The 53,813-nt window shown below is 41.7% G+C and carries 62 protein-coding genes and 2 pseudogenes; 24 read left to right on the plus strand and 40 right to left on the minus strand.

Going from position 1 to position 53,813, the window contains the following annotated elements:
• Window positions 1-24: 24 nt before the first annotated feature.
• The 5 genes and pseudogenes from ACEQ1T_RS00820 to fabL form a co-directional block, all read right to left on the minus strand.
• Window positions 25-339: pseudogene (locus ACEQ1T_RS00820) on the minus strand (multidrug ABC transporter ATP-binding protein); the annotation flags it as partial.
• 177 nt (window positions 340-516) lie between these two features.
• Entirely contained in the window at window positions 517-1,047 is a 531-nt protein-coding gene (locus tag ACEQ1T_RS00825; protein ID WP_009335840.1) for a DUF402 domain-containing protein, read from the minus strand.
• A gap of 292 nt (window positions 1,048-1,339) precedes the next feature.
• Window positions 1,340-1,591: a YgaB family protein gene (locus ACEQ1T_RS00830; RefSeq protein WP_009335839.1), complete on the minus strand. Its 252-nt coding sequence runs from the start codon at window positions 1,589-1,591 to the stop codon at window positions 1,340-1,342.
• A gap of 205 nt (window positions 1,592-1,796) precedes the next feature.
• Window positions 1,797-1,988, minus strand: a complete 192-nt coding sequence (locus ACEQ1T_RS00835) for a gamma-type small acid-soluble spore protein (RefSeq protein ID WP_035333109.1) — start codon at window positions 1,986-1,988, stop codon at window positions 1,797-1,799.
• Window positions 1,989-2,074: 86 nt separating this feature from the next.
• Window positions 2,075-2,824 carry an enoyl-[acyl-carrier-protein] reductase FabL gene (fabL, locus tag ACEQ1T_RS00840; protein WP_206842584.1) on the minus strand — a complete coding sequence of 250 codons (750 nt, stop codon included), beginning with the start codon at window positions 2,822-2,824 and terminating at the stop codon, window positions 2,075-2,077.
• A gap of 230 nt (window positions 2,825-3,054) precedes the next feature.
• On the opposite strand from fabL, the gene ACEQ1T_RS00845 reads away from it, so the two are divergent.
• Window positions 3,055-3,279 (plus strand): hypothetical protein, encoded by a 225-nt coding sequence (locus ACEQ1T_RS00845; protein ID WP_019383506.1) that lies wholly within the window; start codon window positions 3,055-3,057, stop codon window positions 3,277-3,279.
• A gap of 31 nt (window positions 3,280-3,310) precedes the next feature.
• Here ACEQ1T_RS00845 and mutY read toward each other — a convergent pair whose 3' ends face one another.
• Complete coding sequence (gene mutY, locus ACEQ1T_RS00850) at window positions 3,311-4,411, minus strand: A/G-specific adenine glycosylase (protein WP_370221448.1); 1,101 nt, start codon at window positions 4,409-4,411, stop codon at window positions 3,311-3,313.
• Between the two features lie 243 nt (window positions 4,412-4,654).
• Between mutY and ACEQ1T_RS00855 the strand changes: the two genes are divergently transcribed.
• Complete coding sequence (locus tag ACEQ1T_RS00855; RefSeq protein ID WP_206842574.1) at window positions 4,655-5,635, plus strand: metal-dependent hydrolase; 981 nt, start codon at window positions 4,655-4,657, stop codon at window positions 5,633-5,635.
• 33 nt (window positions 5,636-5,668) lie between these two features.
• On the opposite strand, the gene ACEQ1T_RS00860 is transcribed toward ACEQ1T_RS00855, so the two are convergent.
• Window positions 5,669-5,938: a YfhJ family protein gene (locus tag ACEQ1T_RS00860; RefSeq protein ID WP_370221449.1), complete on the minus strand. Its 270-nt coding sequence runs from the start codon at window positions 5,936-5,938 to the stop codon at window positions 5,669-5,671.
• A gap of 128 nt (window positions 5,939-6,066) precedes the next feature.
• On the opposite strand from ACEQ1T_RS00860, the gene ACEQ1T_RS00865 reads away from it, so the two are divergent.
• Both ACEQ1T_RS00865 and ACEQ1T_RS00870 read left to right on the plus strand, forming a co-directional pair.
• A complete protein-coding gene (locus tag ACEQ1T_RS00865; RefSeq protein WP_009335832.1) occupies window positions 6,067-6,237 on the plus strand; it encodes a small, acid-soluble spore protein K in 171 nt (56 codons plus the stop codon).
• A 19-nt stretch (window positions 6,238-6,256) separates the two neighbouring features.
• Window positions 6,257-6,415, plus strand: a complete 159-nt coding sequence (locus tag ACEQ1T_RS00870) for a YpzG family protein (RefSeq protein WP_009335831.1) — start codon at window positions 6,257-6,259, stop codon at window positions 6,413-6,415.
• Window positions 6,416-6,437: 22 nt separating this feature from the next.
• Here the strand turns inward: ACEQ1T_RS00870 and ACEQ1T_RS00875 are convergent, their stop codons facing one another.
• The gene (locus tag ACEQ1T_RS00875; protein ID WP_009335830.1) at window positions 6,438-6,767 is read right to left on the minus strand and encodes a YfhH family protein; all 330 of its coding nucleotides are present in this window, start codon (window positions 6,765-6,767) and stop codon (window positions 6,438-6,440) included.
• A gap of 200 nt (window positions 6,768-6,967) precedes the next feature.
• Between ACEQ1T_RS00875 and ACEQ1T_RS00880 the strand changes: the two genes are divergently transcribed.
• On the plus strand, window positions 6,968-7,639 hold the full coding sequence (locus ACEQ1T_RS00880; protein ID WP_206842568.1) for an SDR family oxidoreductase: 672 nt from the start codon (window positions 6,968-6,970) through the stop codon (window positions 7,637-7,639).
• An 18-nt stretch (window positions 7,640-7,657) separates the two neighbouring features.
• Here ACEQ1T_RS00880 and recX read toward each other — a convergent pair whose 3' ends face one another.
• On the minus strand, window positions 7,658-8,464 hold the full coding sequence (recX, locus tag ACEQ1T_RS00885; RefSeq protein WP_206842558.1) for a recombination regulator RecX: 807 nt from the start codon (window positions 8,462-8,464) through the stop codon (window positions 7,658-7,660).
• A gap of 105 nt (window positions 8,465-8,569) precedes the next feature.
• On the opposite strand from recX, the gene ACEQ1T_RS00890 reads away from it, so the two are divergent.
• The 3 genes from ACEQ1T_RS00890 (at window position 8,570) to ACEQ1T_RS00900 (ending at window position 9,956) form a co-directional block, all read left to right on the plus strand.
• On the plus strand, window positions 8,570-9,475 hold the full coding sequence (locus tag ACEQ1T_RS00890; RefSeq protein ID WP_370221450.1) for a TIGR01777 family oxidoreductase: 906 nt from the start codon (window positions 8,570-8,572) through the stop codon (window positions 9,473-9,475).
• A 73-nt stretch (window positions 9,476-9,548) separates the two neighbouring features.
• Window positions 9,549-9,674 (plus strand): YfhE family protein, encoded by a 126-nt coding sequence (locus ACEQ1T_RS00895; RefSeq protein WP_206842555.1) that lies wholly within the window; start codon window positions 9,549-9,551, stop codon window positions 9,672-9,674.
• Window positions 9,675-9,767: 93 nt separating this feature from the next.
• Window positions 9,768-9,956: a YfhD family protein gene (locus tag ACEQ1T_RS00900; protein WP_206842545.1), complete on the plus strand. Its 189-nt coding sequence runs from the start codon at window positions 9,768-9,770 to the stop codon at window positions 9,954-9,956.
• A gap of 54 nt (window positions 9,957-10,010) precedes the next feature.
• On the opposite strand, the gene ACEQ1T_RS00905 is transcribed toward ACEQ1T_RS00900, so the two are convergent.
• Window positions 10,011-10,514, minus strand: a complete 504-nt coding sequence (locus ACEQ1T_RS00905; protein ID WP_206842543.1) for a DoxX family protein — start codon at window positions 10,512-10,514, stop codon at window positions 10,011-10,013.
• A gap of 309 nt (window positions 10,515-10,823) precedes the next feature.
• On the opposite strand from ACEQ1T_RS00905, the gene ACEQ1T_RS00910 reads away from it, so the two are divergent.
• Both ACEQ1T_RS00910 and ACEQ1T_RS00915 read left to right on the plus strand, forming a co-directional pair.
• The gene (locus ACEQ1T_RS00910; RefSeq protein WP_206842541.1) at window positions 10,824-11,885 is read left to right on the plus strand and encodes a M20 family metallopeptidase; all 1,062 of its coding nucleotides are present in this window, start codon (window positions 10,824-10,826) and stop codon (window positions 11,883-11,885) included.
• 71 nt (window positions 11,886-11,956) lie between these two features.
• A complete protein-coding gene (locus ACEQ1T_RS00915; RefSeq protein ID WP_206842531.1) occupies window positions 11,957-12,625 on the plus strand; it encodes a VWA domain-containing protein in 669 nt (222 codons plus the stop codon).
• A gap of 102 nt (window positions 12,626-12,727) precedes the next feature.
• On the opposite strand, the gene ACEQ1T_RS00920 is transcribed toward ACEQ1T_RS00915, so the two are convergent.
• The 8 genes from ACEQ1T_RS00920 to ACEQ1T_RS00955 form a co-directional block, all read right to left on the minus strand.
• Window positions 12,728-14,557: an ABC transporter ATP-binding protein gene (locus tag ACEQ1T_RS00920; RefSeq protein ID WP_206842522.1), complete on the minus strand. Its 1,830-nt coding sequence runs from the start codon at window positions 14,555-14,557 to the stop codon at window positions 12,728-12,730.
• Window positions 14,550-16,280: an ABC transporter ATP-binding protein gene (locus ACEQ1T_RS00925; RefSeq protein WP_370221452.1), complete on the minus strand. Its 1,731-nt coding sequence runs from the start codon at window positions 16,278-16,280 to the stop codon at window positions 14,550-14,552. The genes ACEQ1T_RS00920 and ACEQ1T_RS00925 overlap by 8 nt, the downstream gene beginning before the upstream one ends.
• Window positions 16,281-16,450: 170 nt before the next feature.
• Window positions 16,451-17,425: a glycerophosphodiester phosphodiesterase family protein gene (locus tag ACEQ1T_RS00930; RefSeq protein ID WP_370221453.1), complete on the minus strand. Its 975-nt coding sequence runs from the start codon at window positions 17,423-17,425 to the stop codon at window positions 16,451-16,453.
• A gap of 105 nt (window positions 17,426-17,530) precedes the next feature.
• Window positions 17,531-18,241 (minus strand): ABC transporter ATP-binding protein, encoded by a 711-nt coding sequence (locus tag ACEQ1T_RS00935; RefSeq protein WP_206842516.1) that lies wholly within the window; start codon window positions 18,239-18,241, stop codon window positions 17,531-17,533.
• Window positions 18,234-19,007: an ABC transporter ATP-binding protein gene (locus ACEQ1T_RS00940; RefSeq protein ID WP_370221454.1), complete on the minus strand. Its 774-nt coding sequence runs from the start codon at window positions 19,005-19,007 to the stop codon at window positions 18,234-18,236. Before ACEQ1T_RS00940 ends, ACEQ1T_RS00935 begins: the two co-directional genes overlap by 8 nt.
• Window positions 18,979-19,956, minus strand: coding sequence for a branched-chain amino acid ABC transporter permease (locus ACEQ1T_RS00945; protein ID WP_206842513.1), 978 nt, complete (start codon window positions 19,954-19,956; stop codon window positions 18,979-18,981). The genes ACEQ1T_RS00940 and ACEQ1T_RS00945 overlap by 29 nt, the downstream gene beginning before the upstream one ends.
• A gap of 12 nt (window positions 19,957-19,968) precedes the next feature.
• Window positions 19,969-20,844, minus strand: coding sequence for a branched-chain amino acid ABC transporter permease (locus ACEQ1T_RS00950; protein ID WP_206842509.1), 876 nt, complete (start codon window positions 20,842-20,844; stop codon window positions 19,969-19,971).
• Window positions 20,845-20,937: 93 nt separating this feature from the next.
• Complete coding sequence (locus tag ACEQ1T_RS00955; protein WP_206842499.1) at window positions 20,938-22,092, minus strand: ABC transporter substrate-binding protein; 1,155 nt, start codon at window positions 22,090-22,092, stop codon at window positions 20,938-20,940.
• 300 nt (window positions 22,093-22,392) lie between these two features.
• Here ACEQ1T_RS00955 and ACEQ1T_RS00960 point away from each other — a divergent pair, with 300 nt between their 5' ends.
• The 3 genes from ACEQ1T_RS00960 to ACEQ1T_RS00970 all read left to right on the plus strand — a co-directional run bounded on the left by ACEQ1T_RS00960 (window position 22,393) and on the right by ACEQ1T_RS00970 (window position 26,282).
• Entirely contained in the window at window positions 22,393-23,310 is a 918-nt protein-coding gene (locus tag ACEQ1T_RS00960; RefSeq protein ID WP_252217357.1) for a proline dehydrogenase family protein, read from the plus strand.
• Between the two features lie 156 nt (window positions 23,311-23,466).
• The gene (gene putP / locus ACEQ1T_RS00965; RefSeq protein ID WP_206842495.1) at window positions 23,467-24,930 is read left to right on the plus strand and encodes a sodium/proline symporter PutP; all 1,464 of its coding nucleotides are present in this window, start codon (window positions 23,467-23,469) and stop codon (window positions 24,928-24,930) included.
• A gap of 122 nt (window positions 24,931-25,052) precedes the next feature.
• Window positions 25,053-26,282, plus strand: coding sequence for a CdaR family transcriptional regulator (locus ACEQ1T_RS00970; protein ID WP_206842493.1), 1,230 nt, complete (start codon window positions 25,053-25,055; stop codon window positions 26,280-26,282).
• A 290-nt stretch (window positions 26,283-26,572) separates the two neighbouring features.
• On the opposite strand, the gene ACEQ1T_RS00975 is transcribed toward ACEQ1T_RS00970, so the two are convergent.
• Both ACEQ1T_RS00975 and ACEQ1T_RS00980 read right to left on the minus strand, forming a co-directional pair.
• The gene (locus tag ACEQ1T_RS00975; RefSeq protein WP_312886244.1) at window positions 26,573-26,761 is read right to left on the minus strand and encodes a hypothetical protein; all 189 of its coding nucleotides are present in this window, start codon (window positions 26,759-26,761) and stop codon (window positions 26,573-26,575) included.
• 88 nt (window positions 26,762-26,849) lie between these two features.
• The gene (locus ACEQ1T_RS00980) at window positions 26,850-27,035 is read right to left on the minus strand and encodes a histidine kinase (protein ID WP_206842489.1); all 186 of its coding nucleotides are present in this window, start codon (window positions 27,033-27,035) and stop codon (window positions 26,850-26,852) included.
• Window positions 27,036-27,262: 227 nt separating this feature from the next.
• Between ACEQ1T_RS00980 and ACEQ1T_RS00985 the strand changes: the two genes are divergently transcribed.
• The 5 genes from ACEQ1T_RS00985 (at window position 27,263) to ACEQ1T_RS01005 (ending at window position 31,657) form a co-directional block, all read left to right on the plus strand.
• A complete protein-coding gene (locus tag ACEQ1T_RS00985; RefSeq protein ID WP_370221455.1) occupies window positions 27,263-28,111 on the plus strand; it encodes a YitT family protein in 849 nt (282 codons plus the stop codon).
• 193 nt (window positions 28,112-28,304) lie between these two features.
• On the plus strand, window positions 28,305-28,934 hold the full coding sequence (locus tag ACEQ1T_RS00990) for an NAD(P)H-binding protein (protein WP_206842487.1): 630 nt from the start codon (window positions 28,305-28,307) through the stop codon (window positions 28,932-28,934).
• A 14-nt stretch (window positions 28,935-28,948) separates the two neighbouring features.
• Window positions 28,949-30,556, plus strand: a complete 1,608-nt coding sequence (locus ACEQ1T_RS00995; RefSeq protein WP_206842486.1) for an FMN-binding glutamate synthase family protein — start codon at window positions 28,949-28,951, stop codon at window positions 30,554-30,556.
• Between the two features lie 223 nt (window positions 30,557-30,779).
• Window positions 30,780-31,157, plus strand: coding sequence for a hypothetical protein (locus ACEQ1T_RS01000; RefSeq protein WP_048010370.1), 378 nt, complete (start codon window positions 30,780-30,782; stop codon window positions 31,155-31,157).
• Window positions 31,154-31,657, plus strand: coding sequence for a hypothetical protein (locus tag ACEQ1T_RS01005; protein WP_370221457.1), 504 nt, complete (start codon window positions 31,154-31,156; stop codon window positions 31,655-31,657). Before ACEQ1T_RS01000 ends, ACEQ1T_RS01005 begins: the two co-directional genes overlap by 4 nt.
• A 192-nt stretch (window positions 31,658-31,849) precedes the next feature.
• Here ACEQ1T_RS01005 and ACEQ1T_RS01010 read toward each other — a convergent pair whose 3' ends face one another.
• The 3 genes from ACEQ1T_RS01010 to ACEQ1T_RS01020 all read right to left on the minus strand — a co-directional run bounded on the left by ACEQ1T_RS01010 (window position 31,850) and on the right by ACEQ1T_RS01020 (window position 33,361).
• Window positions 31,850-32,632: an alpha/beta fold hydrolase gene (locus ACEQ1T_RS01010; protein ID WP_370221458.1), complete on the minus strand. Its 783-nt coding sequence runs from the start codon at window positions 32,630-32,632 to the stop codon at window positions 31,850-31,852.
• A gap of 14 nt (window positions 32,633-32,646) precedes the next feature.
• A complete protein-coding gene (locus ACEQ1T_RS01015) occupies window positions 32,647-32,928 on the minus strand; it encodes a GNAT family N-acetyltransferase (RefSeq protein ID WP_206842479.1) in 282 nt (93 codons plus the stop codon).
• Between the two features lie 67 nt (window positions 32,929-32,995).
• The gene (locus tag ACEQ1T_RS01020) at window positions 32,996-33,361 is read right to left on the minus strand and encodes a DUF488 domain-containing protein (protein ID WP_206842478.1); all 366 of its coding nucleotides are present in this window, start codon (window positions 33,359-33,361) and stop codon (window positions 32,996-32,998) included.
• Window positions 33,362-33,555: 194 nt separating this feature from the next.
• On the opposite strand from ACEQ1T_RS01020, the gene ACEQ1T_RS01025 reads away from it, so the two are divergent.
• Window positions 33,556-33,684: a hypothetical protein gene (locus tag ACEQ1T_RS01025; RefSeq protein ID WP_370221460.1), complete on the plus strand. Its 129-nt coding sequence runs from the start codon at window positions 33,556-33,558 to the stop codon at window positions 33,682-33,684.
• Window positions 33,685-33,723: 39 nt separating this feature from the next.
• On the opposite strand, the gene hemG is transcribed toward ACEQ1T_RS01025, so the two are convergent.
• The 8 genes from hemG to ACEQ1T_RS01065 all read right to left on the minus strand — a co-directional run bounded on the left by hemG (window position 33,724) and on the right by ACEQ1T_RS01065 (window position 43,443).
• Entirely contained in the window at window positions 33,724-35,109 is a 1,386-nt protein-coding gene (gene hemG / locus ACEQ1T_RS01030) for a protoporphyrinogen oxidase (protein WP_206842473.1), read from the minus strand.
• A gap of 142 nt (window positions 35,110-35,251) precedes the next feature.
• Window positions 35,252-36,316: a C45 family peptidase gene (locus tag ACEQ1T_RS01035; RefSeq protein ID WP_206842463.1), complete on the minus strand. Its 1,065-nt coding sequence runs from the start codon at window positions 36,314-36,316 to the stop codon at window positions 35,252-35,254.
• Between the two features lie 207 nt (window positions 36,317-36,523).
• Entirely contained in the window at window positions 36,524-37,240 is a 717-nt protein-coding gene (locus ACEQ1T_RS01040) for a lactate utilization protein C (RefSeq protein ID WP_370221463.1), read from the minus strand.
• A complete protein-coding gene (locus ACEQ1T_RS01045; protein ID WP_206842461.1) occupies window positions 37,240-38,667 on the minus strand; it encodes a LutB/LldF family L-lactate oxidation iron-sulfur protein in 1,428 nt (475 codons plus the stop codon). Before ACEQ1T_RS01045 ends, ACEQ1T_RS01040 begins: the two co-directional genes overlap by 1 nt.
• 18 nt (window positions 38,668-38,685) lie before the next feature.
• Window positions 38,686-39,402, minus strand: a complete 717-nt coding sequence (locus ACEQ1T_RS01050; protein ID WP_206842459.1) for a (Fe-S)-binding protein — start codon at window positions 39,400-39,402, stop codon at window positions 38,686-38,688.
• Between the two features lie 139 nt (window positions 39,403-39,541).
• The gene (locus ACEQ1T_RS01055) at window positions 39,542-41,326 is read right to left on the minus strand and encodes an L-lactate permease (RefSeq protein ID WP_206842458.1); all 1,785 of its coding nucleotides are present in this window, start codon (window positions 41,324-41,326) and stop codon (window positions 39,542-39,544) included.
• A 182-nt stretch (window positions 41,327-41,508) separates the two neighbouring features.
• The gene (locus ACEQ1T_RS01060) at window positions 41,509-42,228 is read right to left on the minus strand and encodes a FadR/GntR family transcriptional regulator (protein WP_206842456.1); all 720 of its coding nucleotides are present in this window, start codon (window positions 42,226-42,228) and stop codon (window positions 41,509-41,511) included.
• Window positions 42,229-42,393: 165 nt separating this feature from the next.
• Entirely contained in the window at window positions 42,394-43,443 is a 1,050-nt protein-coding gene (locus tag ACEQ1T_RS01065; RefSeq protein ID WP_206842454.1) for a DUF1835 domain-containing protein, read from the minus strand.
• Between the two features lie 147 nt (window positions 43,444-43,590).
• Here ACEQ1T_RS01065 and ACEQ1T_RS01070 point away from each other — a divergent pair, with 147 nt between their 5' ends.
• The 4 genes from ACEQ1T_RS01070 to ACEQ1T_RS01085 all read left to right on the plus strand — a co-directional run bounded on the left by ACEQ1T_RS01070 (window position 43,591) and on the right by ACEQ1T_RS01085 (window position 45,420).
• The gene (locus ACEQ1T_RS01070; RefSeq protein ID WP_009335774.1) at window positions 43,591-44,067 is read left to right on the plus strand and encodes a glutathione peroxidase; all 477 of its coding nucleotides are present in this window, start codon (window positions 43,591-43,593) and stop codon (window positions 44,065-44,067) included.
• 20 nt (window positions 44,068-44,087) lie between these two features.
• Entirely contained in the window at window positions 44,088-44,528 is a 441-nt protein-coding gene (locus tag ACEQ1T_RS01075) for a MarR family winged helix-turn-helix transcriptional regulator (RefSeq protein ID WP_206842451.1), read from the plus strand.
• An 87-nt stretch (window positions 44,529-44,615) separates the two neighbouring features.
• On the plus strand, window positions 44,616-44,918 hold the full coding sequence (locus tag ACEQ1T_RS01080; RefSeq protein WP_206842449.1) for a DUF5634 family protein: 303 nt from the start codon (window positions 44,616-44,618) through the stop codon (window positions 44,916-44,918).
• Between the two features lie 85 nt (window positions 44,919-45,003).
• A complete protein-coding gene (locus ACEQ1T_RS01085) occupies window positions 45,004-45,420 on the plus strand; it encodes a VOC family protein (protein ID WP_370221461.1) in 417 nt (138 codons plus the stop codon).
• A 38-nt stretch (window positions 45,421-45,458) separates the two neighbouring features.
• Here ACEQ1T_RS01085 and ACEQ1T_RS01090 read toward each other — a convergent pair whose 3' ends face one another.
• The 9 genes and pseudogenes from ACEQ1T_RS01090 to ACEQ1T_RS01130 all read right to left on the minus strand — a co-directional run.
• The gene (locus tag ACEQ1T_RS01090; protein ID WP_206842445.1) at window positions 45,459-46,211 is read right to left on the minus strand and encodes an AAA family ATPase; all 753 of its coding nucleotides are present in this window, start codon (window positions 46,209-46,211) and stop codon (window positions 45,459-45,461) included.
• A 28-nt stretch (window positions 46,212-46,239) separates the two neighbouring features.
• On the minus strand, window positions 46,240-47,082 hold the full coding sequence (locus ACEQ1T_RS01095; protein ID WP_206842688.1) for a radical SAM protein: 843 nt from the start codon (window positions 47,080-47,082) through the stop codon (window positions 46,240-46,242).
• A 92-nt stretch (window positions 47,083-47,174) separates the two neighbouring features.
• Complete coding sequence (locus ACEQ1T_RS01100) at window positions 47,175-47,525, minus strand: VOC family protein (RefSeq protein WP_206842442.1); 351 nt, start codon at window positions 47,523-47,525, stop codon at window positions 47,175-47,177.
• Window positions 47,526-47,633: 108 nt separating this feature from the next.
• Window positions 47,634-49,100, minus strand: coding sequence for a YdiU family protein (locus ACEQ1T_RS01105; RefSeq protein ID WP_370221465.1), 1,467 nt, complete (start codon window positions 49,098-49,100; stop codon window positions 47,634-47,636).
• Window positions 49,101-49,245: 145 nt separating this feature from the next.
• Window positions 49,246-49,401 carry a DUF1540 domain-containing protein gene (locus tag ACEQ1T_RS01110; RefSeq protein ID WP_064503396.1) on the minus strand — a complete coding sequence of 52 codons (156 nt, stop codon included), beginning with the start codon at window positions 49,399-49,401 and terminating at the stop codon, window positions 49,246-49,248.
• 103 nt (window positions 49,402-49,504) lie between these two features.
• Entirely contained in the window at window positions 49,505-49,924 is a 420-nt protein-coding gene (locus ACEQ1T_RS01115; RefSeq protein ID WP_206842435.1) for a hypothetical protein, read from the minus strand.
• A gap of 15 nt (window positions 49,925-49,939) precedes the next feature.
• The gene (locus ACEQ1T_RS01120; RefSeq protein ID WP_211202614.1) at window positions 49,940-50,101 is read right to left on the minus strand and encodes a hypothetical protein; all 162 of its coding nucleotides are present in this window, start codon (window positions 50,099-50,101) and stop codon (window positions 49,940-49,942) included.
• A gap of 181 nt (window positions 50,102-50,282) precedes the next feature.
• The gene (locus tag ACEQ1T_RS01125) at window positions 50,283-51,260 is read right to left on the minus strand and encodes a tRNA-dihydrouridine synthase (protein ID WP_206842432.1); all 978 of its coding nucleotides are present in this window, start codon (window positions 51,258-51,260) and stop codon (window positions 50,283-50,285) included.
• Window positions 51,261-51,443: 183 nt separating this feature from the next.
• Window positions 51,444-51,581 (minus strand): annotated as a pseudogene (locus tag ACEQ1T_RS01130) (conserved phage C-terminal domain-containing protein); the annotation flags it as partial.
• 201 nt (window positions 51,582-51,782) lie between these two features.
• Here ACEQ1T_RS01130 and ACEQ1T_RS01135 point away from each other — a divergent pair.
• Entirely contained in the window at window positions 51,783-53,525 is a 1,743-nt protein-coding gene (locus ACEQ1T_RS01135; RefSeq protein ID WP_206842430.1) for an ABC transporter ATP-binding protein, read from the plus strand.
• Window positions 53,526-53,813: the final 288 nt, after the last annotated feature.

Below are 53,813 nucleotides of genomic sequence, written 5' to 3' on the forward strand. Positions count from 1 at the left end.
TCAGACGTGTGCTCTTCCGATCTTGTGGGTAAAAAGCTTATCCCGGATATCGTATAGAATTTTGCTTGCCACCCATTGGGCAAAGTATTGGCGGTAATACTCAATTGGCGGACGGGCGATGACAAATAAAGCAATCATCACAGCCATAACCATTAAAAGTGTGCTGGTCTTATCGCTCTGGCTCAATGCCTCATTGCCAATAATATCATCTATTACATACTTAATCAGAAGCGGAATCAAAAGCGGAATGGCAAATTTAATGATGCCTATTATTATGGTTCCGATAATCTGAAGCCGATACGGCTTTACGAATTTCAAATATCTCTTTATACTATCCAACCGGATCGCTCCCCCTCTCTGCATCATGCAGCTTTCTTATATTTGACTATCAGCCGATATTTCCAGTTATTTTCTTAAACTTACCCCTAAACTTGGTAATCATGCAGATCTGGACAAAAATAAAAACCTGCTGACTCAAGGTCCAACAGGCGTTTTTTTTCGGCATTCAGCCATTTTTTAGCGTCTGTAAGTAAGATAACGTTCATACCATATATCAATAAAGTCGGGTGCAAAAGGACCTTTTCTCTGACGGATCCAATGGATGAGATTGTCAACATTCGATTTAAGGATGCTGTCAATTACATCGGGATAATTCATCTCCTGACGGTGCCGTTCATACTCATCTTCGTCAAGCAGATTGAATGTCATGTCAGGATACACTTTAATATCCAGATCATAATCAATATACTTTAACGCTTCTCCGTCAAAAATAAATGGTGAACTGATATTGCAGTAATAATAAACACCATCTTCCCGAATCATTCCAATCACATTAAACCAGTGCTGTGAATGGAAATAACAAATGGCCGGCTCTCTTGTTACCCATGTTCTTCCGTCAGATTCTGTTACGATTGTCCGGTCATTTCCGCCAATCACTAAATTTTGTGTCCCTTTTAATACGGTTGTTTCCTCCCAGACGCGGTGGATATGCCCATTATGTTTATAGCTGTGTATTTGCATTGGTTCGCCTTCGATGGGTACCGCCATTTTTTTCCCCTACTTTCCATTCCGGAAGCTTTGCAACCTGAAAATACTTTTTTTGGCGCCATGAATAGGCGTCCTCCCCTTCATGCCTGTGTTTACTGCACAGCATGACTCAATTATATCCAAAAGAAAAAGGCAACAAAGTACGATTCCTGTTTTCTACTATTATAACGGTAAAAGGAAATTTTTAAAACAAAGAGCCATTGAAATGTATCAACGGCTTAAAAAAAAGGATATAATAGCTGATTTTATAGGTATTAAAAAACAGATAGATTTAGGGAAGGAATGTCATTTTTTAAACAGTTACATTTACTTCCTGATAGGAGCGGATGACCTCTTCGGTCTGTTCCTCAAATATACGATGAATTTCTTTTAGTTCTTCTTTCATCCTTGCAATCTCATACTGTACACTTTCCAGCTCCGTTTCCTGCTGAATAGCCTTCAATTCTTCTTCTATCTCTTGGCAGCGCTCCAATTCACTTTGGAGATAAAGAAGCTTTTCCATCGTTTTCATCTGTTCTGAAACTAAACTGTTAAAGTTCTCCATGTTTGTTTCACCGTCCCCATTATTTTTCCTATTTCTATATTTCGCTGCACCTTTTTTTAACCCTTTGACTAGTTATGTTGACTTTATGGAAGTTTTGTCGAAGAGATGGCCAGAGATAAAATTAACAGAGGACTTTATATCTAAACCGAAGCAAAAAAAGAAGCCGCCCTTTCCAATTAAAGGCGGCTTCTTTCTTTAAATGCTATTAGCGGCTTTGTTTGCCGGCATTTTGACCTTTGCGGGCTTCAGCTTGCTGATTCTGCTGTCTTACTTCAGCAGCGTTTGTTTCGCTGGCAAATTCAGTACCGAATTGTCCTTGGCCAGCAGATTGTGCGTTTTGTTGTCTTACTTCTTGAACGTTAGTTCCAGCTTGAGATTGGTTTGGTTGTTTAGCCATTATAATCACCTCCACGCTCATTAATTTAACCGGGAGTGGAGGAAACTATCCAACTTTTTTAATAACCAAAGATATCCATTTTTTTATTAAACAAGCAAAGAAATACCACCATCCACAATAATCGTTTGGCCGCGGATCATGCTGGATTCCTCACTTATCAAAAACATAACGGTATCAACCATATCTTCAATTTCCACCATACGCCCTGCAGGAGTTTTGGTCTTTGCTTCTTCGAGAAGCTCTGCACGGTTAGGGAAATGCTTTAAAGCTTCAGTATCAACTGCACCGCCTGAAACAGCGTTTACGACGATATTTTTAGGAGCCAGCTCAATAGCCAAGTAACGTGTCAGTGCTTCTAATGCCGCTTTTGAAACCCCTACAGTTGTATAGTTTTCCAGATAGCGGATCGAACCCAGCGAGCTGATGCTTACAATTTTTCCGCCTCCATTTTTCTCCATTAGCTTTGCAGCTTCCTGGCCGCAGAATAGGAGGGCTTTGCTGTTAATATTCATCGTCCAGTCCCAATGAGATTCTTCCAGTTCCATTGCCGGACGCAGAACGCCGGATGCTGCATTGTTTACAAACACATCCAATCTTCCAAATTCACGGTCAATCTCCTGGAAAAGCACTTTAATTTTTTCTACATCACCCACGTTTGCTTTTACAACCAGAACCTTTCTTCCCAGTGCCTCAATTTCGGATGCTGTTTCATTTGCAGCTGATTTGCTCCGTACGTAATTGATGACAATGTCATAGCCTTCTTTGGCAAGCCTGATGGCCGTGGCTTTTCCAATTCCTCTGCTGCTTCCTGTTATCAATGCTACTTTTTGTGTCATGACTCAGTTTCCTTTCTGTTATGTATTCCTGTTCGTAACTGTTTAGCGATTTGTTTTTCCGGGAAATTAAAAATTAAGCTTTTTTCTCTAGTTTGTTGATTTAGCCTAACTTTAAAGAATTGGCCTAAACAAAAATACCTTACCGATTTCATTTTAGCTTTTTCCATGTATATATGGCAATTCGAATTAAAACACTATCTGTAATCCAAATGAGGAAAGGAAGATGGCAAATGTTTGTCGGACGTGATATGACAGAGCTTTCCATGATGTCAAAATCAGACTGGAAGGACAGTGAGCTTGCTTTTTACCATCATTCGTTTCAGCAGATCATGCCTTATCTAAATGCTGAGGGCCAAACCATCCATAGGGAGATCATTGAAGAAATAGAAAACCGCGGCGGCTTGAAAAGACAGGAAGCTGATTATACGCATGGAACCCGGGTAAGCTACGATTAACTTAAAGAAAAAGGGGGCACGCCCCCTTTTTCTATGCTTTGCTTTCCAAATATTGCTTCCATATCTTCTGATGGGAAACCGGAAAAGGAAATTCCTTAATTTCTTCAAGGCTGACTAATCTCAAATCGCTTTTTTCCTTTTCGAGTTTTAATATTTCTCCTTTATACACATTTATGTTCCATGTTAGGTGGGAAAAAACGTGCTCAATCTGACCAGTCATTTCTTGTATTTCCACCATGGCACCAAATTGTGTGCTGAACACATCTTTCATCTGCTCTTTGTCGCTTACATAAGAAATATTGATTTCTGCCATCGGAAATTCCCAAAGATTAGCAAGAAGGCCTTTTCCAGGTCTTTTGTGTATCAAAACTCTTTTGTGATCATCTATGAGGACAGCTGCTGCTAATTGGACATTTCTTTGCTTCTTTGTTTTGGTTTTTACAGGGAGCTCATGCTGCGTCCCCTCATAAAAAGCAGTACAATGTTCTCTCACCGGGCATAATAAGCATGAAGGTGACGTTGGTGTGCAAATTAATGCTCCAAGCTCCATCAGGGCCTGATTGAAATGGGACGGATTTTCATGTGAAATTAATTTCCGGACGGAAGCCTCAAAGATTTTCCTGGAAGAAGGCTTGGCGATATCATCCCAGATAGAGAGGATACGCGAAAGGACCCGCATGACATTGCCATCCACAGCCGGTTCCGGTATCCCGTAAGCAATACTGAGAATTGCTCCTGCTGTATAAGGCCCTACTCCTTTTAATGAAGAAATTTCTTTTGGTGTATCTGGAACAATTCCGCCATATTTTTCATGGACTTCCCGGACGGCCGCCTGAAGGTTTCTTGCTCTTGAATAATAGCCCAAACCCTCCCAGGCTTTTAATACCTTTTCTTCGTCTGCTTCAGAAAGATCTTTTATGGTTGGAAACTTTTCAATAAAGCGATGAAAGTAAGGAATAACGGTATCCACACGCGTCTGCTGAAGCATAATCTCAGAAACCCAAACTTTGTAAGGATCCTGGTCCTTTCTCCAGGGCAAATCCCTTTGCTCAGCTTCAAACCACCTGAGCAAATCATTTTGAAAACCTTTTATATCAACTGATTCAATATTATTTTGACTAATTTCTTTCAATTTTTAATCCTCCTGATGTTAAACAATCGGGAAATATGGGAATATATTAGTACAGTTGCTTATTTAATCGTTAGTTCTTGATGATTGAATATTTTGTTTCAATTTCAGCAACTCCTTTAAAGGTACCCATATTCAGCTGTTAATACAAGAAATTTGCTGGTACACTTTAGAAAGCGGCCATTGAGTCCGCTATATATAAAAACAAACAATAGATCATGTCCCAAGGAAGGAGGTATTTTCCTCTTGGATACCGGCACACATGTAGTTATGGGGCTGGCGATTGGCGGGATTGCCACTCTTGACCCCGTTGTTGCGGAGAGTTCTGCTACAGCAACAAGTGTCATGATTGGAGCCATAGTCGGTTCACAAATACCAGATATAGATACTGTCTTAAAACTAAGAAATAATGCCGTTTATATTCGCAATCACAGGGGAATTACCCACTCCATACCTGCAGTTCTGCTTTGGCCACTTGTCATACTTGCAGTTGTTTACCCATTTTTTCCAGCGGCAAATTTGCTTCACTTATGGCTGTGGACATTTTTGGCTGTTTTCCTGCATGTTTTTGTCGACATTTTTAATGCTTATGGAACACAGGCACTTCGCCCCTTTTCATCGAAATGGGTAGCATTGGGAATCATCAACACATTCGACCCATTCATTTTCGGGATTCATGTTGCTGGATTATTTATATGGGCCTTCGGGGCTCATCCTGGTTATACATTTTTAATTATTTATGGCATTATTGTCGTGTACTACCTTCTTCGTTTTGCAGCTCAGAGAAGTGTACTGAGGGCTGTAAAAGTAATTATTCCGGATGCCACAGAAATCATCATTGCCCCAACCATGAGGTTCAATCAATGGCGTGTTGCGGTGATGAGCAGGCAGCAATTTTTCGTTGGGCGTGCTGTAAAAAACCATGTGAGGATTCTCGATCAATTTAATCGCGTTCCTGTCCCTGAGACACCAGTAATTGAAGCGGCGAAGAAAGATAAAAATTTATCTGCATTCCTATCCTTCTCACCAGTTTACCGCTGGGAAGTGGATGAATATGATGATTATTATGAAGTTCGATTCATTGACCTCCGCTACCGGAGCAATGGACATTATCCATTTGTAGCCGTGGTCCAGCTCGATCGGGAGTTTAACATTCAATCATCCTATACAGGCTGGATTTTCAGTGAGGAAAAACTTCGAAAAAAACTGGATATTATTCCCGGCTAACGAAAACAGGCTGCTAATATACGCAGCCTGTTTTTAATTTAGCTTATTTTCGTCCTGTTCAAGCAAATGCTTGTATTTAGGGTTATCAGCAACAAATACATGGAGCCTGCTTCCATGGTTTTCTACCCATTGCCTTACGATTCTTTCTGTCATTTCGGCACCTTTATATTCTCTGCCAGCCTTGGCATATGTTGCTTCAAAATCTTCCCATAAAAGCTCAATCCATGTCTGGGCCTGGCTTGCTGAAAGCATGTGGTTTTTTTTCAATAAAAGCTCATAAAGCTTTTTCTGGTACTCATTCATAAAAGTCACCTCATTACCATTAATTAATAACCTGTATCCTTCATAGCCTCCCGAAAAAAACAAATAATAGTATTACGTGATTGGCAAATTTGCCGGTCGCGCCCGTATTCCGGTTTAGGAGGCTGCATATGCGCAATAAAGCGAGAAATTTCCCAAATCAAAACAACATAAAACTGGAGGGGGAGCCGCGGGCTAAAGCAGAATATGCTTCACGCCGGGCTGATGGCACGATTAATACGCACCCTCAGGAACGAATGAGAGCTTCATCAAACCGCGAAAGTGACACACCAGAATTTTAAATACGAGGAGGGCTTGGTTATGGGAAACAGCAAAAACTTTTTTGGGGATAATCCTTATTCCAGTCCATTTACTTCACCGCACTTTAGGCCTAAGCGTGCACATTCACAAGTAAATGGTGAGACCCAGCAAACTCAAGACCTCATTATTTTAAAACGGCAGATTCGCAAAAATTCATAAAGCAGAAAGAGGATGGTTTACATCATCCTCTTTCTTCCAGTTTTTTCAGCATGGAGATCGGCAAAGCTTCTTCACCTTTACTGCCATTTAGCCGGAATCCCCAGGCAAACACGCCATTCATATATTCAATTTTAAAGTAAACTCCTGGATCCCCGTCGATTTCATAAATTTCACCAGGGGAAAAATCATCCGGATTGAGCAGGTAGGATTTTGCCATTATTACTTTGCGCTCAAGCACGGCAAACTCATTTACCATGCCCATCTGTTCCGCTTTCCTTGCTTTTTCATTTAAGCTGGCAATTTCTTGCTGAAGCTCATACGTAGTCATTGTACTGTACCTTTTCTCCTGCATACTTAATCCCTTACTTTCTTCAGATAGTTGGCCAAGCTAATTTATATTCACTTTTACTTCATTTCCACTCCACATTGCTAAGTATATGAGAAAATGCCTGTTTAGAAAAGGCTCCAGCTTTTTGTTTTTCATACCATTTCGCAAGTATTGAACTTTTTTGTTAAGATGGGGTTTATAAGACCTTCAAAGGAGCGAAACATATGAAGTCTGTCATCATTACCGGCGCGGGGTCCGGATTAGGTAAAGAGCTTGCCTTATTATTTGCCAAACAGGGCTACCATACTATTTTAACAGGAAGGACATTGGATAAACTGCAAAGTGTAGAAAAGGAGATTCATGAAGCTGGCGGAAGTACTCAGGTCTTTACATTAGATATTACTAAGCCCCAGGAGATCAGCAGCTTGTTGTCGCAAATCCAAAGCCATGAACTTTACGGCTTAATTAATAATGCCGGAGTTGGATATTTTGGGCCATTAGACCATCTTGGAGAGCAGGAAATACAGGATATGCTTCAAACAAACGTGCTGGGCACTATTTATATGACTCAGGCTGTTTTGCCTCATTTTAAAGATAAAAACTGCGGCTTGCTGATGAATATCATTTCGACAGCTGGCTTAAAAGGAAAAGTAAATGAATCAGTGTATGCTGCAAGCAAGTTTGCTGTAAGAGGATTTACAGAGAGCCTTCAGAAAGAACTTGAAAGCACTGATATTAAAGTTAAGGCCGTTTATATGGGCGGAATGGATACCCCATTCTGGGATGAAAGCGACCATATCAAGGATAAATCCAGGCTTCGTTCTCCTGAAGAAGTGGCAGCAATAATTCTGGATAATATGGATGAAGAATCAATTGTAATCGAATCTAAAAAATAACACATGGGTTTCCATGTGTTATTCTTCTCCATCACTTAAATATTGCTCAATTAAATTGAAAGAAAAGCCCTTTCTGAATAAGGCTTGTTTCATTTTTTGCCTGTATTCGAATTCGGGAAGGTTCTCATATTTCCTCTTGGCTTTTTCCGCCTGGTACTTTAGGGCTGCCAATTCTTCATCCTCTTCTTTTTCAATCTCCGTTTCAGATACTGCTTCTTGAATGATGTCAAAATTAAAACCTTTGCGCATTAACATCTGTTCCAGTTTTTGTTTGAGGATCTTTGATGAATCACGGGCATATTTCTGTGAATGCTTTTCACACAGCCTTTTTGCTGTACTTAATTCAGCTTCCCATGGATACTCCTTCAGCGCTTCTTCGATTAATTCAGGGGAAATCCCTTTCTCTTTTAGTTCAGTGCGGATTAATCCTTTCCCTTTATCAGATGTGTTCATTTGTGTACGCACAAATGCTAGTGCATATTCTTCATCATTTAAAAATTTGTAGTCGTACAATTTGTGGACAACTTCCTGAATAACCGGTTCTTCAACTTCTTTTTCTGCTAAATGTTTGCGGACTTCGGTTTCTGAGCGCATCCTTCTGGATAAATAATGAATAGCCATATTATATGATTTTCGGATATCATCCTGGAAGCCAATTTCATTTAGTGAAAATTCATCCAGCTCCATTCCTTTTTTGAGCTGATGTTTTATTAACACATCTTCATCCACACTAAATGCATATTCTTCACCTTTCCCATAATCCATATATATATTGTAGCGGTCTGTGTTTTTTTTCTGAAATGTGATTTTCGTAATGATCGGCATTTTTCTCCACCTCTTTTCTTAAATGTAACATATCCAAAAAAGGAATTTGAAAGAAAACGTCGTAAATTGTAACAAAGTATTTGCCACTTGAAAGGGGAATCTCTCATGAGAATAGCCATCACAGGCGGAACTGGGTTTGTTGGAAACGCATTGGTGAAAAAATTCCTGGAGAAAAAACATGAAATATTTATTCTAACGAGAAATATATCTGATAAGCAGCATTCTAAAAATTTGAATTATGTACAATGGCTGAACGATGATGATTCACCGGAGGATGCTCTGGAAGGCATTGACGTGTTTATTAACCTGGCAGGTGAGTCCATTAACAGCGGAAGATGGACAGAAGAACGCAAAAAACGGATATTAAACAGCCGCATTACAGCCACGAAGGAAGTTCTCCGTATTATTAGCCGCCTGGAAGAAAAGCCGTATACACTAATCAATGCCAGTGCTGTCGGTTACTATGGCACTTCCCAGACTGAAACCTTCACCGAAGCTTCCAGGAAAAGCGGTACTGATTTTTTGGCTGAAACAGTACGACGCTGGGAGGAAGAGGCATCCAAAGCAGAAGAATTTGAAGTCAGGACAGTTTTCTGCAGGTTTGGAATCATTCTTGAAAAAAACGATGGAGCTCTTCCGCGAATGGCCTTTCCTTATAAATTATTTGCCGGTGGGACTGTCGGAACAGGCAGCCAATGGGTTTCATGGATTCATTTAGATGATGCCGTAAACGGAATCCTTTTTTGCATTGATCAAGGACAGCTTCAAGGTCCCCTAAATTTTACATCACCATATCCTGTGACAATGAAGGAATTTGGACAAATACTTGGAAAAGTCCTTAATCGCCCTCACTGGATGCCTGCTCCGGGTTTTGCTTTAAAGATAACTCTTGGGGAGATGAGTACACTGGTATTAGAGGGGCAAAAAGTGCTTCCCGAAAAATTGCAGTCATTAGGTTTTGATTTTTTATATCCAGATTTAAAGGCAGCTCTTGACGATATTTATCAATGAAATTTGTATCATTTTTTTCAAATAAGGGAAAAATAAGGGAAGTGTGAACCTTATTCTGAAAGGATGTTGCGAAGTGGATAAAAAAAAGAAAGACAAATCCAAAAGCACTTTATCAAGCATGCAGGAAGTAACTTATTCAAGAGAATTCAAAAGAGCTGACAAAGCAGGCGGATTTACAGGCAGACAGTCAAAACATTAATTTCCACCCATACCAGCCCTATTAATGGCACATGATAAAGGTACGGAAACATTCAGGTTTCCGCACCTTTATTGCTGAAAGGGGTTATTTACAATGGGCCGTGCACATGGACATAAAACTCGTGATAAAAACAAAGCATCACTTCCACAAGTACCAAAGAATATGAAATCTGACGGCATCGACGTAGAGTTCAACCGCGAGCTTGCCGATCAAGAAGATCTCGAGGCAATGGCACGTTCCAATGCAGCCAATCAGCGGGTTAAGAACAGTCAAAAACGCTAAGGTGCAATTTACACAAAAAAGGAGCAGGGACATTCAGCCCCTGCTTCTTTCAATTCAGTGATTGTGTGCTTCTTTTTTGCCTATTCCGTGTCCGCCTTTCATCATTGTCTTAATATATGGGATGGCGACTTTGTCAACTCCCCAGTAGTAAGCACCTGCACCTGTAAATAGAAGGATGATTGCTGCTGTATATAGTATTGGGTTAGTGCTTGTTGTTCCTGCTAATAAGAAGTTTAGATTCATGAATGCGCCTGCTATTAATGCCGGAATGGTTGCTGCTCCGAGTATTAGTCCAATTCCAACAAGAACTTCACCCCATGCAACTAAAGTGCTGAATAAATCTGCGTTTGGCAATGCTACATTTTCCAGGAAGCCCGCATACCACCCCTGCACGGCCGGATGGTCGCCAGCGGCTTGGGCTATTGCCCCCTGCATGAACCCTCCTGCATTAAATCCGTCTGCTACCTTATGCCATCCTGCTTCCAGCCATTGTATACCAAGCCAAACCCTTAAAATCGTCCACACGACTGCTGCCTTAGGAGTTTTCCACCATTTCATAATAATCATCTCCATGTTATTATTGTGAATAATTTCACATAATCTCTTAAAAATTTTTCCCTATCAGGGGACTTAATAAGCCGGCCAGCTCTTGAGAAGAAAGATTGCTGAAGTGAAGTTATTTGTGAAGTACTTCACTAACTTTCCTCACTTTTAATATACTCCTTACCTTCCCTTTTCGCAATATACTTCACTAATTCTTCACAAATATTGGGCTATCATTGATCAGGCTGTTTTCATCCTGCCAAAGCGGGAATAGGATTAGTACTGTGTAAAATCATTGCTGCATTAAAGGAGGACCTTTGACACATGCTTGAAAGCTTACTGAAAGATCTCATTTCTATTAAAAGCTCTTCTAAGGAAGGAGCAAACCAGGCTATCGAATATTGCCATCAATGGCTGTCGGGCCAGGACCTTCCTTCTAGAATAATCGAAAATAATGGCTATAAAATGGCAGTATGTGAAATTGGAAGCGGTGATCAGACCGTTATTTTTAATGGACATGTGGATGTTGTCTCGGGAAAGGATGAACAGTTCATTCCTGTAGAACTCCGCGATAAGATATATGGACGCGGGGCAGCAGATATGAAAGCCGGGGTGGCTGCCATGATGTGTGCAGTGAAAGAACTACGCAATAAGCCAATTGGTGTAAAAATACAGCTTCAAATTGTATCAGATGAAGAAATTGGCGGTTTTAATTGCTCCGGTTATTTAGCAGAACAGGGGTATCGCGGGGATTTTGTCATTTGTTCTGAACCGACGCAGCTCGGAATTGCGCTGGAAGCAAAAGGAGTAATCCGGCTGGACATCCAGATAGACGGAGATCCGGCACACGGCAGCCGTCCATGGGAAGGAGTCAATGCCATTGAAAAGGCTTTTGAAGTACATCAAAAACTATTAAAATTGCCCTTTGCAAAAGAAGCATCTGAATTCTTTCCACAGCCTTCGATTAATCTGGCAAAAATTACCGGAGGAGATGTTTATAATAAGGTGCCTGAAAAATGTATAATGTCGTATGATATCCGATACTTGCCTGAACAGGATCATGAAGAGATTATCAAACAAATCGAAAATATCACAGATGGGGAAATTATCATGAATATGTTCTCAAAGCCGCTTGTGACAGACAGAGACAATCCTTTCATCCTGATGCTTGAACCTATTGTTGAAAAACATACAGAAGATAAAGCTGTTTTCTTTGGACAGCATGGTTCTGCTGATACTGTGTTCTTTGCCAATTACGGGATACCAGCTGTCGAGTTTGGTCCAACCGGCATGAACTGGCATGGTGATCATGAATATGTCCTGCCGCATTCCATCCATTTATATGAAAAAATGCTTATCGACTTTGCCATGAAATTTTCAAATTAAAGCTTTATTAATGCTAATAGTCTCCCGATATGGTAAATTTTTGGATAGATAATTAAAGGGGGATTCACAGAATGAGCTCTATTAGTTTATTAAAAAAATCAGCGGGAATTGTACTGGAGAAAAAGGAACTGACAAATGTTACTGCCAGAGTAGGACTTGTGCTGGACATTTCAGGCTCCATGCGCAAGTTATATAAAAACGGGACTGTCCAAAGGGTTGTGGAAAGAATCTTAGCAGTTGCCAGCCAATTTGATGATGACGGCGCACTTGATATTTGGGTCTATGATAATGAATTTTCCAGGTTGAAGCCTGTAACAGAACATGACTTTGAAGGATATGTGGATCAATATATCTTAAATAATGATCTGATTCACAAATTCGGAAGAAATGATGAACCGCCCGTAATGGAGGATGTTATTCAGAAATATACCTCAGAAGATATAAGTAAAGACCCTGCCTTCATTGTTTTCATTAATGATGGAGGCTGTAAAAGAACGATCAAAAAACCCGTTGTTGCTTCATCCGATAAACCATTATTTTGGCAGTTTGTCGGGATAGGCGATTCTAACTTTGAAGTACTGGAAAAGCTGGATGAAATGGATGGCCGCTATATCGATAACGCAAACTTTTTCCACATTAAAGATGTCGAGACCATTTCTGATAACGAACTATATGACCTCTTGCTGAATGAATTCCCGGACTGGCTAAAAGAAGCACAAGAAAAGAATATCATTTTATAGGTAAGCAAAAAGGCGGATTTGATTTAGTCAAGTCCGCCTTTTGTTTGTAAAATTCAATGTTTCGCTAAAGGGCAAAAATCTTTTTTGTATCCAACTGCCATATCATGCATTCGCACCCACAGACGCTTTACCATGAAGCCGATAATAAAAGCCTTCCTGTTCAAGCAGAGATTCATGTGTACCTTCCTCAATAATCCTGCCCTCTTCAAGAACAAAAATTTTATCCGCTTTCTGAATCGTATTCAAACGGTGGGCAATGACAAAACTGGTCCTGCCTTTCATCAGTTCCTGAAGGGCATCCTGAATTTTAAGCTCTGTCACCGTATCAATGCTGCTTGTCGCTTCATCCAGAATTAAAATGCACGGGTTGGCAAGAAATGCACGTGCAATGGAAAGAAGCTGCTTCTGCCCCTGACTAATGCCATTTCCATCCTGACTCAGCAGTGTGTCATACTGTTGGGGAAGTTTCATGATAAAAGAATGGGCATTGGCAAGCTCAGCCGCTTCCACCACTTCTTCATCTGAGGCTTCCAGCCTGCCGTAGCGGATATTTTCACGCACAGTGCCGCGGAATAGAAATGAATCCTGCAGGACAAATCCCATATGCTTCCTCAGGCTTTCTTTTTTCACATTAGCTATATCTTCGCCGTCAATTAAAATACGGCCTGACTCCCGTTCATAAAATCGGGAGAGCAAATTGATCATTGTTGTCTTTCCTGCACCTGTTGGGCCAACTAAAGCAGCAGTCTGTCCTGCTTTTACATGAAGGCTTACATCCCTGACCGTATTTCCATCTTCTTCATATGAAAAAGATACTTTATGGAATTCAACCTCACCTTTCACTTCGGTAAGTTCTTTTAGCTGCTCCTCATTCCTGAATTCTTCATCTTCATCCATAATGTCAAATACCCGCTCTGCTCCTGCAATCGCTGATAAAAGTGTGTTAAATTGGTTTGCAAGGTCATTAAGCGGGCGTGTAAATTGTCGGGAATACTCCGTGAATATGACAATGACACCGATTGAAATCATTCCATTCAGGGCAAAAATGCCTCCAACCCCCGCAATAATGGCAAAGCTCAAGTTGTTTAGAACATTCATGAGCTTCGGGATAAATCCGGAATATGTCTGAGCCCAGAACCCTGCCCCCCTAAGTTTTTCTCCTTTTTCCCTGAACTCGGCCATAACTTTCTTTTCCTGTGAAAAGGTCTTGATGATCCTCTGTCCTGATATGGTCTCTTCAATAAAACCGTTCAGCTCTCCAAGATTCTTTTGCTGCTCTTTGAATAACCTTCCTGTCCGAGCTGTAATCCATTTCATTCCAAAAAACATCAGCGGCACAATGATCAGTGTAATGAGCGTCAGCAAAGGGCTGAGCCAAAGCATAACTGAAACAGTGCCAATTAAAGTCAGCAGGCTGGAAAAGACCTGGATCACTGAACTGTTCAGAGTCGAGCTGACATTTTCAATATCGTTTGTTACCCTGCTCATCAGTTCCCCCTGCTGCCGCTTGTCAAAGAACGGAATGGGGAGCTTATGCAAATGTTTGAAAAGCTTCGTTCTCATTGTAAATACAGTTTCCTGTGCGATGCCGATCATCCAATAATTCTGAAACCAAAGTGCAAGCGAATTCAGCACATAAATGACCCCTAGCCAGATCAGTAAGGCTATAAATCCATTGCTGTTTTTTGTGACAATATACTCGTCGATCGCCATCCCGACTAAATATGGACCAAGCAGCCCCATTGCTGAGCTGATAACCACCATTAATAGAACAAGAGATAACAATCCTTGATTGTAGGCTAAGTATGTCCAGACTCTTTTTAATGTGGAGTTAATGTTCTCAGATTTCGGCTTTTTCCCTTTAGTAAATTCAACATTTAAGTCGAGAGGAATCTTTTTATATTGGAAAGGTTCTTTGAGCTGTTTAAGCATAATTTCTGTTCTCCTCTCCAGATTGAGATTGAAAAATCCGCTTATACAATCCCGATGTTTGAAGAAGAGTATCGTGGTCACCCTCAGCCAGAAGCCTTCCATCTTCAAGCAATAAGGTTCTGTCTGCTTCCATTGCTGTACTGATTTTCTGTGTGATAATCAGTGTTGTACAAGTATATTTTTTTAAAGAACTCAAAAGTTTTGCCTCTGTTTTCATATCCAGTGCACTTGTGCTGTCATCAAGCAGAAGGATTTTCGGCATTCTTACCAGCGCCCGGGCAATGGATAGACGCTGTTTTTGCCCGCCCGATAAATTAACACCCTTTTGTCCTACTTTTGTTTCATAACCTTGAGGCAGCTTCATAATCGTTTCATGTATTTGCGCATTGACAGCTGCTTCAGTTATTTCCATCATCACGGCATCTTCCTTGCCCCATTTAATGTTCTCTTTCACACTTCCTGTAAAAAGCAGGGCTTCCTGAGGCACAAAGCCAATTTTCCTGCGAAGATTCTCCATTTTCATTTCCCGGACATCATGCCCGTCAATTTCAACCTTTCCTCCGGTCACATCATAAAGCCGGGGGATGAGCTGGAATAAAGAGGTTTTCCCTGAGCCTGTTGCACCTAATATCGCTACTGTTTCCCCGGGATTTATAGTAAAGCTGATGCAGTCCAGCACCTTCTCTGAAGTACCTGGGTATATAAAAGATACATTTTCAAAATGAATTTTTCCCTGATTTACTGTTAGGACATTCTTGGATTCTGAGCTGTCTGTCAAATCCACATCAGTCTCCAGTACCTCTGCAACACGATTTGCAGAGGCCCGCGCCCTTGAGAATGCCATGATAATCCAGGAGAAAATGGAAAAAGCGGCCGTTATTCTGGTTGCATAGTTAACAATGGCAACAATCTCTCCTACCTTTACATCCCCTTCATTTACCTGTATACTGCCAAACCAAAGCACGCCAAGAATACTCAGATTCATGATTAAAAGCAAAACAGGCATGGTCACTTCCATCAGACGCAATGCTTTAACCGTTCCATCTCTAAGATCCTCATTCGTGCGCGTAAATCGTTTTACTTCATGATGTCTGCGGACAAACGCTTTAATTAGCCGAATCCCAGTCAGATTTTCCTGCATGACGCTGTTCACAGAGTCCAGCTTTTCCTGGACAGCTTTAAAGAGCGCGCCGCCTTTTCCCATTACCCAGAACAGAAATAGAAAAAGGAATGGGGCCACAGCTGACAAGATAAGAGCAAGCTTCACATCTACCACAAAAGCCATTATAAGGCCGCCAATTATTAATAAAGGAGCTCTCATCATGATTCGCAGACTCATAAAGACGGTATTTTGCAGCTGCGTAATATCATTAGTCATTCGGGTAATTAATGAAGATGTCGGGAAAAGATTAAAGTTGGCAAAAGAGAAGGACTGCACTTTGTCATATAAGCTTTTCCTTACATCAAAACCAAAGCTTTGGCTGACGTGGGCAGCATAAAAGGAATTAATGACTCCAGCTGCAAAAGCGGCAAAAGAAGCAGCCAGCATAAGCCCTCCCCACTTCACGACCTCCTGAAGATTATTCTGAAGGATGCCTTGATCTATGATCTTTGCCATTAATAATGGCTGAATAAGCTCAACAGCAAGCTCAGTCAGCATTAAGCATAATGCTATTGCCACCGCTATCCGGTAAGGCTTAAGAAATGCTAAAACTTTCGCCATTTATAGTCCCCCAAGCTGTAATTTGCAATTTATAATATATGTATAATAAGACACCTGAAATCCTTCGACAAACTAAATAATCCTTATTAATATCATAATCCTTTTTACAAAATTTTTAAATAATTCCATTAAAAAAATCAAAAACGCCTGGATAAACCAAGCGCCTATTCTTACTTATATATGGGGGCAATCAGGTCTATCCTGTTTGTCCAGATGCCTCCTAAATAATCATCAGGCAGCCGTTCCAGGTCTTTAGGTCTATCAAATCCTTCCGACCAGCTTCCGTCTCCTGCAACCACAATAACTCTTGTGCCTGCATCGTCCATCCGATTTATAAATTTATTCGGCCAGCCCCACATCAGCTTCGTATATGATTCAGGAATATGAAGCTGTGTGTTTTTGCAGGAGTTTGGAACATACCCTGTCCATCCCGCCCCTATATAAGGCAGAAGACAATCTTTCAATGTTGCCTTTGACATCACCCTCATTGCAGGCATTTCTTCCTTCAGTGCAGCAATAGGTTCGTCTCCTCCATACACAGATATTTTCTCCAATCTGTCTTTTGAAAACATGGACAGGTACTCAGCAAGCTTTTCTCCTTCCTGGGGGTCATTGCTTTTAATATGGAGTAATAAATCGCCTTCCGGAAACTCTTTCATGACCTCATCGAGACTTGGCATCATCCCGATTCCTTTACCGCGAAACGGAAAGGTTTTTCCATTATCCGCTGTATAGCCGTAACCAATGTCCAGCTTTTTTAATTCCTGCATTGTATATTCTCTCGTATTTCCCTTTGCATTTGTCCGGCATTCCAGCTTCCAATCATGGAACACAGCAAACTGTCCATCTTTTGTAAGCTGAATATCCAATTCAACTGCATCTGCACCTGCTTCAAAAGCTGCTTCCATGGAAGGAATCGTATTTTCAAGTAAGGAATGCTCAGGCTCGTAGATTCTTTCAGCCGTACACGTCTCCCCCGTTATCCCTTCCATATGAAAGGTCTGGGCCATTCCTCGATGGGCGAGAAGCAGCGGCTCAGCATTTCTTTCTTTTGTAAGCAGGGAGGTATTGTTTAAAAACATAAATACGCCGAGAATTAATAAAATTATAATCAGCCGTTTTAAGATCTTCTTTATTTTTTTCATTTATCCTCCGGTTTTTGCACTAATAATTCTTTTCTCATCCGATTTTACCATAATGCAATAGGTAAAAATATAAAAGGCCAAATCTAAAGATTCGGCCTTTTATTGTTAGCTTGATTTCCGCCCCAGGTAGGCTTCCATGATTCTAGGGTCATTCAGCAGCTTCTGTGAGCTTCCCTCAGCAACCATTTTTCCGGTTTCCAGGACATACCCATAATCGGATATTTTTAGTGCCTGCCTGGCATTCTGCTCCACCAGAAGAACGGTAGTGCCCATTTCGTTAATTTCTTTAATAATCTTAAAGATATCAGCCACTATCAGAGGTGCCAGCCCCATTGACGGCTCATCAAGGAGAAGCAGCTTGGGTTTACTCAGGATCGCTCTGGCAATGGCCAGCATCTGCTGCTGTCCGCCGGATAAGGTTCCACCTTGCTGTTTCTGTCTTTCTTCGAGGATTGGAAAACGCTTCATTACATCCTTAATATCCTGGTCAATTTCATTGTCCTTACGGTGATACGCACCCATTTCCAGATTTTCGAGCACTGTCATTCCTGAAAGGATCTGGCGGCCTTCCGGAACAAGGGCAATCCCTTTACGGAGCAGCTGGTCCGGCCGAAGTCCCGTTACATTATGCCCCTGAAATTGAATATTTCCGGCTTGAGGCTTAAGCAACCCGGAAATGGTCTTCATGGTTGTTGTCTTCCCAGCTCCGTTTGCGCCAAGTATCGTAACAATACTGCCTTCTTCCACTTCGAGGCTAATGTTCTTAAGCACCTGGATTTTTCCATAAAAAGCGTTAATCCCGTTTACCTTAAGCATACAAATCTTCCTCCTCACTGCCGAGATAGGCTTCGATGACATCAGGATTATTTTGGATTTCAGCAGGTGTGCCTTCAGCAATTTTTTTGCCGAAGTTAAGCACGGCAATACGGTCGCATAATTTCATGACAAGCGGCATGTCATGCTCGATCAGGAGGACAGTGATGCCCTGTTCCTGAATTTTTTTGATGAGATGAAATAATTCACTTGTTTCTGTTTCATTCATTCCGGCTGCCGGTTCATCCAGCAGCAGCAGCTGAGGAGAGCTGGCCAGTGCCCTGGCAATTTCCAGCCTTCTTTGCTGGCCGTATGCCAGGCTGTCAGAAACGACCTCCGCAAAACCTCCAAGCCCAACAAACTCTAATAGTTCATTCGCTTTGCTGCGGATTCTTTCTTCTTCTTTTCGCTGTGATTTTGTCCTGAATACACTGCTGAATACGCCGGACTTACTTCTGCAGTGCTCCCCAACCATCACATTTTCTTCTGCTGTCATCTGCGGAAACAGACGAATATTCTGGAATGTTCTGCAAATGCCCTTTTTCGTGATCAGGTGTGGCTTTAAGCCATTGATGTTGTCTTCATTAAAGATAATCTCGCCTGAGGTAGGAGTAAACATCGATGTAATCAGATTGAACATCGTTGTCTTCCCGGCTCCGTTAGGACCGATCAGCCCAAAAATTTCACCCTGATTGATAGAGAACGAGACATCAGACAAGGCACTTAGCCCGCCAAAGTTTTTACATACTTTTTTGACTTGAAGTACCATGCTTTTGCCCCCTCTTTGATGTTTTAAGCTTAAGCCAGTTTAAAATATTTACATCAATTAATCCCTGCGGCCGGACAGCCATCATAATAATAATGATCAGACCATAAATCATGTAGCGGTATTCGCTGATAAACCGGAGCACTTCAGGCATTACAGTTAAGAAGAGCGCTCCAAACACCGGTCCCCATATTACTTCGCTTCCCCCGAAAACCGCGAAAATCAGTATCTCAACAGCACGGTGATAGGCAAAATCGGCAGGACTTATGTATGCAAGAACATGTGCAAATAATGCCCCTGCAAATCCAGCTACCAATGCTCCCTGTGCAAATGCCAGGACCTTATAATAAGTAATATTGATGCCCATTGACTCTGCTGCTTTTTCATCCAGCTTAATCGCTGCGAAAGCACGTCCCACTCTGGAACGGTTCTGCCTTCTGAAAAAAGTGATAATGATAATCGTAACCCCTAATAAAATGAGGAAAATAGCAAGAAATACAAACTGGTTATTTTGAAGTCCAAGTATTTTCGGATCAAAGCCAAAGTCTTTTAAAGTATTCAGCAGTTCACGGCCCATATGCGGTATGCCTGATAAACCTACAGCTCCCTTTGTCATAGACTCCCAGTTTACAAAAATAACCCGGATAACCTCTCCAAACCCGAGGGTAACAATGGCGAGGTAAACCCCCTGAAGCCTTAGTGTCGGTATCCCGATAAGGATTCCAAATAACCCCGCCAATAAAGTGCCCGCCAGTATCCCCACAATAATCGGAAGGTCAAAGTTCAGCGTCAGAAGGGCAGATGTATAGGCACCGATCCCCATAAATCCTGCATTGGCAAGCGAGAGCTGACCGGTTGATAGAGTAATATATATACTAACCCCTAAAATTATGTTGATTAATATAAAAGAAGCAACTTGTAAATAATATGGATTTATTAATTCTGCAAGCATGAGTTCACCTTCTTACGCTGAAATTTTTTGGCCAAACAATCCCTGCGGCCTGATGAGAAGGATGACGATAATAGCCGCAAAAGCTATTGCATCCTTGTATCCCGAATTGCCGTAAACAACGACAAAGGTTTCCGCCAGACCAAGGATAAGGCCCCCGGCCATCGCTCCCTTGACATTCCCCATGCCGCCAAGAATGATAATGGCAAGTCCTTTTAGCCCGATGGACAATCCCATTTGAGGCGTAACAGAGTTAAATGCCATTCCGACCAGGATCCCGGCAATCCCGCCCATCGCAGATGCGATGATAACAGTCATCGTAATCGTTCTTTTCACATCAACACCAAGAAGGCTGGCAGTTTCCAGGTTTTCAGCAGTTGCCCTTAAGGCTTTCCCTGCCTTTGTTTTGCCTAGCCAAAAAGAAAGGGCGTACATGAGAAGGACAGAGATGACAAAGATGACAATCTGCACAAGATATACGGTGATCGAACCAATCTGGAAACTAATTTCCGCAAATGAAGCACGGAAAGGATGGTTGCCTGGGCCAAAAATGTGGTGAGACAGGTTTTCCAGCAGTATGGAAACACCAATTGTGCTGATCAATGGCGCGAGATGGGATACCCCCTGTTTATTCCGGAGCGGTCTCAAAGCAAATCGCTCAAGCAGATATCCCATTGCGGCAGTTACCAAAATTGCTGCCATAAAGGCCAGCCAAAGCGGCCCTTTAAATGTAGAAGTGACAACTACACCAATGAAGGCCCCGAACATAAAGATTTCTCCGTGTGCCATATTGATAATGCCAAGCACTCCGAAAACCAATGTAAACCCAAGAGCAACGATGGCATAAATGCTGCCAAGGGTAATTCCGTTTATTAATTGTTCAATTAACACGGTATTCACCTACTAACCTTTATTTCTATGAATCATTTTCTTAAAAGTAAGCTCTGGCACTGAAAGCGCCAGAGCTTTACTTTTGCAGCTTTCTTAATTAAATTCTTTAAATGCCCCGCCTTCGATAACCAAAACGGTCGGATCCATTACGACATCCCCTTCTTCATCAAAAGAGAACTCTCCAAGGATTCCGTTAAAGCCTCTGATTTCGGCCAAAGCATCACGAAGTGCATCACGGTCAGCTTCACCTGCATTTTTTAACGCTTCAGCCATAATGTATAGTGCATCATAAGCCTGGGCTGCAAATTGGTCAGGCTTTTTGCCGTATTCTTCCTCATACTTACCGACAAATTCCTTGACCTTATCATCTTCTTTTTCACCATACCAAGGAGTTGCCACAATCAGGCCATTTGCTGCATCCCCTGCGATATTGATGACCTCAGGAGAATTGAAGCCGTTTCCTCCGACAAACGGGACATCAATGCCCATTTTCCTTGCCTGATCCATTATGACTGCACCTTCATTGTATAGAGCCGACGCCAGAATAAGGTCCGGCTTTAAACCTTTAATTTTCGTAAGCTGTGCGTTATAGTCTGATTGTCCTTTTTGGAATGTCTCAATCGTTAAGATTTCAAGGCCCTTCTCTTCTGCTGCTTTTTTCATCGTGTCAAAGCCCGATTTTGTAAAAACATCATCATTTCCATATAGAATTGCTACTTTTTTAGCATCATATTTTTCAATGGCTTTATCTATTGAAGCCGGAATTGCCAATGCCTCAGGCAGCGAGTTGCGGAAGACATAATCCCCAATTTGCGGAATCCCTTCTGCAGTTGTTGAAGTACCCATGATCGGCACCCCATTCAGATCGGCTTCAGGACCTACTACATTCATTTCTGTACTTAATGTAGGCCCGATAATGGCTGTCACATTCTCTGAATTCATAAGCTTTTGTGCTGCTGTTAATGCCTGATCCTGCTTGCCGGCAGAATCCTCAATTACAAGGTTTATCTCGACTTCACCCTTGCCATTGATTTCTTCCTGTGCGAGCTTTAAGCCATTCGTGATAGCTTCGCCATATGCTGCACCTGGCCCGCTGATATAAGAAATAACTCCAATATCCGCTTTAACAGCTCCTCCGCTGCTCTCCCCTTCCTCATCCCCAGCAGCCTGATTGCCGCCGCAAGCAGCGAGAACAAGCAAACTGGACAATGCTGTAAATTGCGCAAATTTCTTTAACTGCTTTCTCATTTTCTCTAACCCCCATTTTCAGAAATAAGTTAATATTCAAAACTATATTACTATTTAAATACAAATGCTTGTCAATGTAAACAATAATTATGGAAACTTTTCTTACATATTAATTGACAACAGAAAGCGGAAGTTGCCTGGAACTGAAGCAGATGTTTTCTCGTCTGGAAAATGCAGCCTTTCATTGTCTTCAGTCAACAATAGAATTATAGAATCTTTGTTTTAAATGAACATTGTCGTAACTTGTCACAGAATTGTAAGATTAATCTAAAGAAATAACCATTGGAGGTGCTTGTTAAAATGGAAGCGATTACAAGAGATTTTTTTCTATATTTATCAAAAAATAGCTTACTGAATAAAATTGCCCAGAACAGAGGCGGAAGTTTTGCCGCAGGTAAATTAATTGGCGGAGTTGATTTTAAAAGCAGCGTCCGCTTTATCAGAGATCTGAATAATCAAGGACTTTCTGTAACAGTGGACCATTTGGGAGAATTTGTTGATTCTGTTGAAGTGGCCAATGAACGGACAGAGGAATGTATTTCAACCATTGAAATGATCAGCAAAGAAGGACTTGATTCACAAGTATCCCTTAAAATGACTTCCCTTGGCCTGGATATCGATCATGATCTTGTTGTGAAAAACATGACCAGAATTCTTGATACTGCCGAGAAGCATAAGATAATGGTGACAATCGATATGGAGGATGTTCCTCGCTGCCAGGCCACTATCGATTTGTTTAAACAGTTTAAAGAGAAGTACAGCTGTGTAAGCACAGTTCTGCAGGCTTACCTGTACCGGACTGAAAAGGACCTAGAGGATCTGGGAAAATACCAGCCTTTCTTAAGAATGGTAAAAGGTGCTTATAAAGAATCACCGGAGCATGCATTTCCTGAAAAGACAGATGTAGATGAAAACTATAAGAAATTAATTGAGCAAAGTCTGTTAAATGGAAATTATACAGCAATAGCTTCTCACGATGATCAGATCATCGAGTACACAAAAAAATTAGCAAAGAAGCATAACATTCCAAACGATCGCTTTGAATTCCAAATGCTCTATGGCATGAGGAATAAAACACAGCTGGAACTGGCAAAGCAAGGCTATAAGATGCGTGTCTATGTACCTTATGGAATGGACTGGTATGGATATTTCATGAGAAGGCTCGCTGAACGCCCGGCTAATATTGCTTTTGCATTTAAGGGCATTTTCAAAAAGTAAAACTTTAAAATTATTTTTCTTCCAAAACAATAAAATATGGCTATAATAATAAACAACCATTCTTGATTTCTAAGTAATGAGAAAGCAATTCCACTGCTTTCTCATCGCTTATTTTATCTAAATATTTTGTTAAACTAACAAAAAGGAGGCTTACAAATGGATTATGCATTAATGATATCCATTACCGTGTATATGATTGGGATGCTTTGGATTGGCTATTATGCCTATAAACGGACTTCCAATCTATCAGATTACATGCTCGGCGGACGAACACTGGGTCCTGCAGTAACTGCTTTAAGTGCGGGCGCATCCGATATGAGCGGCTGGCTGCTGATGGGACTCCCGGGAGCCATGTATGCCACTGGCCTAAGCGCTTCCTGGATTGTCCTTGGCTTAACTCTCGGGGCATGGGCGAACTGGATCTATGTTGCGCCAAGGCTTCGCACATATACTGAGGTAGCCAATGATTCAATTACGATTCCCGGTTATCTAGAAAACCGCTTCGGGGATGCTTCCAAAATCCTGCGCCTGATTTCAGGATTAGTTATCTTAATTTTCTTTACCTTTTATGTATCATCAGGCATGGTATCCGGTGGAGTATTATTCCAAAGCACTTTCGGACTGGATTACCATACGGGTTTATGGATCATTACAGGTGTTGTAGTAGCGTATACACTATTTGGAGGATTTCTTGCGGTTAGCTGGACAGACTTTGTTCAAGGTTTGATTATGTTTATCGCCCTTATTCTTGTACCATTAGTAACACTATTCCATGTTGGCGGGTTTGGGCCGGCAATTGATACTGCAAGAACAATCAATCCAGCTTTCCTTGATGTCTTTAAAGGGACAAGTCTATTAGGCATCATTTCCCTATTTGCATGGGGCCTTGGCTATTTTGGCCAGCCTCATATTATCGTCCGTTTTATGGCTATCAGTTCTGTAAAAGAAATCAAGAAAGCCACCCGAATTGGGATGGGCTGGATGATTTTCTCGAGTATTGGAGCTATGCTGACTGGTTTCGTCGGAATTGCATATGTGGCTGATACAGGCATTTCAATTGACGACCCTGAAACCATTTTCATCCTTCTCGGAGAGGTCTTATTTCACCCGATCATTACCGGCTTTTTAATCTCGGCAATTCTCGCAGCTATTATGAGTACCATCTCATCACAGCTGCTTGTAACATCAAGCTCATTAACTGAAGACTTATATAAAACATTTTTCCGCCGCTCAGCTACAGATAAAGAATTAGTTACAATAGGAAGATTATCTGTATTGCTGGTTTCTGTCATTGCATTGATTATTTCATGGGAGAAAAATGAAACGATTCTGGACCTTGTGGGTTATGCATGGGCTGGTTTCGGATCCGCTTTCGGACCTCTTATCATTCTTAGCTTATATTGGAAGCGCATGACAAGATGGGGAGCATTAGCCGGAATGGTTGTTGGGGCCAGCACTGTTATAATTTGGTCTCAGGCCGGTTTATCTGATGTACTTTATGAAATGATTCCAGGTTTTGCTGCCAGCTTAATTGCCATTATAGTGGTAAGCCTTCTAACTGCAAAGCCATCTGCAGAAATCGAAAAACAATTTAGTGACTTTGAAAAGTCATTAAAATAACCTAAATGTTTCAGGACTGGGCGAAGAAAATGCCCGGTCCTTTTTCTTATGGCAAAATTCGAGTGGTGTCTCCCATTATTTTTCACTATAATAAGAACAGCAATGTTTAGGAGTGAGCCTTAATGAGTCAGCCGCTGGAGAAAATCCTTAATATGTCAGATATTGATGAGATTACAGAAATGGTCAGCACTTTTTTAAAGAAGCCTGTTGTCATCGAGGATGAGCAATTCTCACTGCTGGCCTATAGCTCGTATTATATTGAACATTTTGATTTGGCGAACCAGCAGACCATATTTTCGAAGAGATGGCCCATTCCCATTTTGGAGAAATTTATGGATGAAGGCATTGTTGATCAGTTAAAGACAATTCCTGAGCCTTTTAGAATTAAGAAAATGGAAGAAATCGGCCTTAACCAGCGCGTGGTTGTAAGTGCAAAATATAAAGAGCAGATACTGGGTTTTATTTGGGTTCAGGAAATAGAAGACTTTCTATCTGAAAGCGAAATGAGCTTTCTGCATGATGTTTCCTTCCATATTGGAAAGCTATTATATCAGAAAAACCTGAAAAAACTGCGCAAAGAAGAAGAAAAACATCAATTTTATCAAAAAATTATTGATCGTACCTATCAGACGGAAGATCAGATCAAATGGGAAGCGGCGAATGTTAAAATCATCCTCCCGGAGGCCTTTATCATCAATGTATTTACGGTAGTGCAGGCAGATGAAGAGATATTTGCGGAATTGAATGAAACCGTTCGGCTGTTTGCGAATGCCCTCAGCCATCCGGCTCATATATTTACAAACCAGCATGAAATTATCGTCATGATCGGCAGCAGTTCCCCTGCACCTGGCAGCCTGGCAGAAGACGCACATGAATTAACCAATACCGTCCTTAGCCAATTCAGATCGAAGATTGTGTATGCAGGAATTGGAGGAGAATATTCCTCCATCTTAAAACTGCGCAAAAGCTATGCAGAGGCTTTGGAGGTTATCAAAGCCGCCAAATTCATTGGATCGCCTGAAGAATTGCCTTATGAATATAAAAAGCTGTGGGTATTCCGGTATTTAGAACCTATCGCACAGCATAACAGCATGACTAAATATGTAAATGAAGATCTTATGAAGCTGCAGAAAAAAGACCTGGAAAGCCAAACCAGCCTGCTGAAGACGCTTGAAGTATATTTATTGAATAACTGCCGCCTTAAGCCGACAGCGGAACAGCTTTTCATCCATACAAATACATTAAAATACCGAATGAAACAAATTACTGATTTAACATCCATCGACTTTGATGACTTTAACACAAGATGCCAGCTGTACATTGATTTACAGCTGCTTAAGCGGAAGAAATAGGAGAGCTGGCTGGCGGAAGCGATTCATGATGACTTTTTCATGTTTGTTACCTGAAATTCGGCTTCATGTAGCGCTCATGGAGACCATTTTTCTCTTTGCTTCCTGATTTTGGCTTCATGAAGCGCTCATGGCGACCATTTTTCTCTTTGCTTCCTGATTTTCGGCTTCATGAAGCTCTCATGGCGACACTTTTTCTCTTTGCTTCCTGGTTTTCGGCTTCATGAAGCTCTCATGGCGACCATTTTTCTCTTCGCTTCCTGGTTTTCGGCTTTATGAAGAATTCTCTTCTATCACCGGCTTCTAAACTTGCCTGGATTCTCAACTCTAATAGAAACCACTTCTCCGCAGCTTAAACAAAAGCGATAGATTTTTAAGGATCCTGCTGAGAGTTTTTTATTTAATGGTTTAACCGGCATGAAGTCGGTGCCTTCCGCAAATTCAGTACCTTTGCACCCTGGGCATTCTTCAATATGATTCACCTCTATCAACCCCTTCTGCTTATATACGATCCCAAATGGGAAAGGTTACAAAAAGAAATGCCAGTCCCTTACGGGGGAGCAGGCATCTTTATTGTTCTTCTTTTTCCGGCTTGAATAGAAAGTATGAGATAACTCCTGATAATAGTGCTGCACCAGCTGCTATCATCAATCGAATCAACACATCTATTTGCTGATAATCTTTATTAAGCATCCACATTGCAGCTGCAGCTACAAGAATCATAATGGGAATGACAATAAGCTTCCTATTTTTCAAGATTTCTTTACATCCTTTCGCGTCGTGCTACTCATAACTTATTATATAAGAATTAAACAAAAATAGATAATAACATCCCCTTTTGCAAACCCTCCCAATTTTCATAATTATTAAACCTTATTTTTTTGCCCTCATTCCCTTTACAAAAGAGCTTTAAGGGCTTTATAATCCCGTTGTTCCACTTTATACGGATCCCGAAAAAAACTATAAAAAAGGAGGTTGCGGCGATGCGGCAAAAACTGTTTTCTTTTATCATGATCAATCTGGGAGCATTCCTGGTTTCTATAAATGTCCATTTTTTCTTGTCCCCCAATAATTTAGCAACTGGAGGGGTCAGCGGATTGTCGATTATCATGAATGACTTATTTCCCGATTTCTCGATTGGTACTTTCATGATTTTTGTCAATTTGACCTTGTTTGCATTTGGTTTTATTTTTCTTGGATCAGGTTTTGGGGCAAAAACCATTTATGCGAGCTTCGCCTTGTCTTTTTATGTGTGGGCGCTTGAAAAATTCGCCCCAATGGCCCAACCGCTAAGCAATGACCTGCTTATTCAGCTGATCATTGGGCAATGCATCGCCGCGACCGGAATGGCAATTGTCTTCAACCAGCAGGCTTCTACTGGCGGGACAGACATCATCGCCATGATTTTTAATAAATACTTAAATATTGAAGTTGGCAGAGGAGTGCTTCTTGCCGATTTATTGATCGCCCTGTCTTCTGCCGTTCTGTTCGGCCCGCAAGTCGGCATGTATGCATTTTTTGGGGTCATCATTAATGGGTTTGTCATTGATTATGCACTCCAGCAATTCAATTCAAACAAGGAAATTGTGATTATCAGCCGCCACAGTGATGAAATTAAAACCTATATCGTTCATGAACTGGGCAAAGGGGCAACCATCCACACTGCAACCGGTGCTTTCACATCCGATAAAAAAGAAGTCATTACGACCATCCTGGGGAGAAAGGATTTCACAAAGTTGAAAAGTTACATTACCCAGGTTGATAATAAGGCATTTATCACCGTTCATACGATGAATGAAATTCTTGGCCAAAATTTTAAAAGGCTGGCATAATGGCGAAGCTTCATCCGCAAAGGATGGAGCTTATTTTTTTACAGTGAGATTTGCTTTGGGCTGCAGAGCCATGCAGTGATTTATAGTAAAAATGGAATCCTATAAGCGGTCCTAATGGTCCGCTTTTTTGTTTGCCTCATTTTGGTTTTAAATAAACCCTATGTGGAAAAAGGGTAGAAAAGGAGGCGTTAGCATGAAAGTAATTGTAATCGGTGCCAATGGAGATGTAGGTGAGCATGTCATCAGAAAGCTCGCGGAGAGAAAGCATGAAGCTCTTGCCGTTGCTGCAAATGAAAACCAAATTGAAGATCTTGTAAAATTGGGTGCAGCCCATGCAACTGTTTATGACGAGCAAAAGCTGATTCCCCATCTTCAGGCATCAGATGCAGTGATTTATTTAACAGGCGTCAATCCTAAAAAACATACGAGCAAAACAGTCATGGTCGATCACCAATCTATTTCAGATATCATCGAATTGGCTCAACAATCCGGCGTCAGACGATTTGTGATGATGAGTGCAGTCAAAGCGGAGGAAAGTGAAACGGACTCTTCCCGCAAGATTGCGGCGAAGGATCTTCCAGAAGATATGCTTAAAGCTGCCGATTTGGTCTACACGGTTATCCGGATTGGCCAATTGACGGACAATCCCGGCAGCGGAAAGATTACCCTGTCAAAGAAAATCCATGACCGGGATGCTGAGATTCCGCGTGAGGACGCAGCCGAAGTTCTGGTAGAGTCTATTGATAAAGAAGCTGTCTTTCATTCAACCATAGAGGCAGCCTCTGGCAACATCGCTATACGAGAAGCCCTAAGCCAGTTTTAGAGAAGGAGGACAAAATGAGTTTAACAGATTACCTTGTGATTGCTTTATTTATATTTATTGCAGTAGTTATTTTAGTACCAGTCATTCTATTTATTTATTGGTATGTAAAAGATGACAGGCAGAAACAGCACTCCATACTCAGAAACTTCCCGGTAATTGGGAAGGTACGATACATCACAGAAAAAGTGGGACCTGAACTAAGACAATACCTATTCAATAATGATACAGAAGGCAAGCCTTTTTCCAGAAAGGAATACCAGGATGTTGTCAAAGCAGGCAAATACAAAGAAAGGTTAATTGGATTCGGCTCTATAAGAGATTTTGAAGAAGAAGGCTTCTATATACGCAATACCTTGTTCCCTAAACTCGTTGATGAGATGAAGATGGATAATACACAGAAAGTTAAAACACGTGTTTATAAAGTGGATGGAGACAATCTGTTTTCAAGAAAGGAACACAGCGAAGAAAAATTGGCCGATCCTTACTATCTGCGTGATGAAGATGCGGTTGTGCTGGGGGAAAAGACCTGCCGGCAGCCATTCAGAGTCAAGGGACTTGTAGGCCAATCGGCCATGAGCTATGGCTCTCTTGGCGAAAAAGCGATCACTGCACTTTCAAAAGGCCTTGGCCTTGCAGGCGGCACCTGGATGAATACTGGTGAAGGCGGTCTGTCTCAGTATCATCTGGCCGGCAGCCCGGACATCATAATGCAAATTGGCCCTGATATGTTCGGTGTCCGAAAGGCTAACGGGGAATTCTCCTGGGAAGAATTTAAAAAGAAAAGTGAACTGCCTGAGGTAAAAGCCTTTGAATTAAAACTTGCGCAGGGTGCGAAAACCCGCGGCGGCCATGTTGAAGGTGAAAAAGTAACCGAAGAAATTGCCCGTATCCGGCTTGTAGAGGTTGGCAAAACGATTAACAGTCCAAACCGTTTCTATGAATTTGATGATGTCCCTTCCATGTTCAATTTTATTGAGGAGCTCCGAAGTGTAGGCGGAAAACCTGTCGGAATGAAAATAGTGGTAGGCGATCTTGATGCCCTGGAGAGCATGATTTCCTATATGAAGAAGAGCGGCAAAGGCCCTGATTTTATTACAGTTGATGGCGGTGAAGGCGGAACAGGCGCTACTTATCAGGAGCTTGCAGACAGTGTGGGGCTCCCCATTCAATCAGCCCTGACAGTTGTGGATGAAATGCTGAGAGAGTACGGAGTCAGAGACCGCGTAAAAATTATCGCTTCCGGTAAGTTAATCACTCCTGATAAAATTGCCATTGCTCTTGCGATGGGAGCGGATCTTGTCAATATTGCCAGGGGCTTTATGATCAGCGTCGGCTGCATCATGGCCCAAGTTTGCCATACCAATCATTGTCCTGCAGGGGTTGCAACAACAGACAAGAAGCTGCAGGACGGATTGATTATTGATGAAAAGCATTACCGTGTCTGCAACTATGTCATCTCTCTAAGAGAAGGACTATTTAATCTTGCGGCAGCTGCAGGTATCGATAATCCGACTCAATTTGAAAGAAAACATATTGTTCATAAAGATAAATTCGGCAGGGTCTCTCCTATTGAAGATATACTGCATGCAGCCAAACGCGCACAGCTGCAGAAAGAAAGCTGACAACCTGATGCCTGGTCCTGTATGGACCGGGCTTTTTGTCCTCTTATTTTCCTTTTGATAAGAAATAAGATTTACCATCCGCACCTTTTTCTTACATAAATTCAGGACTATCGTGTTATTTTGAGTTTATCATTCGAAATCCCCCGGCATTAAAGGTATAATTTATTTTGGTTAAAAAATAGATACATAGAAAAAATGTGTTTACATAAGGGAGGATTTTAGGATGGGATGGGTAATCGCCATATTATTTGGTTCAGCAGTCGTGCTGCTCATTTTATCGTTTTTAAAAACGGCGCAATCCAAATCAAATATTGAGCAGCAAATCGATCAGGTTACTTTTACATTAAAAAATGAAATTCATGAGCTGCAGCAGCAGATCAGAAATATTGAATTGGATGCTGAGATTACAGCAAAGCAATCAGGGGCAATGAGCGGGCCATCAGAAGAAAGACTATTGCTTCGCGAAGTATTGGATATGCATAAACGCGGATATTCTAATGAAAGCATTGCATTAAAGAAACAGCTTACACCGAACGAGGTCGACCTGATGCTCCTGCCTTATTCAGCGAACAAAGGTGAAAGGAGCATGGTTGCCCAATGACACCAAATACCTTGCGCAGTTTTGCAGCAGGCCTTTTAGCGGCGGCCATCTTAACAGGAAGTGTCTACCTTTTTGGACCCTCTGAAGCAAAGAGTACAGAAAAGCCTTCTGATAAAACTGAGAAAGCAGAAAAGCTGTCAGATAAAGAAATGATTGAACTGCTGGCATCTAAAGGATACGTCATCAACACTGAAGCTGAATGGAGCAAACAGCTCGCTGCCGCAGCAAAGTCCAGCGAGAAAAAAGATGAAAAGGCAGAAGAGAAAACTGAGGGCAAAACTGGCGAAAAAGTTGTTTACCGGACTATTTTAACCGTATCAATGGGAATGACCAGCATTGACGTTGGGAACGCACTTGAAAAAGCCCACATTATTGAAAGCGGAGTCCAATTCTATAAAGATGTAGAAAAACGCGGTCTTGAGAATGATTTGCGTCCCGGCACGTTTGAAATTGAAAGCGGTATGACGACGGATGAGATTATTTCAGTTATATTTAAGTAAGATAAAGCTCCTTTTCTGGTGAAAAGGAGCTTTTTTTCTATATTTCAATCGCAAAAATGATTAATTTGGCGGCAAAGGAACCTTTCTGTGCGCATAACGCCAATTTATGTGCGGATAAGATTTTTTATGTGCGAATAACCCAAATTTATGTGCGGATAAAAAAATTTATGTGCTCTCCAAAACATAGACTGCTTACTCTTTCAAAAACCCGAGGATAACCTCTGCCAGTTCATCCGGTGCTTCGTACATGCTCATGTGCCCCGCACCATTAATGGTCACCGGCTTGATGTTAGATCCTTTAACTGCAAATGATTTTTCTGGAGGGACAATCTGGTCTTGTTCTCCAGCCACAATTAAAACTGGGAACTTTGTACTTTTCAAGACATGACTGCGGTCCTCACGCTGTTTCATCGCTTTCAGTGCAGCCTTTGCACCTTCAGTTCTTGTACGATAGCCAATTTCTTTTGCCATTTGAATTTCGTCCGGGTGTTTCTCCCCAGGTGCAAAAAGCTTCGGCACCAGCCCATCTATAAAGGACTCCATTCCTTCCTTATCAATTTTACCGGCAGCGACATCCCTTCCCTTTTTCCCTTCTTCAGAATCCGGGCTGGCTGTTGAATGGATAAGTGAAAAGGATTTCAGCTTCTCCCCATACGCTTCAGCAAATGCAAGGCTTACATAACCGCCCAATGAGTGGCCAAAAAGAGATACTTTATCAAGTCCGAGCTCATCTATAGCCCCTTTGATTGCTTCAGCCATCTTTTCAATAGAGGGTTCACCCTCTGGCAGCCCTGAACTCCCATGCCCCGGAAGATCCACCGCAATGACGCGAAAGTCCTCTGCCAATAATGGAATGACCCTTGCCCAGTAATCTTTGCTGCCGCAAAATCCATGCAGTAATACAAGCGGATCCCCTGTGCCTTCATCATAGTATGAAATGGCTGTTCCATTTACATCTATTATTTTTGCGTCCATTCAGAAAACCTCCTTTAGTTTGCAAGCAAATCCTGATATCCGCTCTTTCGGTCAAAAACAGCTTTTGCATATGAGCAGGCAGGCACAATCTTATATCCCTTGCTGCGTGCCTCCTGAACAACGCTTTCCAAAAGCTTTCCTGCAACTCCCTGACCGCGGAGGGACTCACTTACATATGTATGGTCTATGGTTATGACAGAATCACCGCTTGGAATATAGGTAATTTCAGCAATCATATTCCCTTCATCATCATTCATAAAAAACCGGTTTTCTTCTTTTTGTATATTTGCATTCATATCATTTCCTCCTGTATTTAAAATTAACTTAATCTTTCTATCTTGCTTTCCCTCCTTATTAGAAAGACTAAACATACCTTTTCATGATTTCCTCACACAGAACTCTCGCATGGTTATGAATGGGATCTTTGGCAGCATATAATAAAGTAACCTTCTGCTCTTTTGACATTCTCGCCAGCTCATCTAATTTGCGGATTTTATCGTCCTGTGTTCGCAGCTCTGCAAGATATTTTTTCCGAAATTCTTCAAAAAGCTCAGGCTTATGGTTAAACGCCTTTCTAATCTCATTGCTTGGCGCAGCCTCTTTTTCCCATGCTGATAAACGGGCATCTTCTTTTTTAATTCCGCGGGGCCACAGCCGGTCAATAAGCACCCGATAGCCGTCTGCTTCGTTGTATGGGTCATAAATTCTTTTTATAAAAATTCCAGTCAATTTAAGACACCCCTTGTATATCCCTTGTGATTTGCTATTATTATAAACATAATATACAATTTTTTCTAATTCAATCAAATGTGAGGTGCAGGAAATTTGACAGGTATTATTGCTGTGGTTATGACTTTCTCTATTCTCCCATCATTGCCATCATGACTGTTCATACTCAAAAACTCGCAAAGATCAAACATAATATGATAAAAGATGAAATCACCTTGGAAAAGCTGAAGCAGGAAAACTTTTTGCTTGAAACAGAAAAAATGAAGCTCGAACTGGAGCAAATGAGAATTGAAAGTCCTAAGGATCTTTCCAAAATCATATAAGCTAAAAATCCCCAGCTTACACAGAAGGGGATTTTTGTTTTACATATTCTCAATAATTTTTCCGGCAGTTTCTGCCCCATTTTCGATGCAGTCAGGAATGCCAACACCATAATACGAGCAGCCGGCAAGCCATATTCCAGGGTATTCCTGAGCCAATCTGTTTTCAATTGCCTCTACTGTCTGAGGATGGGATATCAGATAGTTTGGCATTTTTTCAGTCCACTTCGTCACTTCACTTGCAGCGGGAACAGATGTAATGCCAAGGCTTTTTTCAATATCGGCCACAGCCGTCTGCAGCAAATCGTCTTCGTTCATTTCCTTTAGAGTTGCAAAGGCCGGATGGCTGCTTTTATAAAATAATCTTACAAGTAAATTACCGCTTTCAGAAGTATGCTTCCATTTGCGGCTTGTCCATGTACAGGCATTGCAGGTCAATTCTTCCATATTTGCAGTGATGAAGCCTGTCCCGTCTTCAGGCAGCTCGCTGTCTGGAATATCATAAGCAAGATAAATAGAGATTAAGGAACTGTTCTTCAAAAGTCCGAATTCCGCTTTCAGCTCCTCATGATCGAACAGCGCTGCAGCGGCATTATGCGGAATGCTTAGAACCACATGATCGGCCTCCAGGCTTTCCCCATTCGAGAAATCGACTATATATCTGCGATCACTTTTCTTTATTTTAACTGCCTTCGTGTTTTTAAATATTTCTGTTTCATCCAATTTTTCCTCATAAGCATCTATCATCGCATCAAGACCTTTTTTAAAGGAAAGAAACTTCTTGCCCCCTCCAATCTGGAACACCTTTTTATTTTCTTCAAAACCTTTAATGATGCTGCCGTATTTTTCTTTATAATCAAACACCTGCGGAAGTGTCGAAGCAATAGTTAAGTCACTGAGATTCCCGGAATATACTCCAGAAAGAACAGGCGCAATTTGTTTTTCCACCAGCTCTTTTCCGAAGAAATGCTCCAGGAAATCACCGATGGAATCGTTCTTTGTAAAGCCATCATTTTTCGTATAAAAATCTTTTAGGGCTTCAACTTTTCCTTCTGCTGAAACAAGAGCAGATTTGGCAAGAGATTCAACACTGGCCGGTATCCCAAACACAGAATCTGCAGGGATCAGCTTCAGCTCTCCATCACTGTATATATAAGACCGCCCCGCAGCATTGTAGACAACAGCTTCTTCCAGCCCCAGCTCCTGGATAAAATTCATCGCATTTGCTTTGCGGGCAACAATCGAATCAGCTCCCGCCTCGATTACAAATCCGCCTTCCCTGACTGTGCGGATTTTTCCGCCGAGCTGTTCTGCTGATTCTGCCAGCACAAGCCTAATATCCTGATCCTTTTCTTTTTTCCACTTATTCAGTTCATACATAGCGGACAATCCTGTTACACCGCCGCCTATGACCAATACTGTTTTCACGTGTATGCACCTCAGTTTACATCCAATTCATATATAAAGTGTACCACAACATAAAGATAAGAAAGAATGTGAGGGTTTGTCCAAATGATGAATATATTCTTTCAAAATAGGAAAAAAACGGAGAAAGTAACTCTTCGTTTCATCATTTCCTAAACCAATTCGCCTGTTCATCCATATGCAAAAAGGGAATGTCCGTATCAACTTCACCAGTGATTCTATTCATTTTAATATCCTGGCCATCGAGCCAGTCCCTGAAATCAAAAATTACTGGCTCTCTGTCACCGCCGAGCGCAAACCAGGCTTTCATCTCTCCCGGCAAATAGGCTGATGTATGAATTGTCCCGGCCCAGCTCCCATAAAGATCCGAGAAAACGCCTTTATCGTTATCATTCAAGAGGCGGAAAGCATCATGTACATCTAAACGCTCACCCTGATGGCTTTTCATGACATCCAGCCTGCGCAGGCTGTCAGCTAGATGATTGCGATTTTCATCCTTCATGATTTCAAAATGGTTAGTACAGGCAGTTGTCTGACGGACCTGTACACCTCTTGGAGATGTTTCCACTGCATAAGCCTCTCCGCTTGTGTCATACACCACATATGTAAAGGAATGGCGGTGCGGTATTTCCTTCAGCATCTCAACCGCTTCTTCCACATTTGCACATGATTCCAAAATCAGGCGGCCGATCATGCAGCAGATAAAGCCATCAGCAGGCTTTTTCCGGTTCATAAAATTATAGCCGATTACAAGTCCTTTTTCGTTCATGCCATCCATCCGTCCGGTCATCCTCTGGCTTGGACCAATCATCGCATATCCCTGATCTGTTGGCTGATAAAAAGTATAGCGCCCCTCATAGGTTTTCGGATGGTAATCATAATTGCGGATCAGGTAATCAGCCCCTGTAAGGATGGAACATCCCGAGCGGACATAATCGAGGCGATAGCCGCCAAACTCCTTCAAAACCCGCTCCATCGGCCAGTGCAATGCTTCCCGTATCCCAAGCAGTTCATCCCAAATACCAGGGGCAAACCTCGTAATCGCTTTTTTCACTTCGGCTTCATTTATTGAAAATCGCGGCTTTCTTACCTTCCATTGATCCTCCCGATTTTTCACAGAAAGAGAATCCTTTATAAGTTCTCCCTGCATGAAGCCAAAATCAAAGTGGGTTCCGCGGAATTGAATAATATCACTGTAAATCTTTTTCAAGATGAATCCCTCTTCTATTCTTTTCTTTTATTAAGAATAAATGAAGCCTGCATGAAATTCCAGCAGATGGCTTATCAGAAAAGCGGAAGCGCCTTGCCCACCTCCGACACCTCGAGGGGTAGCACTGGAGATAGACAGTTATCGAAGTTCAAAAATTTTACTACCTTATAAAAGACTGAGCTGCATTTTTCTGCAGATCAGCCTCCTTTATTTATCGTTAACAATGATATATACAGCCTGCACAGGACCATGTACACCTACAATTAAATTCATTTCAATATCGGCACTGTTGCTTGGGCCTGAAATGAAATTTACACAGGATGGGACAGGTTCGCCATTCTCCACAATTGTGTGGATATGCTTTGCAACCTGGGTCATTCTTGGAACAATTGTGCTTTTTGGGATAATGGCAAAGTAAATCACAGGAAGAAGGCTTACTGCTCGCCCCTTCCCTTTATCACTGAACAAAACAACAGTTCCTGACTCTGCAAGCGCAGCATCACTAAAGGTAATTCCGATGTCTGCATGTGCGGAGAAAGCAAGATTCTCTTCTCCTCCTTCTTGATCCCAGACATGGACTGCTATTCCATTGCCATTAAAATCAATAGGGAGGGAAGATAATCCAAATTCTTCAAAGCGCGGATCATCCCATGTAACGACCGATTTGCCTCCGTATTCTTTAATCAAGCGGCCGATTTGCTCAGGTAGCTCTGCAGAAGGTGTTTCATATACATCCGTATGAATTAACAAACATTGCTTCTTCAGGACCTCTACAAGCTCGTCCTGTGAGGCGCCCTTTAAAACGTCCCACTGAGGATTATGATCCCATGCAGGTTTTTCTACCTCAGAAAGACGTTTTCTCCCCAGATTTTTTGCCAGATTGTCAAGGAAAGAAGTGCGATTATACACTTGTCCAGCTGCCATCATTCTCCCCTCTCTTTCTTTCTCTTTTTATATAAATCTCTGAATCTGTCTTTCTTTGGTGCGGGGAAATCCCGAATTTCCGTCCAATTTTTCAAAGGGCCGGGACCAGCTGAAATTTTATCATCCTTTGTGAATGCTCCCAATGCCTTGGGTGCCAGCTTTGAGCCGATATTGTACATGGATGGTGAAGCTGTGCCGAGACTGAAGGCTTTCATGGATAAGTTTTCAAACACCGGTGCTCTGCCTTCTTTTTCAACAATCTCCTGGCGGTGGCGGAGCAAATGCTCGTGTAATGGAATTTTTACCGGACAAGCTTCCGTACATGCTGCACACAGCGTTGAAGCATATGGCAGTTCTTTATATTCATCATAGCCGCCAAGAAGAGGAGTCAATACCGCTCCTACTGGCCCCGGATAGATAGATCCATAGGAGTGACCGCCGACATGGCGATAGACTGGACAGACATTAATGCAGGCTGCACAGCGGATGCAGTGAAGGATGGACTGGAATGCTGTTCCTAAAATTTTTGAACGGCCATTATCCACAATAACAAGATGGAATTCTTCTGGACCATCTATTTCTCCCTCTTGCTTTGGACCAGTTAATGCAGTTATATAACTCGTTAATTTCTGCCCGACTGCTGCGCGGGTCAGCAGGCTTACCAGAACTTCCATCTCTTCCCAGGTAGGCACAATCCGCTCCATTCCCATTACAGTAATTTGCGTTTTTGGAATGGTTGTCACCATCCGCGCATTTCCTTCATTTGTCACCAGGGAAATCGTTCCGGATTCGGCAATGGCAAAATTGCATCCCGTAATGCCAATATCCGCCTGAAGAAACTCTTCCCGCAGTTTTTCTCTTGCAAAAAATGCAAGCTCTTCAGGCTTCTCGGTTTTGTCATAGCCTAATTTATCCCTAAAAACATCGCGAATCTGTTCTTTATTTTTATGAAGGGCAGGTGTAACGATATGGGACGGTGGATCATGATCGTCCACTTGCAGAATCCACTCGCCAAGGTCGCTTTCAATGACTTCACAGCCAGCATTTTCAAGCGCTTCGTTCATATTAATTTCTTCTGTCACCATCGACTTGGATTTGACAACCTTTTTACCATTTTTCTTTTTAACTACATTGGTAATATACTCATTTGCCTCTTCAGCTGTTTCAGCGAAAAAAACATATCCCCCTCGCTTAGAGACATTTTCGCTCATGAGTTCCAGATAATAATCCAGATTCTCAATGGTATGGGTCCGAATCTCTTCACCCAGCTTGCGCCATTCCTCCCAATTTCCTAATTCTTCAGCTGCGTTCAGCCTTCCGCTGCGAAAACGCCCCTGTGCAGAGGAAACAGCACCGCGCATAAAAACATCGCCTATCCCGTCTTTGACACGCTCTTTAAAAGGTTTTTCCCCTATTTTCATAGCCATATGTGTTTCCCTCTTTTCCTATCTGCTATTTAATACAGAAGCAATATGCATCACCTTAATCGGCTTCCCTTTTCTGTCTATCCGTCCTCCAATATTCATCAGGCATCCGCAGTCGGCTCCTATTAGAATTTCAGCTCCGCAATCTTCAACACTCTGAACCTTTTCATCTACCATCTGCTCTGAGATTTCCCCCATCTTTACCGAGAAAGTGCCGCCAAAGCCACAGCAATTATAGTTGTGTGCGAGCGGCTTCATCTCAAGACCTTCTACATTGCTTAACAGCTTCATTGGGGCTTCCTTTACTCCTAATAATCTCGTCATATGACAAGAAGTGTGGTAGGTCGCTATTCCATTCAGCTTTGCCCCTACGTCCTCCACTCCTAAAACAGCCACGATAAACTGTGTCAGTTCATACGTTTTTTCAGCTAATTTTTTGGCGCGCGGCTCCCACACTGGGTCTCCTTTAAAAACGTGCGGATACTCTCTGAACATAGTTCCACATGATCCCGAAGGAGTTACAACATAATCTGAATGTTCGAAAACAGAAATCATATGCTTCATGGATTCTTTCGCCTTATCCACATATCCGCTATTATAGGCAGGCTGCCCGCAGCATGTCTGCTTTTCTGGAAAATCTACTTCGCAGCCCAGCTTTTCCAGTAGTTCTAAAGTATCCATTCCTACATCCGTCTGAAAAATATCTATTAAACAGGTTACAAATAATGATACTTTCATAGATCTCACCTTTACTTTCTTCAAGTAAATATATTCATTCTGGGTCTTAACTAAGTTTAAGCCCAGATACCCGCACAGTCAACAGGTCATCAGATGACTTTAGTGTAATATAGCAAGCCCCTCAATGGAGCTTGCACCATTATGCTGACTTTTTCAGCCTTTTATCTTCCATTCTGTTCTGTTCCTGGCCTTTAGCAATAAAAACTGCAATGAATACTGCCACTGCGGCCAGGATAAGCGTTCCAATATTCATGCCAATTCCATTGATGGCCACATACCCGATTCCGCCTGCAAAAATAACATAGAAAGTCATTGGGATAAGCGTTTTTCGTATTAAGCTTCCTTCCCTTCCTATTAAACCGGCAGAAGATGAAGCAGCAACAACATTATGGACACAAATCATGTTACCTGCTGCTCCGCCGACAGCCTGCAAGGCAACAATGGTGGCGGGAGAAGCAAGGATATTATCAGCTACTCCGAATTGAAACAAAGAGAACATCATGTTGCTTACTGTATTGCTTCCTGCAGCAAATGCTCCAATCGCACCGATTGTTGGCGCCGCAAGTGGCCAATAGCTCCCAAATATATTGGAAATCCCCTCTGCCAATGCCAGTGGCATGCTAGTAAAATCGGCTGCATTGATTCCTGAGTTGATAAATACCTGGACCATTGGGACCGCAAATACCAGAGCAGCCATTGCACTGACAATCGTTTTAAAAGAGTCTTTTACTGCCTGTCCGTAATCTCTCACATTCATTTTAAAAATAAAGATTGAAAGCAAGGATACTACAATAAAAATGACACCAGGAAGATTTAGCGGCTTGGATTCAATTGTTATAGCCGTCCCGAAAACGCTCTCAAATTTCAGGACAAAGGCTTGAAGCCAGGCCGAGAAAGGCAAGTATTGCACACGTGTTAAAACTAATAGAACAGCCACCAGCAGGTATGGCAGCCAGGCAGCCAGAAATGATACTTGTTTCTTTGGTTTGTCTGCCGCGTCCACATCAAGGGAGCCCGTCCATGAAGGATTCCAATGGCTTTTTTCTTCGAAGTCCCATGCTTTTACAGGGGTAAATAATCCTTTTTTAGCGGCTGGCACCACAATCGCCAGGCCGATTAAACCGCCAATCAAAGATGGAAATTCAGGACCCAGTAAATTGGCAACTAAAGCATATGGGACTGTAAATGCCAAACCTGCAAAAACGGCAAACTTCCATATGGCCAGCCCTTCTGCAATTGATTTATTTTTTCCGAAGAAGTAAGTCAGCATTGTTACCATAAATAATGGAATAAATATGCCGATGACACCATGAATCAGGGCAACCTGTCCTCCGATTGCATTTATGTAGGCATCAAATGTCGTGCCTTGCTCTGCAATATAGCTTTGAACAAGAGGCGAATCCTTCAACCCTGAATGGACCCCGATTAATATCGGTGTTCCTACAGCCCCATAGGAAACGGGTGTGGATTGCAGAATAAGCGCGACCATAACTGCACCCATTGCTGGAAAGCCAATCGCAACTAAAAGAGGACCAACTATAGTGGCTGGAGCCCCCCAGCCAGCTGCCCCTTCCAGGAAAGATCCGAATAGCCAGCAAACGATAATTGTTTGGACACGGCGGTCAGGGGAGATGCTCATAAAGCCTTTACGAATGGTAAAAATAGCACCACTTACTTTCAGTGTGTTCAGCAGCAGGATGGCACCAAATACAATCACTCCCACTTCAAGCGCCGTGACAATCCCTTTCGCACTTGCTGCAGCTATTTGGTTTCCCGGAACTTTCCATATGAACATAGCCATAAGGATGGTCAGAATCAGAGAAACCGGCATAGCCCTCTTAGCTGGCCAGCGTAAAATAACCAAAAATAGAAAGACAGAAACAATAGGCAATGTAGCAATTAAAGCTAATAAACCAATACTCAAATTTCTCTTCCCCTTTCATGATGAAGGAATACTTCCTGGATGGAATTAATCCTATTAACAGGTCATCTGATGACTTTAGTATATTAAACAGTATAAATAAAACGCTTTCATATCTCAATAGAATTTTTCGAAAAATTTGCAGAATTAAACACAATCGTAGGAATTACGATTGGGTAGTCCTATTACATTTCAATTTCCTGAAAGTATTCCATTAATACATCTTCCACACTTTGAAGATGCTGAAGCAATAGTTTTTGTGCTCTTGCACCATCCCTTTGTTCAATTGCCTCATAAATGCTGGCATGCTCAAGGGTCAGCCGGCCAAGTGTAGATTTTTCCGAATAAAGCCATAGCCTGCGGGTTTCACGCATAGTTGTGAACATCATTTCTGAAACATTGTTCATGAGGCTGATCAGCAAATCATTTTGGGATGCTCTTGCGATGGCCATATGAAAACGAAAGTCAGCTTCTTCTCCTAATTCTTCATCATTAGCATTTTTCATTTTCTCCAGTGCTTCTTTAATTTCAGAAAGTTGCTCTGCCGTCCGTCTTGACGCTGCGGCTTCAACAGCTCCTACTTCAAGAATCCTGCGAACTTCAAGCAAATTCTTCACATCGTCCTTTTTCATTAAGACGGCAATTTGCACTGGCAGCTTAAGCATATTTGAATTGAATTCACGGACATAGGTACCTTCCCCCTGATGCATTTCAACCAGGCCCATAGCCCGCAGTGCACTCAGTGCCTCCCGAACCGCCGAACGCCCAACCTGAAAATTCTCAGCCAGCTGCTGAACAGAATCGAGCTTATCACCCGGCTTCAGATCACCAGCTTTTATCATATCCATAATGGCTTCAGCCACTTCTTCATATATTTTGCGTGGTTTAATACGTTTATAATTCAATCATGTTCACCCCATTATGTATCTAACTATGATTTTATAGTAATATGTGCGGTGAGACAAACGCTAATTTGTAAGCGGTTAATCCATATAACAAGGAAAATGCTATTTTTTCTGGTCCTTCCTGCAAACATTAGGTTTCAGCTAAATCATATACCACAGTTTCTGCTAATCAACTGATGACGGACGGTCTCCGCATTTAGCTTTTAGTTCTTTTAGCTTAATGCTATAAAACCTCATACTTTTCGGAATTCCTTTTATGGCAAATATTCCGTTATAAATTAAGGATCTTACTCTATACTCGGCAAAGCCATCACCAATTGGCTCATCCAGATGCCCTATCACTTCCCCAATTAATCTGGCTGATTTTATAAAACCTTTATTGCTTTTATGGAGCTTTTTGGCTGATTCGATGATATTTTCATCAAAATAACTCTCTCGTACACTATGTATTTCATTATCTTTCCATATGCGCAATAATTCCTTTGTTTTGGAGAGGGACTGCCAATCAGATACAAACCTATTTCTTTCTTCTGCAGATAAAGGGCTTCCCATTTTTTTTTCTAATATGATCTTCAGTTTTTCTGGAGCTGCTTCACCTGAGTGCCTTAAAATGTATTGTTTCTTTTTCGCAGGAAAAAGCTCCTTATATGACCGAGCAGTATTAATAACATGCACAATATTTTCTTTGTTTCTTAATAAGTGAAGGAAATACCGCAAACCGGTTTGTTCATCTGCATTGTCAGCTGTCCAGATCACGATCGGTTTTCCCGCTGGAATTTCATCGATCTCCTCAAGTGCTTTGGCTATTTTTCTTTCATATTCCTTTTCCAGATAATCTTCATGCATATTAATATGATCCATCAGCCATTCTAATCGCTTTTTTCTCCCCTCCTCTTCATGCAGCCTCCAGAGAGGTCCATTGCTAAAGAAGTCAGGAAAACCAATGACCTTATTTTCTTTATTAAGCCCAACCTTTAAAGCGCCTGCCGGTGATTCTCCGCACACAATGTGGTATGTTTCATATTCCCGTTCCAATTTCCTCTCTTGGGAATAAAAGATTATCTTTTTTTGGATATTATTGAGCAGTTCAATGATATCTTCCTGGGAATCAACGCTGTTTTTCAATAAGTGGACCCGAAGTAATATGTGGAATAAATAGCTCTTCGCTCCCCTCTCAGGGAGTTTCTCAATCGCTTCCCGCAGTTCGTCCAACATCCTGATCACCCTTTGTAAATGAATTAGAAATCTATCTTTCTACGAATGAACTTTAATGGTAGTTTCATAAAAAGCTGATTTGTTTGCAAAAAGACTTTAGATCGCTTAAGATTAAATCGCACACGATTTAAAATAGGAGGGATTCTTATGACAACAGTTTATGATTTTGAAGTCAAAAAAACGAATGGTGAATTGAAATCTCTGAAAGAATATGAAGGAAAGCCTCTAATTATTGTAAACACAGCCAGCAAATGCGGGTTAACGCCACAATTCAAAGGACTTCAGGAGCTTTATGAAAAGTATAAAGACAGCGGCGTTGAAATTCTTGGGTTTCCTTGTGATCAGTTCAATAACCAGGAATTCGATAATATTGAGGAAACAACTGAGTTCTGCCAGCTTAATTATGGTGTGTCTTTCCCGATTTTCGCAAAAATTGATGTAAATGGTGACAATACTGACCCATTATTTGCTTACCTAAAAGAACAGAAAAAGGGAATTCTGTCTAAAAACATTAAGTGGAACTTTACTAAATTCCTCGTGGACCGCAATGGCCAGGTTGTAGAACGGTATGCACCTACAACTGAACCAGGAAAAATCGAGGATGATTTGACGAAGTTATTGTAATTCTGGAATCAGGTGATGATGTGAAAGATTTTTATACACTGGATAAACAGCTGTGTTTTGCTGTTTATGAAACAGCAGGCGAATTTACAAAACTGTATACAAGTGCCCTTCAGCCATTTGGCTTAACCTATCCGCAGTATCTGGTTCTTCTGGCACTTTGGGAAAAGGATGGACTGACAGCAAAGGAGCTTGGAGAAAGACTAAATCTTGGCACGGGGACACTCACCCCTATGATTTCCAGAATGATTTCTAATGGATGGCTTCGAAAAGAGCGTTCCAAAGCTGATGAACGCAAGGTGTATATCTTCCTTGAGGAAAAAGCACGCAAGGAAAAAGAGGTTATCACGCAGAAAGCCGGAGAGGCTATTCAGGCTTGCAGCATTGAGCGGGAAGAATATGAAGAACTTATGGAGCTTCTCGGAAAACTTAGATTTAAGTTAAGGAGCAGAGTACTTCGCTGATGCGGAGTACTCTTTTCACAGTTCAATGTTTAATCCCTCCAAAAAAAGCCATATTAAGGGATAGATAATCGGAAGGGAGCAAGCATAATGGAGTTTTTACCAAGAGAGCAAATTATCAGTGCATTGCAGGAGCCATTTCAGTCATATTTAGACAAATATGAAATCGATGATATTGGTATTTTCGAGGAAGAAGGCCAGGATCATAATTACTATATAGGATACACGGTGAAAAAGGCAGGGAAAACTTATCACGTACATAGTCCATTCATTAAAGATGGTAATGGAGGATTAACTCCTGCAGAAAATGAGTGGACAATTGAATCGGATGAACCTGATAGCATTGACCGAAGAGGCTTCAGTAATATAGAACAAGCACTTCAAGAATTATAAAGATGTTCTGATTTTGACTTTTGAACTATATTAATTTTAGAATATTTTGTCTATAATGGAATTGTATTAGGAAGGAGTGAAAGGAATGGCTGTTAATGCCTATCTTAATTTTGAAGGAAATACTCGTGAAGCAATTGAATTTTATGTAAAGGCTTTTGAACTGGAAATGCCTGAGATTTCAACTTTTGGTGAATCACCGCAAAACCCTGAATATCCTCTTCCAGAGGAAGCAAAGAATTTGGTCATGCATTCAAGCCTTAACATTTGCGGCAGTAATGTAATGTTTTCAGATACTTTTCCAGGTATGCCATTTACAGTAGGAAATAACATTAATCTCGCAGTTGTCATTAATGACCTGGATGACCTGAGAAAGTATTTTAACAATCTGCAGGAGGGTGGCAAAGTAACCATGGAGCTGCAGGAAACATTCTGGAGCAAGAGCTTCGGCCAGTTAACCGATAAATTCGGTATAAACTGGATGTTCAGCCACGAAAGTGAATAAGATACATAGACAAAATGGAGGCATTCGGCCTCCATTTTTTATTCATCCAGCAAATGGTGAAGCATTCTTTTCTTATCATCAAAGAATTGTTTCATGATGCGGTAATGATTCGTTTCCTCCAGCTTCTTTTCTGAAATGCCTTCCTCGCTGAATTCATATATTACTGCGTCCGGATAGGCCATAATGATCGGAGAATGTGTGGCTATAATAAATTGTGAGTGTTCCCTGACTAAATCATGAATTCTTGTCAGCATGGACATTTGCCGCAAAGGAGAGAGTGCTGCCTCCGGCTCGTCAAGGATGTAGATTCCATTGCCGCGAAACCGGTGAAGAAATGTGGAGAAAAACGCTTCTCCATGAGATTGCTCATGTAAAGAACGGCCTCCAAAGGAGTCGATTACTTTTGGTGCGCTGCCTCCCCTGTCCATTTCCTCAATATTGGAAGCGACATTATAGAAACTCTCCGCCCTTAGGAAAAAGCCATCAGACGGTCTATCTATGCCTTTTATCACCTTGAGATAATCTCCCAGCACAGAATGCGAATCGAAGGTTGAAAAATTAAAATTGAAAGATCCCCCTTCAGCATTAAATCCTAAAGCTACCGCTACGGCCTCCATCAGTGTCGACTTTCCCATTCCATTCTCGCCGATCAGAAAGGTTACTTTCGGGTGGAAAGGCATCTCATCCATGGTTTTCAAGCTGGGAAGGCTGAAGGGATACTGATTGAAGGATGGAATATCTTCTCTTTTAAGCCTAATGCCTCTTACGTACTGTGAACTTAATAGATCCATAATAATACCTCATATATCCTTTAGTCAGCTATTTGCCATCAGGGCTGAACCCCGTCTTGGATACACCTAATTGAATGGGTGCACCTTGAAATTCCTGCTCCAGCATTTTAAGAACCACTTTATATGCAGACGGATTATACCATTTCTCCAAACCAAGCTCATCAAAAATCTTGCGGATTCCCAGTCTTTCGGTCCTTCTTCCTCCGCTTCCATCCCCCATCCAAAAATCGTCAATCGTCACACGGTTTGCAATAGATTTAAGTTTTGCAGGAAATTCCCTCGAGCATGGAAGTAACGGGGCCAGTGTTGCCTGAGTTATAATTCCTGCATCTTTTATGTCTTTTAGTGCAGCCATTCTTGCCGGGATGGGAGGTGCCGCTGGTGCAAATGCTTTTCTGACTTCTTCTTTGTCTGTCTCGATTGTCATAGAAATTCTGATTCTTTCTCTGAATTGCTGGAATAAATCGATATCCCTCTTTACCAATGGCGAACGGGTTTGTACATGTAAAAAGTCAGGCTGATTTTCAAGCATAACTTCCAATAAACTTCTGGTCAGTTTTGAGGTATATTCAATCGGCTGGTAAGGATCAGTGGAAGAGGACATAAATAAAGCAACTTTTCCGCTTTTTTTAGCTTTAGCCAATTCTTTCTCCAAAAGCTCGGCCGCATTTGATTTTATATCAATCCACGCACCCCATTCCTCTTCACGGAAAATGGAAACAGGGAGCTCCCTTACGTAGCAATATTTACAGCCAAAAGCACAGCCCGCATAGGGGTTCAATGAATGAGTAAAGTTGTCTATTGCACCTTTGGCAGGTGTTAAGATACTTTTTGATATGATTTCTTTAATTTGTATGTTCAAGTTAACCACCAAACAGAATGTATGTTCTGTCTTAAAAGTAACACTCTGATAACCTGATGTCAACAATAAGCACTAACTTCTCCTGCCATTAGACTCTTCTATCAATTAGTGAACTCAACTATTTCAATTTGATTTCCTGAAGGATCCTCAATAATGAAGTAACGGCCAGGAGGACAAGGCTGAGGATTTTCAAAAAGCATTTTCACACCAGCTTCTCTCATTCTGCTAAAATCACTTTCGATATTCTTTGAGAGGATTCCAGGCAATACGTTTGATCCCGTTTTTTCATCTGCGCTTTCTTCCAGAACAACCGGCACATCATTATGTACAAGACTGACAATTTTATCTCCATAATGTTTCGATACTTTGAAGTCTAAAACCTCAGTGTAAAAATTCACCGCACTTTTCAAATCCGTTACTTTGATTGTAATAACACATAATTGATTTAACATGGAAATTCCCTCCTTTTTTTAATCATAGATAGTATTCTTTTCTAAAATGAAAATTCCTGCATAATAAAAAATGCCTGACCCGATAATGGGTCAGGCTTTGCCCATTTATTAAGTTCCGCAAAATGTTCGATAGGGTGCGCCGGTTGGCTCTGGAAGTTTGCAGTATTCTTCCTGATCTTCCCTATAAGAATAAGGATTCTCCAGCACTGCAAGAAGCTTTTTCATCACGCTGTAATCTCCATTGTTAACAGCTGCTTCCAGAGCTTCTTCCACCCGGTGGTTTCGCGGGATGACGGCCGGGTTGCTGGTTCTCATTAATTCATTTACTTCTTCTTTCGATTCCTTCTGCCTGGTCAGCCTTTCCTGCCATTGACCATGCCAGCCGGCAAATTCCTGATCATTACCTAACACAGTGTTCTCAAGATCGCCCAGCGTTAAGGCACGGAATGTGTTCGTATAATCGGCTTCAGACTTTTGCATAATCTTTAGAAGTCCGGTAAAAAGGGCTTCATCTTCTGCTTCTTCATTAAAGATCCCAAGCTTTGCCCTCATGCCGGCAAGCCAATAGTCCTGATACATTTTATTGTATTCTGAAATGGCGCCCTGAGCTATTTTAACAGCTTCCTCTTCATCTTCATGCAGCAGAGGCAAAAGGGTTTCCGCAAATCTCGCCAGATTCCAGCCGCCAATATAAGGCTGATTTCCATAAGCATAACGGCCTTCCCTGTCAATGGAACTGAAGACAGTTGCCAGATCATACTTATCCATAAAGGCGCACGGACCATAATCAATCGTTTCTCCGCTGATTGCCATGTTGTCGGTGTTCATGACTCCATGGATGAAGCCTATGTGCTGCCATTTTGCAATGAGCGCAGCCTGACGCTGGATCACTTTCTTTAGGAGAGCCAGGTAAGGATTGTCATCTTCTTTGATTTCAGGATAATGACGCTCAATTGTGTAATATGCCAGGGTTCTAAGCTCCCCAACAGGCCGCCAATTCGCCGCATATTGAAAAGTCCCCACCCGTATATGGCTATCCGCAACTCTTATCAGGATCGCACCCGGAAGCATAGTCTCCCGGATAATGGCTTCCCCTGTTGTTACAACCGCCAGACTGCGGGTCGTGGGAATTCCCAGTGCATGCATGGCTTCACTGATAATGTACTCCCGGAGCATAGGGCCCAGAGCCGCCCGCCCATCTCCGCCGCGCGAAAATGGCGTTCTGCCGGAGCCCTTCAGCTGAATGTCGACCCTTTTATCCTCTGGTGTTATCTGCTCGCCAATCAGCATTGCCCGGCCATCCCCAAGCATATTAAAATGTCCAAACTGATGTCCTGCATAAGCTTGAGCAAGTGGTTCAGCGTCTTCTGGAACTTGAGAGCCTGAAAGGACCTCAATGCCTGTTTCACTTGTCAATGCATCCATATTTAACCCCAGAGATTTCGCCAGTTCCCCGTTAAAGATTACCAGCTCAGGGGATTGTACAGGGTTAGGCTTCATTTTTGAGAAGAATGTCTGCGGAAGCCGCGCATAGCTATTATCAAAATTCCATCCGATTTCATTGCTAATTGTCATCATAACTCCTTCCTTGCCTTCATGGTTTTATAGTCATTTTCCTTTATTATACCCTTTCTTGTAAAACATAGTGGGCATCTTTTTGTATGTAAAAAAACCTGACAGCCGGGATTTTTCATCCTCCGGCGGTCAGGCTTTCTCATGCTTATGCATCTGGCTCAAACGTTTTACAGGCTGTTTCCTCTATTTCATCCGCTTCTCGGCCATTCTGGCCAATCACATAAATAGAGTCAGCTACACATTTATCACCTTCAGCCCAGTACTTACAGTTTTCCACGTTACACAAAACTTCTACTTCCATTTTTGGCCACCTCCTTTTGGTTTAGTGATTATATACCCCTTTTTCGGATAGTTAACCATATGGGATAATATTCCAAATTAAGGCAGGAAAGCCTTGGAGGGAGTTAGTCTGAGAGGATTAGGCTTCTTAGTTTCTTTGTCATTTGCGGTGAAGTCTGGTAAATATCTTCATTGGTAATATACATGAATGCGCTCTTTTCATTATCCTCACCGAGCCATAAATGAATGCCGTGAGAAGGAAGATCTCCTTTGTATTCTACTGCTATATCATACTCAGGTTTACTGATATCGGCCTTCCCTGACTGTTTTACAGCAGTTGTTATTGCTTTTTCGAATACAGCGATCGATTTTCTGTCCTTGAAAGAAATAAAACTTTCTTCATTTATTCCGCCTAAACCCTCTGATTTTGAAACTTTGATTTCACGTATTTCTTCATCCAAGAGAACCATTGTTTCAGCTGATTGACAGCCTGTTATAAGTGCAAAAGAAAATACCATGAATGTGCATAATAAAAAAGCTTTCATCCTCGTACCTCAAGTTTAATATTTTAATTCTTTTCCTATATATTGTTGTTTTCGCTTAGCAATGCTGTCCGTTGATTTCAGCTCCAGGCTGCTCAGCGAACCGCGGGGCGGGCGGTAAGCCTCCTCGACGCTGCGCGTCTGTGGGGTCTCACCTGTCCCGCTACTCCCGCTGGACATTGAATAAGCTCCCTTGAGTAAACACCGCACGAAGAAAATGCGAATGCATTTTCGAGGATCCCGTACCTTCCGCTACAATCAACTCAGTAAATATAATACAAAAAGCAAAAAACTTGTGAAGAAAGCCAAAATTTATTTTTATAAAAGGAGGATAGACCGCTAGCCCATCCCCCTTAAGAATTCAATTATTATTTTCAAGGTTCTGTAAAGCGAAAGCATTAAGCAATTCACGTACTTCATTTGTTGACCTTGTGTTCATCAAATGATTTCTTAGTGCACTTGCCCCTGGGAATCCTTTGACATAGATCTTGAAGAAGCGGTGAAGAGCCGTGAACGGCCGCAGCTCTAAATGTGAATATTGATCATGGAGATCCATATGCAATCTTAAGAGGTCCAGCAATTCCTCACTAGTATGATCCTTCTTCTCCATTTCAAAGGCAAATGGATTATGGAATATGCCGCGCCCAATCATGACTCCATCAATCCCGTATTTCTCGGCAAGCTCCAAGCCCTTTTGACGATCAGGAATATCTCCATTGATCGTCAAAAGTGTATCCGGTGCAACCTGGTCACGAAGTTCCTTAATCTCCGGAATCAGCTCCCAATGCGCCGGCACTTTGCTCATTTCGTCCCGTGTCCGCAGATGAATGGATAGGTTAGCAATGTCCTGCTCCAAAATGTGTTTCAGCCAGACCTTCCATTCGTCTACCTCCGTGAAGCCAAGCCTTGTCTTTACACTTACCGGCAAACCTCCTGCTTTGGCTGCCTGTATTAGTTCTGCTGCCAGTTCGGGACGGCGGATCAAGCCGCTTCCCTTCCCGTGCTGTGCCACATTGGGGACAGGACAGCCCATATTAATATCCAATCCCTTAAAGCCCATCTCCGCCACACCAATACTCATTTGCCGGAAATATTCAGGCTTATCCCCCCATATATGGGCGACAATCGGCTGTTCATCCTCTGTAAAAGTCAAACGCCCTCGCACACTATTGATTCCCTCAGGGTGACAATAACTATCTGAGTTTGTAAACTCAGTAAAAAACACATCAGGTCTTGCTGCTTCACTCACCACATGGCGGAAAACAACATCTGTCACCTCTTCCATGGGTGCCAGTATAAAAAATGGCCGCGGTAACTCACGCCAAAAATTTTCTTTCATCTTTTTATTCCAATCCTCTCATTATGGGATACCATACTAACCCATATCCCAAAATTAAAAAGCAGCGTGTCTCTGCTTCTTTTACACTTATACCATGGTTGGGCACTTTTTATCAAACTGCCTGCAGAGGTTCCACATTAGATATTTTTTCCTAGTTTTTATCAGCGGCTCTTTAGCGTTTAGTCAGTCAAGGTTAAAATCTTCCTCCCGCAGCTGTTTTGCCTGCGGCTTTTGATTTAAATACGCTTCAAATTTTGAGCCAAACAGTGTTTCAGGTCTCAGGTAGCGGAAATATTGCGGGTCTATCTTCCACTCATGTTTTAGGCGCGTTAATTTTACGAATATTCTGTACACATTTAATACAATTAGATTATACTTTTCTTATCAATGATTAAGGAGGAATTTCAATGAGAAACATCGTGAACAAAACCGTACAGACATATAAGGGGGAAACACTTCTTTAATTGTAACGGTGTACTCCCTTATATGTGTTTATTTAAATAACACATAAAGGGGTAACTCATGGATTTTTCTGTCAAAAAATTTTTCTCTTATTATAAGCCTTATCGGAAATTGTTATTGTCCGTATTGGCATGTGCCTTTATCGTCTCCGCCTTGTCTCTGTTGTTTCCACTTCTCGTAAGGTATATTACAAAGGATGTCCTGGAAGGGAACCTGTCAATCGCATTAAAAAAAGTGTTTTGGATTGGCGGGCTGATGCTTGTTCTAACCGCAATCCAAAATCTTGCGAATTACTTTGTTGACTTTAAAGGACATGAATTAGGCGCTCGCATGGAAAGCGCCCTGCGCGGCGAACTGTTTGAGCACATGCAAAAACTTTCTTTCAGTTTTTACGATAAAGAAAAAATCGGCAAGCTCATGTCGAGGATTACGAACGACCTATTGATGCTTTCCGAGCTATACCATCATGCACCAGAAGATTATCTAAAATACCTGGTTCGCTTAATCGGCGCGTTTGTCATCTTATTCTTAATCAATGCCCCCCTGACGATTATTGTATTTTGCTTTTTGCCGTTCCTGGGTTTATTTATTTTTCAGCTCAATAAGATTGAAAACAGGGCATTAAGAAAGAACAAAGAAAGGATTGCCGACGTAAACGCTCAGGTAGAGGATAGTCTGGCTGGCATCCGCGTTGTAAAATCGTTCACCAATGAAAAGGTGGAAATTAAAAAATTCGCTCGTGAAAATAACCTCTTCCTTGAAAGCAGGATAGCCTTCTATAAAGCAGAAGCGATTTTTTACAATGGGGTACAAACATTTATCCAGCTGATTACAATTGCAGTTATTATTTTCGGCAGTGCCAGTATTGTAAAAAACACACTTGATTTAGCAGATTTAATTACTTTTTTGCTGTATATAAATTTTATGCTGGAACCGATTCAAAAAATGGTGCATATGAGCACGCAACTCCAGGAAGGAATTACCGGCTTTCAGCGCTTTATGGAAATTATGAATCTAAAGCCCGCAATTGAAAGCAAACCTAATGCCGTGAGTCTCAAGAAAGTCCTTGGTGAAATTGAATTCAGGCATGTTCAATTCCGTTATGAAGACCATTTGGATCATGTTTTGGAAAATATGTCTCTTAAAATAAAACCGGGAGAATATGTTGCCTTGGTTGGCCCATCGGGTGCAGGAAAAACGACTTTCTGCTCTCTTATCCCCCGCTTTTATGATGTAACTGACGGCAAGATAATGCTGGACGGAATTGATATCCGTGATATCGATCTTTATTCATTAAGAAAAAACATCGGTATCGTTCAGCAGGATGTTTACCTGTTTTCAGGAACGGTAATGGAAAATATCCGGTACGGGAATCCCCATGCAAGTGATGAGGAAATTATCGCTGCGGCCCAGTGCGCCAATGCACATGAATTTATCATGAAGCTGACAGACGGTTACAATTCTGAAATTGGTCAGCGAGGGGTCAGACTTTCGGGCGGACAAAAACAGCGGATAAGCATTGCCCGTGTATTCCTTAAGAATCCGACAATCCTCATTTTGGATGAAGCAACGAGTGCACTTGATAACGAAAGCGAAAGCATCATTAAGGATTCACTAGAATTGCTCGCAAAAGGGCGAACAACCCTCGTCATAGCCCACCGCCTTTCAACAATTCGGAACGCACAGCGGATTATCGTTTTGACTGAGGAGGGTATTGTCGAAGAAGGAACACACGATGCACTGCTTGCAAAACATGGAGCCTATTCAAGCCTCTACTCCAAACAGTTTGAATCGATATTCTAATTTTCTTGTTAACTCGGCTCTTAAAATAGGGCCGAGTTTTTGTTCGTGCCTTGGTATCCTCAGACATTAAAAACGGGAATGAATTAGTCGGATTTCCATTCCACAAACAAAAAGGCAACTCCCTTAAGGGTTAGTTGCCTTCTTTTAAAATAAGCTGCGCCACACACTCAACATGTGTTGTGTACTTTTAACAGACAAAAAAAACAATATTGGTGACTATACTACTTAACCTGTGGGGCGGTAAACATGAACCGCTCCATTTAATTTTAGAACTAAAAGACATCAAAC

Origin of the sequence: Cytobacillus sp. (assembly GCF_964223445.1) — a bacterium.
Classification (GTDB): Bacteria; Bacillota; Bacilli; order Bacillales; family Cytobacillaceae; genus Cytobacillus.

Coding starts and splice junctions, on each gene's coding strand:
- ACEQ1T_RS01050 (WP_206842459.1), bottom strand. CDS start 39,402: ATGAAAGTATCATTATTTGTAACCTGTTTAATAGATATTTTTCAGACG.
- ACEQ1T_RS00940 (WP_370221454.1), bottom strand. CDS start 19,007: ATGGTACTTCAAGTCAAAAAAGTATGTAAAAACTTTGGCGGGCTAAGT.
- ACEQ1T_RS01110 (WP_064503396.1), bottom strand. CDS start 49,401: ATGGAAGTAGAAGTTTTGTGTAACGTGGAAAACTGTAAGTACTGGGCT.
- ACEQ1T_RS01005 (WP_370221457.1), top strand. CDS start 31,154: ATGACACCAAATACCTTGCGCAGTTTTGCAGCAGGCCTTTTAGCGGCG.
- ACEQ1T_RS01120 (WP_211202614.1), bottom strand. CDS start 50,101: ATGTCCAGCGGGAGTAGCGGGACAGGTGAGACCCCACAGACGCGCAGC.
- ACEQ1T_RS00990 (WP_206842487.1), top strand. CDS start 28,305: ATGAAAGTAATTGTAATCGGTGCCAATGGAGATGTAGGTGAGCATGTC.
- ACEQ1T_RS00870 (WP_009335831.1), top strand. CDS start 6,257: ATGGGAAACAGCAAAAACTTTTTTGGGGATAATCCTTATTCCAGTCCA.
- ACEQ1T_RS01135 (WP_206842430.1), top strand. CDS start 51,783: ATGGATTTTTCTGTCAAAAAATTTTTCTCTTATTATAAGCCTTATCGG.
- ACEQ1T_RS01105 (WP_370221465.1), bottom strand. CDS start 49,100: ATGACAATTAGCAATGAAATCGGATGGAATTTTGATAATAGCTATGCG.
- ACEQ1T_RS00995 (WP_206842486.1), top strand. CDS start 28,949: ATGAGTTTAACAGATTACCTTGTGATTGCTTTATTTATATTTATTGCA.
- ACEQ1T_RS01100 (WP_206842442.1), bottom strand. CDS start 47,525: ATGTTAAATCAATTATGTGTTATTACAATCAAAGTAACGGATTTGAAA.
- ACEQ1T_RS00830 (WP_009335839.1), bottom strand. CDS start 1,591: ATGGAGAACTTTAACAGTTTAGTTTCAGAACAGATGAAAACGATGGAA.
- ACEQ1T_RS00945 (WP_206842513.1), bottom strand. CDS start 19,956: ATGCTTGCAGAATTAATAAATCCATATTATTTACAAGTTGCTTCTTTT.
- ACEQ1T_RS00920 (WP_206842522.1), bottom strand. CDS start 14,557: ATGCTTAAACAGCTCAAAGAACCTTTCCAATATAAAAAGATTCCTCTC.
- ACEQ1T_RS00910 (WP_206842541.1), top strand. CDS start 10,824: ATGCTTGAAAGCTTACTGAAAGATCTCATTTCTATTAAAAGCTCTTCT.
- ACEQ1T_RS01085 (WP_370221461.1), top strand. CDS start 45,004: ATGGCTGTTAATGCCTATCTTAATTTTGAAGGAAATACTCGTGAAGCA.
- ACEQ1T_RS00860 (WP_370221449.1), bottom strand. CDS start 5,938: ATGAATGAGTACCAGAAAAAGCTTTATGAGCTTTTATTGAAAAAAAAC.
- ACEQ1T_RS00925 (WP_370221452.1), bottom strand. CDS start 16,280: ATGGCGAAAGTTTTAGCATTTCTTAAGCCTTACCGGATAGCGGTGGCA.
- putP (WP_206842495.1), top strand. CDS start 23,467: ATGGATTATGCATTAATGATATCCATTACCGTGTATATGATTGGGATG.
- ACEQ1T_RS01070 (WP_009335774.1), top strand. CDS start 43,591: ATGACAACAGTTTATGATTTTGAAGTCAAAAAAACGAATGGTGAATTG.
- ACEQ1T_RS01065 (WP_206842454.1), bottom strand. CDS start 43,443: ATGTTGGACGAACTGCGGGAAGCGATTGAGAAACTCCCTGAGAGGGGA.
- ACEQ1T_RS00865 (WP_009335832.1), top strand. CDS start 6,067: ATGCGCAATAAAGCGAGAAATTTCCCAAATCAAAACAACATAAAACTG.
- ACEQ1T_RS00960 (WP_252217357.1), top strand. CDS start 22,393: ATGGAAGCGATTACAAGAGATTTTTTTCTATATTTATCAAAAAATAGC.
- ACEQ1T_RS00915 (WP_206842531.1), top strand. CDS start 11,957: ATGAGCTCTATTAGTTTATTAAAAAAATCAGCGGGAATTGTACTGGAG.
- ACEQ1T_RS00825 (WP_009335840.1), bottom strand. CDS start 1,047: ATGGCGGTACCCATCGAAGGCGAACCAATGCAAATACACAGCTATAAA.
- fabL (WP_206842584.1), bottom strand. CDS start 2,824: ATGACACAAAAAGTAGCATTGATAACAGGAAGCAGCAGAGGAATTGGA.
- ACEQ1T_RS00930 (WP_370221453.1), bottom strand. CDS start 17,425: ATGAAAAAAATAAAGAAGATCTTAAAACGGCTGATTATAATTTTATTA.
- ACEQ1T_RS00890 (WP_370221450.1), top strand. CDS start 8,570: ATGAGAATAGCCATCACAGGCGGAACTGGGTTTGTTGGAAACGCATTG.
- ACEQ1T_RS01090 (WP_206842445.1), bottom strand. CDS start 46,211: ATGGATCTATTAAGTTCACAGTACGTAAGAGGCATTAGGCTTAAAAGA.
- ACEQ1T_RS00875 (WP_009335830.1), bottom strand. CDS start 6,767: ATGCAGGAGAAAAGGTACAGTACAATGACTACGTATGAGCTTCAGCAA.
- ACEQ1T_RS00985 (WP_370221455.1), top strand. CDS start 27,263: ATGCGGCAAAAACTGTTTTCTTTTATCATGATCAATCTGGGAGCATTC.
- ACEQ1T_RS00845 (WP_019383506.1), top strand. CDS start 3,055: ATGTTTGTCGGACGTGATATGACAGAGCTTTCCATGATGTCAAAATCA.
- ACEQ1T_RS00955 (WP_206842499.1), bottom strand. CDS start 22,092: ATGAGAAAGCAGTTAAAGAAATTTGCGCAATTTACAGCATTGTCCAGT.
- ACEQ1T_RS01010 (WP_370221458.1), bottom strand. CDS start 32,632: ATGGACGCAAAAATAATAGATGTAAATGGAACAGCCATTTCATACTAT.
- ACEQ1T_RS00970 (WP_206842493.1), top strand. CDS start 25,053: ATGAGTCAGCCGCTGGAGAAAATCCTTAATATGTCAGATATTGATGAG.
- ACEQ1T_RS01045 (WP_206842461.1), bottom strand. CDS start 38,667: ATGGCTATGAAAATAGGGGAAAAACCTTTTAAAGAGCGTGTCAAAGAC.
- ACEQ1T_RS01025 (WP_370221460.1), top strand. CDS start 33,556: ATGATAAAAGATGAAATCACCTTGGAAAAGCTGAAGCAGGAAAACTTT.
- recX (WP_206842558.1), bottom strand. CDS start 8,464: ATGCCGATCATTACGAAAATCACATTTCAGAAAAAAAACACAGACCGC.
- ACEQ1T_RS01115 (WP_206842435.1), bottom strand. CDS start 49,924: ATGAAAGCTTTTTTATTATGCACATTCATGGTATTTTCTTTTGCACTT.
- ACEQ1T_RS01040 (WP_370221463.1), bottom strand. CDS start 37,240: ATGGCAGCTGGACAAGTGTATAATCGCACTTCTTTCCTTGACAATCTG.
- ACEQ1T_RS00835 (WP_035333109.1), bottom strand. CDS start 1,988: ATGGCTAAACAACCAAACCAATCTCAAGCTGGAACTAACGTTCAAGAA.
- ACEQ1T_RS01000 (WP_048010370.1), top strand. CDS start 30,780: ATGGGATGGGTAATCGCCATATTATTTGGTTCAGCAGTCGTGCTGCTC.
- ACEQ1T_RS01125 (WP_206842432.1), bottom strand. CDS start 51,260: ATGAAAGAAAATTTTTGGCGTGAGTTACCGCGGCCATTTTTTATACTG.
- ACEQ1T_RS00880 (WP_206842568.1), top strand. CDS start 6,968: ATGAAGTCTGTCATCATTACCGGCGCGGGGTCCGGATTAGGTAAAGAG.
- ACEQ1T_RS00935 (WP_206842516.1), bottom strand. CDS start 18,241: ATGCTTAAGGTAAACGGGATTAACGCTTTTTATGGAAAAATCCAGGTG.
- ACEQ1T_RS00905 (WP_206842543.1), bottom strand. CDS start 10,514: ATGAAATGGTGGAAAACTCCTAAGGCAGCAGTCGTGTGGACGATTTTA.
- ACEQ1T_RS01015 (WP_206842479.1), bottom strand. CDS start 32,928: ATGAATGCAAATATACAAAAAGAAGAAAACCGGTTTTTTATGAATGAT.
- ACEQ1T_RS00900 (WP_206842545.1), top strand. CDS start 9,768: ATGGGCCGTGCACATGGACATAAAACTCGTGATAAAAACAAAGCATCA.
- ACEQ1T_RS01080 (WP_206842449.1), top strand. CDS start 44,616: ATGGAGTTTTTACCAAGAGAGCAAATTATCAGTGCATTGCAGGAGCCA.